Consider the following 41011-nt stretch of genomic DNA (forward strand, 5'->3'; position numbering starts at 1 on the left):
TGATATATTCTTCCCAAATAGCATTATCTAATTTTCTATACATAGTTTTCCTCCCACTAATAATCATTTAACTTAATTTTATCAATGGGATGCTATGCTATCTAGGCACTTAATTTTTTACGCTTACATATTAACTAACTTAGAACATACTTTAAGAACATATTTTGATAGAGTAATAATAAATGATTCTACAAGTTTTATTCTACCTAAAGAATTTAAAAAGAAGTTTCCGGGTCCCGGAGGATCTGGTTCTCCATCATCGATAAAAGTACAATTACAATATGATTTATTAACCGGTTCATTTATGAATGTCGATATATTTTCAGGTATAAAAACTGATGTTGAGTATTTAAAAACAATGAAAAAATATAAAAATAATAAGGACTTGAAATTAGCTGATTTAGGATATTTTAAAATTGATTATTTGAAAAGAATTGATAAAAGTGGGGCGTCTTTTATCTCAAAAGTAAAAAGTAATACTTCATTATATATAAAAAATCCAAATCCTGAAAAATATAAGGTTGGAACTATAAAAAAGTCTAGTGAGTATATAAAAATAGATATCATTAAGCTAGTAGAGCCGTTAGCACCTGGCGAAACAATTGAACTTAATGATATCTATATTGGCTCTAAAAAAGATTTTCAAAGCAGATTAATTATAACAAAATTAACAAAAGAAAACAAAGAAAAAAGAGTATTTAACCATATTGAAGGTATAAGAAAGAAAAGATTAACATTAAGTCAAAGGAGATTAGATTTTAATAGCGTAAATGCCTATATTACTAATGTACCTAGTGATATTATTGCAGCGAATCAAGTACATGAATTATATTCATTAAGATGGCAAATAGAAATAATATTTAAAGTATGGAAGTCTATATTTAAAATTAATCAAGTTAAAAAAGTTAAATTAGAACGATTTATGTGCTTTTTATATGGGAGACTAATAGCTTTACTACTATCATCTAATATAGTTTTCACTTCTAAATCTATTATTTTAAAAGAAGATAAGAAAGAAATTAGTGAGCTTAAAGCTTTCGGAAATTTAACTCAATACTTCTCTAAGCTCTCTTTTGAGATTTTCAAAGGAGAATTTTACATTAGTAGAATTTTAAAAAGCATATTGAGTAATTTTAGACGACTTGGAATAAAATCTAGGAAAAATCATAAAAAAACAGCTCTTGATATATTAAAACTAATAAAAATAAACTATTTTGAAGTAGCTAAATTTGCAATTTAACAATAATATTGATTCAATAACCTACAAATTTACTATTAAAAATTTATAGGATTTTTTATCTTGTCTAAAAATACAAGTTTTATGATTTTACATAATTTAATCTTGCAGTTTAACTTAAATACATCAAAATAAATCATTTTATTCATTTATAATATTTTATGTGTTCTTAGGTTGACGGCCATGGGCGAGACCCCTAATACTGATATTTTTCTAATAGCTTTTTATTTTCAGCTTTTTATTTTTGAATCTCTTTCATCTATATAACCCTTTCACAATTTAATTTGTGAATAAATTTTATTATAACTCTTGTTTGTATTAAATATTTAATTTATGAACGAAAAACTAAATATTTAATATAAAATTATTTATATTTTAAACTAATTTATATTTTCCAAATCCATCTCTTTCATATATTTTGGCGTATCCTATTTTATTAATTCCTGAAAACATAGTTACTTCATTTTCAACATTAATAATTACATCAGCTTCTTCATAATCTTCTTCATAATCAGGATCATCTTTATCTACAGCATAATTTTCTCTTACTCTTTCATTACCATTCCACACTTCTACATTTAGATTTACCATTATTACATACATTGATAATGCTCTTGCTAAATCTATTCTCATAAGCATTTGTACATATCTATCATCACTATCTATATATGGTGCATCTATTACATGAATAATATCTTGCTCATTGTCAGCCTCATAAATCTTTCCTTCAAACTCTATTACATACTTTCTTGTAGCTTCTTCTAAACCCTTTATTTCTCTTACCCAATCATTATTACTTGTTACCATAATATCTTCACTTCTCTTTCTAATTAACTTATCTTACATCGATTATATATATTTCCCTGTATTTTTTCATCAAAAACTTTTAATATACTAAATATCACATTTTATATACTATTTTTTATAATATACTTCATATATATTATTTTTATTTAGTATACTACTTTGTGATTTTAGTATATTAACTTTTCTTTTTGTTATTTCTATATTTTTTATCTCCACTCATTCTTTTTCAAAACATTTAATATAATATCTTTATCTTTTTTTCTCGAAAAAGCTATATCCAATAACTCAATCATTTTTTCTTTAGTTCTAGTTCCTGCAGATGTATTAGCATTTTTTAATATTTGTCCTCTTTTCTTATAATTTTCATCATCAGTATCTCTCCAACGTGATTTTTCAGATGCATTTATTATTCCTGCAGCTAATTTTATATTTGCTTGGATTTGCTTTGGATTAAGTGAGCCATTAAAATATCTAAATTCAACGGTTGGAGCTCTATCTGTTGCTATATTTTTTAGATTTATTCCGTAATATCTATTCATCTCACTAACTCTTTGTGCCATAATTCTTATATCTTCATCACTATCCATTCTAAATGCCATTCTATTAGCCTCAGAGGCCCTTTCTCTAAAGCTAGTTGCATAACTTGAAGCATTACTTCGTATACGTCCTAAATCGCCTCCTGCAGCCTTATAAAGACATTCTTCATAATTTTCTACCATTTTGAAAAATCTTCTCCATCTTTGACGAGCAGTATCAAGCTTTTTCATACCAATATGAACATGTCCACCACAAGATTGATTTACTTTTGCACCATGTCTTTTGGCTACTTCACATATCACTTCTATTTGTCTCCATGTTTCAGGAGTATCTTTTAATACTGGTGAAACCAATTCTCCACCTTGACTTCCTGATGAAACTGATCCATCTCTTTCTAGTTTCCATTTTGTATTATCACTAACTCTAGCATGATAATTTAATCTATATGGTGCTACAGTTATACCTAATTCATATAGCTCTCTTGCTATTGCATCTGCATTTCCACCAACAAACTCCAACTCAACTCCAAAAGTGCTTGTATTTCCATTTAATACATTTTCATACTCATAATTAATTAAATTATCATTTATACTTTCATATGTTCTATCGAATTCATCTAAATTTTCACAATAAAAAAATCCATCATCTTGTGATGGACCTTCTTGGTTTCTTTCTATTTCATCTCTAATATCTTGTTGTATTCTAGCTGCCACTACTTCATTTGCTTCCATATTTCTTATTTCTTCTTCTACTACTCCAATAGCATTATTTACAGCATTCATATGTCTACAGACACGATTTCTACTTTGAAAGTCAGGACAAGTACAAGACTGCCTATCTCCACTAACAAAATATCTTTGATTACTTGCTGAGTCAACTATATATATTTCATCTTCTTCATCATAACTTACTCTAATTTCTTCATTTCTTCCTCTAGATCTTGAATCTCCAGTTACAACTATTGTTTCACTTAATCTACTATTAATTCTACTTGCTAAATCATTAATTATTCCTGGACTCATTCCTGATCCTGAAGCTCCAATTGCTCCACTTCCTGAATTTGCTTCCGTTGATATTGTACTACTTCTTCTCTTTGGCATCTTAACTATTTTCTCCTTTGTATATTGTTTATTTTTCTAAAAATGGATACAAAAAAGCAGACTAGTATAAACTAATCTGCTTTTATATTCATTTTATGTTATAATTATATTGTTTTATAAGCCACGATGGATGGCGTGGCGGTTGTACGTTCTCCGCCTTTTGGCTATTGATAGTAATTTATTAATTACTAAAGCTAAAAAGGTGGTGGTATTGATATGCTAGAAATTATTTTGATAGGATCTATTTTTATAGTTCTTATCAACTTGATATTGAAACATAATAAAGATTTTACTTTAGAAATTAATTTAAAACTTTTAGGTCTTAATATTAAGATTAATAGCAAAGAAAAACAGCATCCATCCCAACAAGATTAATGCTGTTTTCTCTGTAAATCCATATTTACTATCAATAGCCCAAAGAAAAACGTTCTAGGACTAGCATCGTATTAGCAGTACGGTGCTTTTCTTATTTATATTATAGCATATTTTATTATTTTAATGCATTATTTATTTTTTCTTTAAAATCTTTTCCTGGTTTAAATGCTGGTACTTTAGTTGCTGGAATTTCTATTTTTTCTTTTGTTCTAGGATTTACACCAACTCTTGCAGCTCTTTCTTTAGTTTCAAATGTACCAAATCCTATTAATTGAATTTTTTCTCCACTTTCTAATGCTTCTTGTACAGTTTCAATAAATGCATTAAGTGCTTTTTCTGAATTTGTTTTATTTAAATTTGTCTTTTCTGCCATTGCTGTAATTAATTCTTGTTTATTCATAATTCTTATTTCCTTTCTTTGCTAGTTTCTCACTATATTTTTACTTTATTTATATATCTCTGTCAACTCTGAAAAATATATATTAATTATTATCTCTCTTATTTTGTACTTCTTGTACTATTTTTTGATACAAATCATTATTTTCCATTAGATAATTCACTGTTTTAATTTTTCCTTGTCCTAATACTTTATTATCATACTTATACCAAGCTGCCGATTTAATTACAACTTCCTCTTTTACAGCTTTATCTAATAATTTTTCAATACTCTCAATTGTAACACTATTCTTTTTTTCCAAAATTTTTAAGATACATTCTCTTCTTTCATTCTTACTACTTTCATAAACACTAGATACTAAAACTGGAACAGCTCTTTTTATATTCTTTTGTTTTTCCTTTGAGTATGTTTCTACTCTAGCAAGGACTATATCTCCGCTTTTAATTTTATTTTGTAAAGAATCAGGAATAAACCAAGCATAGCGTTTATTAAAATTCGTACGACTTACTCCTTTTTTTCTTCCTGCTTTATAATTCCAAATAATAAACCCTTGTAAATACTGCATATCATTATTCTCCTTTACTATATTCATCACTATAATAATCTAAATTCATTTGAAAAATTCTATCTTTACTTATTGATCTATCTAATTGTTTTTTATCTTTAACCGAAAATCCATTCCTGCTATTAACCCAAGCAGCTTGCTGAATTATAGATATTTTTCTATTACCACTAATTTTTTTAATTTCTACAAATCTTTTAATTGAAGAAATACCTGCAATTATAATTTCTATGTTTGGAGAAATTCTTGAAATTAAAATTTTATATCCAAGCAAATAATGTCTCCATGCATTACTGGCTTTTAATCTTGTATCAACATTCATGAAACTAAAAGCAATAGTTTTTATATCACTTTTATTAATTTCATTAATCCAAAACTCTAAATCTTCGTTTGTTGCCCAAATAATATCGAGTATTGCTGGTAGCTTCTCATTTCTCATTTCATTGTAAACTTTCTTAGCACGTTGAATATTATACAAATGCTCTGATCTTGGAGCATCTTCATAAACCGAAAAGTTTGGAGTTATTATTGCTTTGAACTTTTGCTTTTTTAACTGCTTGTACAAATCTTTTCTATTTTCCCAAAACCCCTCTAAAGCCCTATCTTTAATATAAAACTCTAAAACGCCATTAACATCTTCAGGCAAATTTAAAGCATTTTTATAACCACGTATTTTATCTGCTGATGATATATCTTTTCCATCTGCAGATAATAAAAATTCTCCATGTATTCCAACGATATTATTTACTTTAGCAAAATGATACTCACTTTTAACTTTATCAGGCATAATAGGAATATAGCTCGGTAAATTATAATACTCATTACTCTCTAGCTTATGTGTAACTTTTACGCTTTCAATAGATTTAAACACACCCAACTTCTTGGGACATCTAACTAAACATCGGTTTAAAGTTTCTTTACCACATTTACAAAAAGCAACATCACAGAAAGAGCACCCACTACATGATCCATCTAATTTCTTATTGCATTTATTACAATCTCGTATATTACAAATATTTATGTACTTTCCAGCCATCTTTAGATAGAGCCACCTCACTTTCGTTCTTCAATTCTTTAATTTCTTTCTCTAACATTTCAGTAATACTCAATATTTTCATTAAATCTTCAATCTCTATTTGATCTATATTATTTTTCATAAGTTGAAACTGTCTCTTCAAAATTCTAGCTTCTTTTACAAACTCAACTACAACTAAATCATCACATTTAACATTATTTAAACCCATAGAAATCACCTCTTTTAATTATTCATTCAAAATCTTAAAAACTGTAGATTCATAAATAGATAATAATTTAGCTATTTCACTTATACTTCTATTCTCTTCCCTATACTTTTTAATTTTATCTAAATAGACTTCTGTATAACTTTCACTTCCTTGATAAATAACTAATCCTTTAGTTTTCATATAAGCTTTTCTCCAATTATCATATCCTTCAATAGCTACTCTTTCTGTTATAGAAAAATATTTGCAAATCCTATTAATCATAATATCTTTTTCATATATATCTGCTTTAGATTTATTTAAAAAATCATAAATTAATTCATTTAAGTTATCCATCTCAAAATCCTCCTCTATTTATTCTCAGTTTTAAATCTCTTTGCTAATTCAGAATGTAACTTCTCTTCTTCATCTATCTTACTATGCAATACTTTTGAATTGCCAAAATAGAAACCTTTAGCCCTAGTCTTCTTCTTTACAGGTTCTTTCTCTAAAATTTCTTTAAACTTCTTCTTCATAAATCTCACACTCCTAATAACTCTCTTATAAGATATCCTCGTAAATGAACCATATATACTAATCCAAAATTCAAGTATATATAAAATTTAAATACATCCCCTTTTTCCCTAGATTTCTGAGAGGACCCCTTCGGGTTCCCCTATAAAGATTATTATATTTAGATGGCTAAATTTTAAATTCCTATTAAACCTACTGTTTTCAATGCTTTAAAGCACTTTTAATTTTGGAAATTATTCATGAATTCATGTAAATTACTTATTTTGGTAATTAGTTTTGTTTACTTTTTTCTCTCTTAAAAATATCTTGTTTATTTGCCTTTTAAAGCGTTTTTATAGTGTACTTAATACTAAACTACATCTAATATAAAACTCTTCTTATATGGCTTAATATACTGCTTGTACAAATTATTCTTTATTAACTTTATTCTACTTGTATTTTGTTACATCCTCTTTTCAATTCGGCGGTCTTGGTGGTGATCCTCTCCTTTCTCTTATATCTTCTATTCTGTTAATTTTATTATTTTCAAAATTTATTTCTTGTATATTTGTACTAGCTTCTATTTTTTCAAAATTAAATTTTATTTGTGTTCCATTTACTACTTTTAACTCTTTATTTATTTGTACTTGTTCTTTTCTTGCTTCTCTTTCTTCTTCTAAATTTATAACTTTTCTACTCTTGTAATATACTGTTATTCCATTATTATTTTTTGTTATAAATCCTAAATCCTCTAACTCTTTTAAGAATGTATATACACTTCTTTCATTCTTAAACCCTAAATATTCTGCCATTTTAATTATGCTTATCTTTACAAATGCTCCATATTTATTATTTGCATATGATTTAACTATTAACATTAATACTTTACCTAGCTTTTGATTTAATATATCTACTGCATTATCTATATAATCTGCTGGTAATCTGTATATAGCTTTCCCTCTCTTTACCGTTAATTTATATAATCCTTCCTCATTCTTTTCTAACTTTCCATTAGTTAATTTCTCTAATTCATTTAATGTTCTTATGTTTATATTAACATCTTCTAAACTAAAGAATTTACCTAATAAATGCTCTTTTTCTAATTCTAAATATGCCTTAAAATGACGCACTGACCCCTTGTTGTCATAAATACTTTCAATTACTTTTCTTGAAACGTAAATTGAACTACTTATTACCATTTTACAAGCATCACAACTAGAAGGTATCCCTTCTTCTTCAAATAACATTTTTACTTTATCGCAAGAGAATTTAGTTCCATTTCTCTCTAATGAATAATATTTATTTACTACAGCTCTTAAATTTTCATCATGATTCCACTCTGCAGCTTTTCTTTTTAATACTTCTATAATTTCATCTTTGCTATATCCTGATTCAGCTAAACCTAATATTATAGTTACTAAAAAGTTATTTCTATTACCTTTACCTATCAGTGTCATATCTATTAAAGTTTTGACACACTCTCTTGTAATCTCTTTGTTTCCTGGTAAATTCAATGTTTTAACCGCTTTAACTTCAGCCTTTTTCATTGAATTTTTTACTTTTTTATCAGCTTTTTTATACAATTTGCTTAACTTTAATGATTGTACTCCTGGTAAACATAATTTTCTTATGTCTCTTTGATGCTTAGTTAATTGTTTTCTTGTTTTTTGTCCAGTCATTAATTGTAGAAGTTCCTCAAGAGTTATATAGTTAACATAGCCACCTTTATAATAACTTCCTGGTGTCTTTATTAATCTATAACTTGAATTAACTACGCTTTCATCTACATATTTTAAGCCTAACTCTTCTTTGAATTTCTTATACATTTCTGTATATACTCTATGTACATTTTTACCCATTGTTAATCCAAAAACCTTAGGATTAACCCATACATATATTGATTTTGATGGCGTTATTACTATTACAATATCTTTTTCATCAACATTGTATTCTCTCATTAAATGTTGTATATACATAGCAGCTTCACAAGCAACATCTGGTTGCTCTTTTGAATTATTACTTTCAAATTCTAAAACAAAAGGATAATATCTATCATCAATCTCTTCGCTTCTTATAACTCTTCCTTGTTTATTTAAGTAAGTGCAGAAACTTTGTAATGAAAAATGACTTAATTCTTTATTCCATCTATTTTTTATCGGCCAAGCTAATATTTTTTCTATATGAGATTCATACTTCTTTTCAGCTCTATTTTGTGAGAATTCTCCACGTACTACTTCATGAATTCCACCATAATTTTGAATTGTATTATCAAACTCTCTTAATTTTTTATAAATAAACATTTGCTCTATAAAATTTCCACTTTTCATTAGTTTCTCACCTACCTTTCCTTTGTAAAATAATTTTTTCAACAAAAAAGACCCCCAGGTAACCAATACCTAAGAGTCGTATATTTAAAACTTAATTTTTCCTTTCATGACACATTTAATCAATTTTCCTTCTTTTTATGTTCCTTTTTAGGAAGTTTAAGAAAATTTCACTTGACATTTATACTAAAATGCCATAATTTAAATGTTGCCTATTCTTTAATATTATGTTAAAATCATCTCATAATATTAAGAAAAACAAGTTCCAAAATCGCTGCTTCTTGGTACCTTCATTACCAGTTCAGTTAAATGAAATTAAATGTTTGGCGACATTTAATTTCACCTTTTGGAAATTTTTTATGAAGATCTTTAAATCTTCTTTTTTTTACATTATATTATAATTTGGAGTACATTACAATATAATGAGAAAAACTAGCAGTAAATTTTTTTATTGCTAGTTTTTTTGTATAAAATTCCACTAAAAACTAACCTGTATATTTAATTATTTCTTAATAATTTTCAAGAACGTACATTCTTTATCTTTAAGTTAATTTTACTTCATTTTATTTTTTTGACAATACTTTGCAAAAAAATTTAGTCTATTATATAATATTTTTAAACACAATCAATTTAAACTAAATTTCATAAAAAAGAGAGCGGACTTTAAATAATTGACTGCTCTCTTTTTGTTGTCTAAATATTACTAAATTAACATATCCTATTTTATACAAAATTACACTTGCTAAAATCTATATTCTATTTTAAAATATAATTAAGAATTATATATATTTCATTTTGATTTTGTAAAAATCTACAAATTGGAAAAAGTATCAATTTTGATAACTCTTTTACTGTAAAGCTTCAAAAAAAGAGTTACAGCTTTTAGCTGTAGCTCTTTTTTTCATTCATTATATTATATAAAATTCTACTTTTCAAATTTTATAACTTTTAACAAAAAGCACTATTTTAATATATAATAATGCAAAAAAATCTCTCAATGAATTACTATTGAGAGATCTTTTTGTTATGTTTTTCAAGAGTCATAATCTACTAAATATCCTACATATTGTATTATATCATAACATTCACATTTTATACTATTAATATTATATTAATTCTTATTATCTAATTCTATGTTTTTTTCTATACTATTTTGTTGATTTAAGTTATTATTCATTCTATTTAGATCTTTAGTAAGGCTACCTGCAAATATAATCATTAGAGCAACAATAATTATTAATGCTATTAATTTTCTTTTTAATTTTTTCATTTTTTTATCTTCCTTTCTTACTTCCATTAGTTATTTTTTTAAGTTCTCTATTTAGATTTCTCTCTTTTGTTTTTATTTGTTTATCACTTACACCTAATTTAGTTTTTAATACTTCAACTCTATCTATAGGCTTGTTCTTATTTTTATTTTCCTTTAGTTTATTTCCTTCATCAATTGATTTATTTAACTTTTCTCTATTAATAGACTTATCTTTCTTTTCTTTTTCTAATCTATTAACTTCTTTTGCTTTATTCTCTTCAACTTTTACTCTTTCTTTAGATAAATCTATAGTTTCTTGCTTTTCTTTTGCTTCATCTACTTTATAACTTATATTATCTTTTCTATTTGTTTCAATAGTATTTTTCTTGTTCATATCTTTTTTATTTTTATCTGCAGATATATTTATAACTTCTTCATCATCTTTTTTCTTTTCCTGAATAGTATCTTTAATGTTATTATTCTCACTTTGCATTCTGGCTTCTCTCATTTTATCTAAATCAATAACTTTTGCTTTATATACTTGATCATTTTTAGTTGTATCCTCAACTTTACTATCTTCATCTAAATTAACATCAGTATCTTTTTTATTGAATTTAGATGCTACCTTATCTATTGTGCTACTTGCAAATTTAGCTGCTTTTATTCCAACATTTCCTGCTGCATACTTTCCTGCATATTTAATCTTACTTTCTGCAGCTTCTTTCATATTTACCGTTGTATCTTTTATATATTTTCTTGCAGGTGCTGTTGTTTTATCTGCTGCATCTATAACTTTATCTTTAGCTTTACTTGCTAATTCAGTTTCTTTATCTAATGTCTTTGATAACACTCTTCCTGCACCAATACTTCCATTTACTCTTCTTTGTAGTCTATTGAAGTTAGCTATTAATTGCTTTCTAAATACAATAACCATTATCCAACATACAGCTTGTATCATCAAAGCTATTGGGAAGCTAGCTCCTAGATTCATAAAGAATGTTAATGTTACCGAATCAATAAGTAACAACACACCAATAATAAAACTTAATAATACTATCGTTACCTGAATACCTAAATACTTCTCACCAAGCCACTTTAAAAGATTTAAGCCACCAAAGAATGGTACTATAGTCATAAGTAAAATGAATGGTGCTATAAGTATTATCGATATACCTATAATCTGCATAAATACTTGTACAACACTTATTGCTATTAATATCATTAGCTTTACAAGTGTTATTGCAAATAATATTACTGCTGATGAAAGTCTGCTTGTATAAGAAATATTCTTTATTCCAAGCTCTTCAAATACTTTTTCTCTTTCATCCGAATTCTCACGTTCACTTAATATTTTCTTCGATGCAATCATTCCATCTGAGTTATTACTTTCATTATTAACATCATATTTCCCATCAAACTCTAATATCATCCAAGGCTTATGAACTAAATTACTCCACAAACTTCCTACAATATCTTTTGTATTAACATCTTTTTGTTCACTTTCACCATCTTCACCATTTGAAGTACCAACCATTGCATTTACTAAACTTTCACCTATTTCTCTCGAAAAACCCGTAGTTTCAACAATAAATATTCTTGCATTATCACTTTTAATTACTACTGACAAGCTAACTATTAAGGCTACAACTAAAATATGACTAAATACTGCAGCATAATTTCTCTTTGCAAAATATATTACTATACTTATTAACGATACCATGAACATAATCATATAAAATTTATTAAATACTCCATTATGTAATGCAGTACTCACACTTGTTAATATATCTGAAAAAGCATTTGTTATATTAGCTTCGAAGCACAAATTAAATATACTTACTCCAAGCCATGACAATAATACTTGTACATAGAAAACCATATTAGCTAATCCATTTATAGCTTTATCTAAAATATCAAAAGTCCCTAAATTCTCTGTATCTAACTTATAATTAGCTCTATATTGATCCTGGATGAATTGTCCCCATCCACTTTTTACTTCATTGAATGGATTTGTATCTCCCCCATAATCAAGTAAACCATCAGCATAAGTTATATGCTCTAATGCATTGAAAAATAAGAAAATACAAGTTAATAAAAACATTATTTTAAATATCTTTTTATAATTTATATTTTCTTTAATTTTTATAAGCCCATTTACTATCTTCTCTTTCACTTTATCACCGACTTTCTCTTACTCATTTATTATTCGTCTAACTTTTCCGTTAAATTTTTCTTTGTAATAACCAGTTAACTCTGATACAGTTACTCCTGTTGAAGTTCCATCATGTAAAAACTTATTGTCGCCGAGCCATATACCTATATGCCCATCTGTAGCGTATGTATCGAAGAATATTAAATCGCCTCGCTTTATTTCTTCAAAACTCACTGGCGTTCCCATATTTAATAAACTCCAAGTTGTGACTGACCTATAGTCACCTAAGTTTATTCCTGCATTTGAATAACACCAATGTACGAAACTACTACAATCAAATCTTAATGCTGCAATATCTGCTTCAGTTCTTCCACCACCAAACACATATGGTGATCTTCCGACTATACTCATCCCCGTTGATATAGCTTTCTCTATAATTTCATTTCCCGTTCCTGGCATTAAATCATAAATATATAAAGAATATGTTTGTATAGTTTGTATTAATTTCACTGCATAAGAACTATCTGTAGCATAACCAGCTCTTTGAAGAGCTTCGGCTTGCTCTATATAATTCTTAGCTTCAAAAACACCATTATTTCTATAGGTTGAATTTTCAAGTAGAAATTGTATTCTATCTAATATGCTATGATTCCAACTATCGTATACTCTCCATTTCGCCGTTATGGTTATAATTCCACCATCAACTTCTTCTTGAGTCGGTAACTCTACTACTTTTCCAGTCCAACTTGAACTAGCTTTAACACCAAATAAATTATTATATTTAGCTGCTAAGCTCGATTTTCCCCATCCACTTTCATGAATAGCTTGTGCTATTGTTATTGATGGATATAAGCCATTTTCTAGCCCCTGCATTGCTCCTGGTAAAATTGCTGATACAAAAGCCATCTGCTCATCATTTAACGCTGTATTTTCGGATATAGTATCATAATTATTTTGTCCTCCAATAATTAAGAAAATAAAAAGAAGTGGAAATAAAAAACTTATTATCCCACTTCCTATTAATATCTTTTTCATCTAATTTTCTTCCTTTGACTTCAACTTCAATGTATCTTTAGGAGTAGTATCAAAGGCATCTATGAATATATCGAAAATAGCATCAAATTTTATTTTAGCAATTCTACCATCTAAATCTCTAAATACAGCTTCACCATTTTCTAGAGTTAATATCATTTTTAAATTCTCTTTTGTCTCTTCTAACTTTAACACTTTAAGCATTCTTCTTGCTTCATCTTCATTATCAGTATGGAAAAAGAAATTATAGTTTATTGTATTTTTAATTTCTTCTGATGGAATATCTAATACTGAATGCCCGTTGAATATACAACCAACATTCAAGGATCTACTTTGTCTTGTTAAGAAATCATATAACTTTCGCCCTTCAATAGTACCTTTTAAAAACCATGCTTCATCGAATAGAATTAAATCAAAAGTCTCTCTTTTCTTCATCGCAAATTTCTTTGTAAATGAAGACATTACTGTCATTAAACACATTGACATTTTCTCATCTTCACTATATTCTTCTTTTTTAGTATTCGCATCAGGCATTGTTAAATTATCTATTTGAAGAATATTTAATCTATTGTCTAGTTTTATTGAATCTTCAGTTCCATCACCAAATATAAGCATTGAAAGACCATCTTTATTCATACTCTTTAATGCTCTTGCAAGCTTCATTGAGTCACGTCTTATATATTCATCTTTATCATTCTCACTCTTTATTTCTAAAAGCTCTATTAATCTTTTCATAGATGGATTTTCAACATTTCTCATTTCCCCTAAAACTTCTTTTAAGGCAATATAACGCTCTTCATTTGAAGTTATACCAACTAACTCACAAATTACAGTTAAGGCTAATTCTGCTGCTGCATCAATATCATTCCTATAAATATTGAACGGGTCAAGTTTTCCCTTATCTTCTTCACCAACCACAAGAGTAACTATAGTTATTAAGTCTTCCATAAACTTAAAAGCCTCTTTCCAATGCCCTCTCTCTTTTTTGGGGTCAAAAATCAATGCTGAACTTCCTGAAATAACATGTAACATAACAAGTAAATTCATAGCAAATGACTTCCCATATCCAGGATTACCTGCTGTAAATACAACTGGTGCTTTATTCTCTTGTGGAGCTCGTCCTAAATAAAAATAAACTTTCTTTCCACTTGATGTATATCCTATGTATTTTCCTATCTCATCACCGATTTTATCATCTGCACCAAATATTCCACCTGCAAGAGTTGTCATTGGTATTAAATCTACATAATCTCTATTAAAAGGTCCTGCCCCTGGAATAAACTCTAAAAATGATTTATATTGATCTGTTAATGGATTTACAATATTAAAGCTCATTTTCTTAAAATCAGTTATTAAGCTCTTAGCTTGTGTTTTTACTAAAATCTCATCAGTTCCTGAAAAACATATACTTATACTTGATTCCACTAAGTGTTGATCTGCTCTAACATCTCTCTTGAACTCCTCAACAGCTAGTTTCCCCTCAATGACATCTTCCTCAACTTCATGTCCACCTTCAATTGCTTCATTTATTTGAGATGCTATCTTTCTTTCCGTTGTATTTAACTTTCTTTTACTTTCTTCAGTTGAATACTTTTTAATGTGAATACATATCTCAGCTCCAATATAATTATCCTGGATATTTTTTATAAATTCACTTCCTGGAAAGATTAAATTAGGCATATCAACTATGTTTAAAAAACTTTGATAACTTATAAAGTCTTCATGTTCAATTTTTAAACATCTGATGCCCTGCTTAATAGCACCTTTCACTCTATTTTTATAAGCATCTCTTCTTGGGATAATAACTTCTTCATCACACTCTTCTACTACAACGTTTCTCACATTTAAACTATCAGATATATCTGCTGATTCATGACCACGCTTAGTAATTCTAGTTATTAAATGCTCTATTTCTTTTTTAGAAAGTGCTCTAATCTCTATATAATTTTTTTGTAACTCTAAAAATTCATAAGATTTCTTTTTTAACTCTTTAAATCTAGATTCAGATATATATTTATCCGATACGCCTAAAAACTTATTTATAGCCTGTATAGGGTCTTTTACTAAAGATTCGACTAATTCTCCCCCTATAGTAATAAAATCGCCTTGTAAAGCCTCAGAAAGGGAAATAAATATATAATTATCATATCTTACTTCAATGCTACCATTTATAAGCTCTTCTTCCTCTAATTCTTTATTGAAAATATATAGGTCTTTCTCTCTTTCTTTTAATACATCTATAGTTTCCGATGTCAACAAGTCAGAGATACCTCTTAATGGATCATCAGCTTTAACTTTATCTTTCATTGGTAATAATGCTTTTTCACAAGATATTCGTCTTGGAACTAAAAGTATTTGTGCTTCACCGTAGATTTCTTTTATTAAATCCTTTAATGTATCTAAAATAGCTTTCTTTTCCGTAGTATTTTTTGAATTATACTCAAAACCACCAAGTTTAAATCCTGCATAACATTTGTTTTTGGTAAAAATAATATTCTCTTTTATAAATTCAATTGGAAATTTAAACACAAAATCAGTCCTTTCACTTTAATTTTTTCAATATAAAAAGACTGCAGACATCTCTGCAGCCTTTTCTTTAGCATTCTAATTTAAATAAATTACCTTTATTTCTTTACTTTCTCTATGTTGAATATGCAACTCCGTTGGAGGATTTTTTAATACTAACCACTCATATGGATTTAACTTACTTCCTTGCATTATTTTCTTTTGCTCTCTTGTTGGATTTTTTCCTTTCATCTACCCACTCTCCAATCTTATATGTTTTTTCTCTTATATTTTACTAAAAAAATAAGACTTAACATAACTGTTAACTCTCAAACTCATAGCTTTTTATTTAAAACTCATAAAAAGCTATCTAACTATCTTTTTATGATTCCTAAAATAGTTCTTTAATAAATTAATATCCATATCTTCAAAAATTTCATTTCTTTTGTTAGTTTCTATATCACATACTAAAGATATTAATTCTACCCATATTTGAATTTGTATTTTTTCTTCTAAATCTTTGTTTTCTCCTGATGTTATAAAACATTTCTTTAACTATTTATTGAAACCTAATCATAAAAAACAATTTCTTTATCCATTTCCCTTATTTCAAATCTTTCAATAGTTTTAGTTCTTATGATTTGAAATTGCAATAATCTAAGTAAATATATATGTGGTGCTTTTCCATCTATCTTCGCCGTTTTTAATAACATTGTTAATCCTATTGGAATTGCAATATATTTATATATTGGATTTATATTAAGTTTTATTATATTATCTAATATTGTTACTATAAAAAATAAGATAGTGAACATTCCCATAGCTTCAATCTCTATTGGTATTAAAACTGGAATGTTTCCTATCTTATAAATTTTAGTCTTTAGATTTTTTAAATTACTATAACTTCTCAATACAATTGTTTTATCTTCATTCATAAAATCACCACTTTACAATCTTATATCCCTATTAAAGAAGACATGAAATCTATTACTCCTTTAATTGCATCAGGATTATATATAAAAATACCTATAATTCCACCTATTACAGCCGTTAGTAATAGAGCTGCCATATTCTTTTTATTAAATTCTTTAACTAAAATAAAAACAAATAGCACTGTATATAATGGTAATACAACATTATTTATTAGGTTTCTTTGAATTGTGTTACCATCAATAGCTGCAAATGCTGGTATAGCTTGTGAAATAAGTAAAGACATTGTAAGTATTGCAATTTCAATTTTCTTTATTTGTTTTTTTATAATATTCTTCATTTTTTTCCATCTCCTAATCTACATTTAAATTTTTAACTCTTGTATTTAACTCTTTAACTAAGAATTTATCGCCATTTTTAACTAATTTTATATTAAATCTTTGAACTAACTCATTATTAAAGGCTTTTATTTTTAGATTTACAGTAACTAAATATTCATCATTTCCTAAAGTATAAATATTAGTTGAATCAACTTTTTCAAATTCATATCTTCCAGTTTCAACTTTTATAGCTTCTCTATTTTCTAAGAAATAATCTAGTTGAGTTTGTTCTCCTGAATAATACGCTTTGAAAAATTCAGTAATCATCTCATTTATTTTTTTAGCTTCTTCAGGATTAGTCACTTCTTCGCCTCTATACTCCGTTGATTTAATCTCAGCTTTTTCAGGATCTGCAATTATTGCTGGAATATCCTCAACTAACATTTGACCATTATCATCAACATAAATAGGAACTTTTATATATTCCCTTACTAAAGCAGTATCATACTCTTTATTTTCTTGTAGTACACTTTCTTGACCATCTTTAAGAACATATTGCTTTATCTTTGCACATACCGAAACATCATATTGATTTTCAGAATATTTTTCAAAAGAAAAAGCACTAGCATTAATAATTTCTGAATAACTTGAATTATTCATATCATTTGCTAGTTGCTCTGTTGTAAATTTTAATATTCTCTTTTTAAAATCTTCAGTATTGCTTGGATATCTAGTAAAAAATTCTCTCGTAAATTCTTCTGCAAAAGAAAATAACTTTACTTCTAATCCTGAACTTTCACTTAACTTCTCCAAGAATTCTTCATTTTGCTTTGCTATAGCTTCAGCTTGATCACCTCTAAACAAAGTAGCTCCACCTCTGATAATTAATATAACTATCAGCGTCCAAACTACTCCTCTTAGAACTTTCATCCCATTAAAACTAATTAACTTATTTACTTTGCTATTATTTATCTTCTTATCAATAATAGCTTTTTCATTAGACTTTTTTTCGGATGATTGCAATTCTTTTTTCTTTAAAAACTTCATTTTATCACTCCATTTCTTTAATTTATCTATATAAAAAAGATGTCCCTAAGAAACATCTTTAGTTTACTTTTATAAAGTATACTCTTCTGTTTTGTTCTCTTTAGATTTGTCTATATTTTCAAAAATCTCTTCTCGACTTTCTTTTGAATTATCTTTATTTACTATTACTCGCCCAAAAGGAGTATTTTCGCCATACTGAATATTTTTCTTAGCATCATATAAAGTGTCTAAATCTAAAAGATCAGGATCTGCTCCCATTTCTATCATCTTTTTTTCTTTCCACTTCTTTTTGAAGAAAATTAAAGATTTTAATTTTTCAATTATATCTTTAATTATATTTTTCTTTTTGTTATTCTTTCTTTTCTCCTGCTTTACAGTAGATTTACCCGTTATTAATTCAGCTCCATCATCACGCCCAATATCTCCACCAACAAGTAATCTATCTCCTGGAACTTTTAATCTCTTAACATCTCTATCATCTTGAAAGAAATACCCTTGAAAGACTTCCATATCACCACCATTTTGATATATCATTCTTCCACCAATCTTAGGAAGTTGTGCAGCTGCAGTACTATTTAATACAATTTCCGAAGCTGGCCCATCTGATACTCTTCCACATATTCTCCCAGTTACGTTAGTCTTAATTTGACCTGTTATTATCTTAGCATCAGGTCTTTGTATTCCAAATAACATATGAATACCAGTTGCTCTACTTACTCTTGCAAAACTTGATAGAGCACCCTCTATTTTTTGAGTTAACTCTTTTTCTTCATCACTTAATCCTGATTTATCTAAAACTTCACCTAACTCATCAATAATAAGAAGTACCCTATACATTCTCTTATCGCTTTTCTTGTTATAATCATTTATATTTTTAGCTCCAACTCTTCCGAGTTCAGCTTGTCTTAATTCATTTTCTTTTAATAGAATATCTAACTGTTTGGCTAAACTTTTTTTATCAGATATGGTATCCCCATATCTTTGATAAGCTTCACCGAACTCCAATGCACCTTTAAAATCAACTAAAATAACCTTATGACCTTTGGCTATGAACTGCCATAGAATACATCTTATAATAACTGATTTTCCTGAACCTGTAGCCCCTGCAGCTATAAAATGAGGGTCTTTATTAAAATCCGCTGTTATTTCTTCAAGTTCATTTCTCCCTAAAGAAACCACACCATCTTTCTCTTTTATATAATCATCCCTCCATAAAAGTGAAATACCATCATCTCCTGGCATGGAAATTGTACCTGGAACAGCTTTTATAATAACTATCTTCTTACTCTTCCCTTGCTTTATCTCTTTTATAGTAATGTTCATAACAGTTTCTAAATCTTCTATTTTCTTTTTCCATATAGAAAAGTTAACAATCCCTTTAAAAGTATAAATTTCATATCCTTTACTATCATTCTGCTTATTTAATAGAACTGGTACTTTCCCATCCATACCAATAATTCCTGCTAATTTTAAATCATTAGATATATTCTCATTACCCCTACTTCCCGAAATAAAATACAAATAAATTACAGGGCTAAATAAGCATCCCCAATAAAACATATATCTATATATTTTATTAGGAATATCATTAAATTTTTCTTTGAATACTAAAGATAAAATTGAAACTACTAAAAACAATAAAAATCCTATTAAAAACTTTTTTTCTCTTAATTTCTTAGTGCCAAAAAAAGCTCCAATAAAAAACTTTTTTATAAAATTACCTAATGAATTTAGTCCATTTTCTATTGATTCATTAACATCTTTTTCCCATTGTTGCATCTCATCACCAACTTTCAAAAATTCAAAATAAAAAAAGAACTGAAGCAATCATTAAACTTCAATTCTTTTACTATATAAATAACTTTCTGAAGTCTCAAACTTGGAATGTCTCATAGCTTTTTTAATTTCATCTTTTACTATTACATCTTTCTCACTTTCTAAAAAGTCAGTTACTTCTTCTTTTATTTCTTTTTGAACTAATTTAGAATAAGCTCTTCTTAAATCATGACATTTAAAATTTAATTTCTGAGCTTTTTTCTGCATTGCTATTTTAGAATAAAAAATATTTTCCTCATCTAATTTATTCTCTAAAAAACATTTAAGCTCTTTAAATAAATAATCATCTTTTAAGCAATTTATAGTTGCACTTTTTCCACCTTTCCCATCTTTAATTTTTAAAGTTATAGTTTTATTATCATTAAAAATAATATCTTCTTTTTTTAAATCTGCTACCTCAAAAACTCTAGCTCCTGAAACAATCATTAATCTATAAGCTAATTTATATTTTTTATCTCTAATTGTATTTATTTTTCTTTTTGCAGTATCTAAAGTATATGGTTCATATGACTTTGCTTTATTATCACTTTTATTTGAAATAATTTCTTTTAATTCTAAATCAGAAAAACAATTAAATTTACTTTCAGTATTTTCTAAAATTCTTATAGCATTAACAGCTCTAGATACTTCAGTTTTATTTTTTATACTTTTTAAGTATTTAGAAATAGACTCTTTATTTATTTCATCATAGTCTTTTAATAGACAACTATACATCCTATTAAATGAATTTTTATACTCATCAATACTTCGCTTTCTATATCCGTTAATAATCATTTTTTCAACAATAATTTCTTCGAGTTCTGCTCTTGTTAAAATAAAAAACCACCACCTAAAATTAATTCAAAATACAAGATGTTATCTCTCCATAACATCTTGTTCCTAAATTGATAGCTTCGCTCTCAATTTAGTGGGGCATATATTTATATATAACATGTATCCCATAGTTCATAATAACATTCATTCACTTCAGGATCATTGCATTTCCCCTTCGTTCATTCATTTATATTATTCCTATGGTATATATTTATATATATAAATATATACCCCATTAGGTATATGGGAATAAAATACTTATAAATCTTTATAAATACTGTATTTTATTACTGGTAATATTTCTATTATACACTTATTTTTTATTACCAGTATTATTACCAGTGCTATTACCAGTGCTATTACCAGTATTATTACCATATGTTTTTTAACATAATTTTCTTTTGAGCTTTCCCATTGACTAATACAGTTTTTGTAAATCTTTCATAATCATTATCCGTTTCGAGTAACCCTAAATTTTTCATATATCTTAATTTTTCTTCAACAGAAAGAAACTCTTTTTGAGATAATACTCCTCTGAAATAATCATTATCTAGATATAGTTTATCTCCTCTAACTATTACTTTTTCTTGAGCCTTTTGAGGAAATAATTTTACTAAAGTTTCATGCTCTAAATATAGTTTAAATATTGTTTCTTCATCATTATTATTAATGATCTCTTGGAATGTAAAATACGGTTTTAAATTCACAACAAATTTTCTCACCCAACTATTTTTTATTTTAACTTTTTTAGCATATCTTTTTTCTTTTTTATCTACTTCTAAAAAGCCCATTGCTTTCCAAAACTTCATCTGCTCTGAAACACTTTCTTCATTGTTCTCTTGCAATAAGTAATGTAATTCTTCTTTATCAAAATATACTAAAAGTTCATTATCTACAGATGTAATTCCTAATTCATTCTCGATAATTTTTTCTGAAATCTTTATATAACTTTTAACTAAATCTTCAAAGTTTTTTCTCATGCTTTCACCTACAATTTATAAACTTATTTTATATAAATTTATAATAAACTTCTTCATAAAAGCAATATAAATTTTCTACCTATTTAGCTCATCATATTTATCAGCTTTATCAAATTTTTCATTTATAATTTCTTCATTTTCATTTACAACTTCGAGATGTTTTTCTGCTAACCACTCGCTATATTTTATTCCCTTTTCTTTTAAAATTTTCTCAACTATTTTCTTTGAAATTGCAGCCATTTTATTCCCTACTTTCTAATTTATTTTTTTATAATTTCTTATTTGAAAAATTTAAAAATCTTCTTAAAACTAAAATGTTTTGTCAAACGCAAACCGCCTTTTCCACCACTTAATCTTACTCCATTTTTATTTACTGAAGCTCTTGCATTTTTAACTCCAAAACTTAAGCCTAAACCACTTCCACTTGATAGATTTAGTCTAAGATTTTTTCCTAACTTTATTGATTTTCTCCATGAAAACCCCATCTTTTTCACCTCTTTTCTATTCAATACTTTTATGATAAAATAAAAAAGCATTGACAATTTTTCAATTTCCATAAAAAAAAGCAAAAAACAGCTATTACTTTTTTCAAGTATCGCTGTTTTTTTATTGCTCATTTTTATTATTTTCACTATCAATTTCTTTTAAAATTTCCTCAAAAGAGTTTTCTTTAAAATATTTTAAAGTTAAGAAATTAATTAAATTATTTCTACTTATTTCGTTCTTATCTTGAACTTGTAAAATCTTCTTACAGTTAATTAATGATATCTTTATACTATCTCTAATTTCATTCTTTAATTTCACTTCTTTAACTTCTATTTCTTTTATTATTTCTTCTACGCTAATTCTTTCTATAGCTTTATTTACAATGATAGATTTTGTTGTTCTTCTACCTGTAATATTACTATAATACGCTTTGAAATCATTTAGTAACTTTTCTAACTCTATAGTATATCTATGTTCCAAACCTGCAACTTGTTTTCTAAGTAGTTCATTATACTCTGGTAAATCTTTTTTATACTCATCAAATAATTCTATCATTTCTCTTAATGTTCTTTTTGGTATCATCTTCTCTCTCTCTTTCTTTAATTTCTAATATTCCAAAAAATAATACTAAATTTATAAGTATCAAAAATGGTATTGCTATTACAGCAAGAATTTTTTTAAACTCATCAGGCCATATCGCATAATGATATATATAAATCGCTATCATAATACTCATTATAATTAAGAAACTCCACTTTTTACTATGTATTCCTATCTTTATAGCCATAACTATACTGATAAAAAATAATATAATTACAAACCAAATCATATTATCGTCCTCTTTAATTTATTTTTCTATATATTCTCTTTCTGATCTTGCTCCAACTACCACACAACTCCATGTAGCAAATGCTATAAATATACTAAAACTTATTAATACTATTCCCATATCTCAAACTTCTCCCATTCTCTGTCCTTTTATTTCATTATTGCTGCTTTTAATTCATCTCCATATTCCCAATTTTCAACAAGAGTTTTAAGTACTACATAATACCTAATTCCAGTTATTCCATTTATATTAGCTATATCTGAAAGTTCTTCATATACATTCTCAATTTTTCTTCCTGCAACTCTTACAATTTCCATTAGATCTGCCCATCTTTCTGCAAATTCAAAAACTTCTTTACCATATTCATCTTCATTTTTCTTTTTCCATTCTATGTATCTTTTTTTATTCTTTACTCTCATATAAATTCAACCCTCTCTTACCTAAAACCTCTATATTTACATAAATGACCTTTTAACTTTTCACTCATTAAACTAACATTTATTTTGCTATCACATTCTAAACATTTTACTTTTTTATCTATGGATATAAATCTTCTAATTTTTCTATCCATACATCTTACTTTTTTAATTGCTATTTTATTTTTAGGATCTAATATAATACATTTATCTTTTTCTTTACTCATAACTTCAATCTCATTTCATAATTTACTCACTCATCAATAAAACATTTTTAGTATCAGTTATTAAAACTCTTCCATCTATACTTTTTATTTCAACAATATTATCATCAATATCATAATTATCAACTTCAATTTCTATTGTTTCATCACCTAAAACTATAATTACTCTCTGAACTTTATATTCATCATATATCTCTTCTACTTCTTCAAGCACATCATATTTCCCCTTATTAATCTTTTCTTTCATCATGCTAATAATCAACCAAATTAAATATACACTTGCAACAACAAAAATAATAAATAACAATACCAGCATAAATGGTGCAAGTATCTCAAAACAAAACTCCATCAAAAAAAAATTCCTCCTAAAACTTTAGAAGGTACTCATTAAAAGTACCTTCTAATTATTTTTTATAAAAAAATAAAAGCTACTAATTAGCTTTTTTCTTTCTAAACATCATAGCTCCAGCTAAAGTAACAACTAATGCTAAAGAAATTACTACAACAGTATCTGTTCCACCCGTTTGTGGTAATACTGGTACTGCTATTCTCTTATTCTTTAATTCTGCTTTAACTATTTGTCCATCTTCACTTATTTCAAATTCTCCAACTTCCGTAGTTAACTCGTAACCATCTGGTGGTAATGTTTCATAGAATTTATACTTACCATACTCTAGTCCAAATTTATTTCCTTCTGCTGATGAAATAAATTCTATAACTTGTCCTTTATTAAAGCCTTCTACACATTCAATTTGGATATGTGCCCCTTCAATAACTTCTCCAGTAGATACATCAGTCTTTTCAAACTCAAGTGTTCCTTCTATTCTCTTGTTCTTTAATTCAGCTTTGATTACTTCATTTTCTAATATTTCAAAGTATCCTACTTCTGTACTAATAACAAATCCTTCAGGAGCTATTGTTTCAGAGAATTCGTATCTACCTACTGGAAGTTTAAATCTTGTTTCTTCCTTAGTTGATACAAATTCAAAGTCTATATGACTATTTTGCTCATCTAATCCTTTGATATGGATCGTTGCACCTTCAATTAAATCTCCAGTTGATACATCAGTTTTACTAAAATCAACTTCCCCTTCTTTAACTTTGTTAGAAACTTCTAATTTAATTACTTCTTTATCTTCTAAGATTGAGAAATATAATTCTGCATCATCATTAACATTATAGTTATTAGGTGCTACAACTTCTTTCCAATAATAGTTTCCTGCTTCTAAGTCTTCTACAACTATTTTTCCATCTTTATCTGTTGTATAGATACCTACTAACTTTTCTCCATTCCAAAGTTCAAATTCTGCTCCTTCAAGTAGTCTATTAGTATCTTCATCAACTTTAAGTAATTCAACCGATCCTCTAATCTTTTTATTAGTTACAGTTAATTCTATTGTCTTACCATTCTCTTTTATTTCAAACTTAATAGGCTCTTTATTTTCAACATAGTTCCAAAGCCCTTCAATTTCAACTGCTTCATATGTACCATATTCTAAGTCAGTTAAGTTAATTTCTCCGTTTTCATCTGTAAGCTCAATCCACTCTTGCTCTTCCATAAATCCATCAGTACAAGTTATCTTGAATTTAACGCCTTCAAGTGGTTCTTGAGTTTCTTCATCGATTTTAACTATTTTTAAATTGCCTTTAATTCTAGTATTTTCAACTTCAATAGTTGTTACTTTTCCTAAAAGCTCTATTTCTTCATAGTTAGTATCTCTATTTATAACAAAATCAATAGGCTCAATAGCGTTAAATCCTTCTGCTGGTTCAGTTTCCACTAACGAATAAATTCCTGCTTCTAAAATTTGAGGGAATACTATTTCACCGTTTTTATTAGTAGTAAATACTGTTTTCTTATAAGGAATTATTCCAAAGAACTCAGTAAACTCAACATCTTCACCAGTTTCTTTATTTACAACTTTGAACTTAGTTCCTTTAATAACTTCTTTACTTTCACTATCTGCATCATACTTTAATACTCTAAGTTTCATCTGTACTGGCTCATTTTTAATGTGTACTACTTCTATTTTTTCATTTTCAGAAATAGTTACATAATATTTCTTACCATTTAACCAGTAGTTATCTCCAACTGCAAGTTCTTGTAAATAATATCCTCCGAAACGTAAGTCTTTAGTATAAGCAAAACCATTTACATCAGTAGTAACTGTATCTACTAAAGTATCTTTCTCTATGCCCAATACATTATTTGCATACACACCGAAAGTAGCTCCTTCAACTGGCTTTTCAGCATCTTGAGCATCTATTTTTATAACTTGTATTTTACCTTTGATTATTTGATTTGTTGCTATAATCTCATAAGTCTTACCATTTTCCTCTATAGTCACTGGATACTTTTCATCATTTAATAAGTATCCTTCAGGTTGTGAAAACTCTGATGCGTAATATTTACCATAAGGTACATTTTCTAATGTCGCTGTTCCATCTTCACCCGTTGTAATAGTTCCTATTTCGCTATCATCTAAAGCACTATAAAGTTTAAATGTTGCATTAGATAATCTATCGCCTGTTTCTGCATCTACTTTTGTTATCTTTACATTCCCCATAATTGGTGTTTCTTGAACCACAGGTGTATTAAATACAGGTATCATACCACCTGCATTTTGAGTTATCTTACGTATAAATACTTCTGTACTTCTTATATATCCTTCAGGAGCTTTAGTTTCTTCTATTGTAATTAATCCTTTTGGAATTGATGGTGCTCCTGTAGCATCATAATAAAGCTCATCTCCACTTATCTTAGAAGCTTCCTCAAATCTAACGAATCCATTTTTATTTGTTCTAAACACCCAAACTCTCTCAGGGTTTATCCCTTGTTCTGCAGGATTTTGATTTTCATTCCATTCACCTTTATAATATTTTACTGTAAATTCAGCCCCTTCTAGGGTACCTTGTCCTGTAACTACTTCTGTACCAGTTATTGCATCAACTTTCTTCACTATCATGTTAATTGGATCTAATAATGGTATATCAGAACATCTAACAACTGCTATATTATCTGCTGTTACAGTTACTGAATAAACAGTTTCGTCTAAAGCAAATCCTGGTGGAGCTTGTAACTCTTTAACCCAATATACTCCTGCATCAACTTCCACAATATTTGAAGTACCATCTGCATTTGTAGTTAAATCAGCAATTTTATTAGTAGCACTTGCATCTGTAAATAATCCATAAACTGCACCTTCTAATGAATAACAATTGTTATTGTCAGTAACTTCAGGATTGCTAGATGATTTCTGTATTTGAACTTTTCCTTTTTGAATCGGATTATACTCCCAATATGCTAAATCTTGTGTACTTCCTCCGTTTGTTTGAACTATATAAACTTTAAAACTGCTAGGTGGTGATGGTAAATTTGATACTCTATTTACAAAATTAGTTGCATTTGTACCACCAGTTCCTGTATAAGCTTTTGATAATCCTAACGATGTCATAACCCAACCATAATTACCAGTCATATCCGATAATTGTTCAGGTCCACCATATCCATAATATAAAACTTTTCTAACAAGCTCATTATTATTTAAAGTTGCTTGTGATGTAGATGAGCCTTTTGCCGGAGTAGTTTGACTATGCTCTGCACAAAAAGCCATTCGTCCATCTACTTCAAACTTACCAACTGTAGATTGCCCATAACTAACCATTTCGTAATAAGTAACCGTTAATGGACTTATTCCATTTTTAATGTTAGAAGCCCAAGAATCAAGCTCTTCATTTGTAACAGTATTTACTAATATATTAGCTCCTAGCGCTTCTATATCAGCTTCACTTTTCCCTCTATAAAAGTCATCAACTAAAAAGTAATTCTCATCTACCCAATCAAGTAAATTTAATTCCTCAGCTTTATTTTTTCTTGCTTCAATTTGTTCAGGCAATATTTTCTCGCCCTCAATATACTGACTTATAATTTTTGTTTCTTCATCAATTACTTCATTTTTAGTAATTGGTGTAGCATTTGCTGTTATTCCTATCATCAAAGTACTTGCTAAGAATGAACTTAAAATTCTTTTTATTTTTTTTAGATTTATCACTACTATTCTCTCCCTTCATTTTCAACTTTTTCTTTACAATACTTACAAACATGGTCTCCATTTATAACAATGTCACCACACATTACACAAGTGCTCATATCAATTCCCCCTTCTTTCTAAATTTTAAATATATAAAAAAGCCACTTGATTTTTTCAAATGACTTTAATATCTAATGCAAACTATTTTATTATTTTCTTTATTTCTAAATTTAAAATCATAGGCACTTTCTCTAACTAATTCATAATTTCTAATGTTTAATCCTTCATTATGCAGTGCAACAATATGTCTTAATCTTAGCTTCATCTTTTATTACTCCTTTCATAAAAAGCATATAAAAAAGAAGCTATTTAACAATTTAATAGCTTCTCTTTTATATAATTTCTATTATTTAGTTGCTCCACAACTATTACATTTGTATCCACTTAAAACTTTTTCTGTCCAAGCTGCTTTATCAACAACCCATTTTTTCTCATATACTGCATCATGAGTTATTGTATTTGTGCCTGTTTGTACTTTTCTTTGTTCATTGTGCCAACCACCACAAGCATAATTACCAATTAAAGCTTGTTCTTCTGTATGGTCATTTTCAAAGCCAGTAATATCTTTCCCACATCCATTGCATATATTTACAATCTTTGTTTCATAAACAGGTACTGTTTCAGTCCAAGCACCTTTTACTAATACATTTTCATAATGTCCTTCTTCTGCATGGTAAACATCTTTATATACTTCTACCCAACTATGAGTATGCTCATTCTTGTTTGTATTGTTGTTACTACTACTTGTAGTATCATTTTTATTTGAATTAGTTGTGCTTGTTTGAGTTGTTGTAGTAACTTTTTTGTCACTACTACTTTCAGTTGTACTTTCTTGTTTATCAATATCACTATTTTGAGCTACTTCTTGATTATTTTCTTGACTTGTACTATTTTCATCATCATGATTACAATTTTCATCATGTATATGCTCATCTTTATTTTCTTCTACTTCTTTATCTTGATCAGTATTTTCTACAGCTAATTCTTCTTTATTATCTTCTAACTTATTTTCTATTGCTACATTTTTATTTTCTATGTTGTTATTATGTAATATCATTGTTCCAGCTACTGCTATTATTAACGCTCCAGCTACTGCTCCACTTATTGCTTGTACTTTCTTATTTTTTATAATTTCTTTTATTTTCTCAATATTCATAAAAAATACCACCTTAATATAAGAATTTATTTAATTCACTTTTTTAGGGGAGATTTCTCTCCCCTATCTTTATGTATCCTTACACAGTTACCTCGAATATCTTAAAAGTAATCCCTACTCGTCAGGCCTGTCTAAATTCAAAAATATTATATCACAATATATATAATCTAAATATAATATTTCTTAGGCATATCCCATGGAGCAATTTCTTTAATTTCTTTTTTCAAAATCAAATTACTCCCTTTTCTTCTATATGCACTACTTACAAAAGTTAATAAAGCTCTATTACTTATATAGTTTCTTACTTCCTGTCCCGTTAAAATTTCTATATCTTTATTATATCTTTCTTTTTTTCTTTCATTTAATATTTTTTCCCTATTTTGTTTATGTATTTTTTCATAAAGAGATTCAAATTTATTTAATCCTACTTTTCTCTTTAAATATCTTATTATGTTATATACATCCGCTCGACTATATCCTTCTGTAAATTCTATTTCTTTGGCTGTATATCCATCTAAATATAATTTTATTATTTCATTCTTATTATAAATAGTCCTATATCTAATTTTCATTGGAAACTCTTTTTCTTCTAGCTCACTAACATCTATACCCAATAAAATTAGTTGCTCTATTTCTTCTTTTCTTTTTATTTCTTTTACCTCTTTAAGTCGTCTTTTTATCGTGCTTTCACTACACTTGAAAAGTGATGCTATTTCAGAAATTTTATAACCTGCAACATAAAGATCATAAACTTGATTATTACTTACCTCGACCATATCTCCCTCCAAAAGTGCGACTTTTACTAAGCTCTCTCGGATTTTACCAAGAGAGTTCATTCTTACAATTTTTGGTTTTTCATTTTTTCTATATCATCTATACTGACTCCATATAATACTGATAATTTTTTAGCTTTACTCATAGTTAAATCAGTATTTCCATCTTCAAATAGATGTAATGTCTTTTGTGGTATATCCGTTAACATTGAAACCATGCTAAGAGATAATCCTTTTTTAACTCTTATTTCTTTCAAAGCACTCATATACTATCACCTTTTCTATTTTTTCTATATTGTAACACATCTTTCTCTCTTGTGTCAATATTTCTTCTTTTTTTATTTATATTTATATCTATATAAAATTTCCTTATACATTTCATTTCTCTTAACCTATATCTTTTAATCAAAGTTCTGATTAAACTATCCCTATGGAGGTTTTTTATTATGGATAGTGTTTTTTCACTTAACTTAAAAAACTATAGACTTAAAAATAAATTAACATTACAAGAATTTAGTGAAAAATTGCAAATATCACGTACAGCTTTATCAGCCTACGAAAGAGGACTAAATGAACCTAGTTTATATGCTTTACTTAAAATAGCCTCAGTATTAGATTGTTCCATTGACGACCTTGTTGGTATATCAAATCCTAAAAATAAACTTGATGAAATAATCATAGATACTAAAAAAGATACTGTTGATTATCAAAAAGAATTGAAAAATAAACTAGATACTTTAAATAGCTTAATAGATAAAAATAGACGTACATTTGAAGATTTATCTAAGTCTCAGAAAAGATCTTCTCATCTTATAGATGAACTTACTATGTCTAAAAAGCGTACTGATAGAATGCTTGATGAACTTACTATGTCTAAAAAACGTAATGATTTAATATTTGAAGAACTCAAAAGAACTATTAATAGACTTTCTAAAACTGAAGAATTATTTAAAGATGTATCATCTGAACTTATTTCTGTAATAGATGAAAACTCTTCTAAAAATGATTTTAATACTGAAGTTAGTTCTGAAATTACTCCTTCTTTATCTAATTTAAATCGTTCATCAAAGAAAAAAATTTTATCTGTCCCTTTAGTTGGCGAGGTTGCAGCTGGTATTCCTTGTTATGCTACCGAAAATATTTCCGAATATTTTAATATTAATGGAAATAAACTATGTTCTTCTAAAAATTATTTCATACTAAAACTAAAAGGAGATAGTATGGATAAGTTATTTGATGATAAAGAATTAATTTTAGTTGAACAGACTAATTCAGCTAATAATCTTGATTTAGTTATAGTCTTTCTTCCTAATAATGAAGAAGCTACTTTCAAACGAATTAGATTTTTACCTGATTCACAAACAGTAAATTTAATTCCTGAAAGCAATAATCCAATTCATAAAACTCAAACTTATTCACTAAATGATTTATTTATAATTGGTAAAGTTATTGGACCTTTATCTGATTATCTTATAAATTAAATTTTTAAGTCTATTAGGTAAGCTATTTTAGCTTACCTTTTTTTCTACTAAATCTATCTTTTCAATTATATGTTTTATTCTTCTACACACAGTAGATTTACTCATATTCACTATACAAGCTATGGCTTGATATTCTTTTCTTTCTTCAAATCTTAACTTACTTATATTTCTTTCTTCTTCTGTAAGATCTGATATTATATGTTCTATATCTGATATTTCTTTTATGATATTATCAATCTCAACATATTTTTCCGTTATTAACTTATTATTTAAATGTATTCTTCTTTTCAAATTTTCTTTTATTGAACAACTTTCTAAATATTTTTCTAAATGTTCATTACTTTTTTCTAATTTTTCTATTTCACATTCTAATTGCTTTCTTCTTTTATCTTTTTTATAATAATTTTTCAAAATAATTTCTGCTTTCATAGTTATTTTATCAAAAAAATTTCCCTCCGAGTTTCAAGTTTGTTTCATATCGTTGCAACTTTGTTTCATTTTGTTTCACCTTTCCTAAAATCCACTAAATGAATCATTTATGCTATCTACTAATTCATCTATTTTACTCTTCCAATCTTCTTCTGTTGCTTTCTTCTTTACATTATTTTTTACATTCATATAAGCATTTTCTATAACTTGATTCCACATTTGCTTTATCATTTCTTTCTCTTGATAAGGCTTTAGGGTTTTACTCTCATTTTCTGTAGCCATTTCTTTTATACTTTTTGCTGCAGACTCTTCAAACAGCTCTCTATTTAATTTTTCTTCTATATAATTCTTAAACTCAATTCTTGTCATAATCTCATTCCACCTTTTTACTTTTTATTTAATTTTATCGAACTTATGTTCTATTTTTTAAGTAAAAAATTTCCTAGTAATTTGTTATTATTAACTCTCCATACTCTTTTCTTGCTTATCTTTGTCTTGATACTGAATAATTAACTTTAGTCTCTTTTTTATTAAAATTCTTATATAATTTTCTTATTTCTTCATGATCATTTATCGTTAATAAAAATTTCCCCTTTATATTGCTTAATATATTTTTCAACTTCATATGATCTTCTTCATTGAATTTCTCTTCATATCCCGTCGTTTTATAATATGGTGGGTCACAAAAGAAAAATGTATTTTCTCTATCATATCTATTTATAATATCAAGAACATCTTTGTTTTCTACATAAGTATTTTTCAATCTATCTCTCAGTATTTTGAAATCTTCTAAAAATATCTTCTGCGACGGCTTTTTCAAAGCTCCGTATCCGAAAGATATTCCTTTAGATGCAAAACTATTGCTCACTATATACAAATACCTGGCAGCTCTTTGAATATCCGTTAAATATTTAGTATCTATTTCCTTATAAAAATCAAATTTATCTCTAGAAACAAATTCATACCTTAATATTCTTTCTAATTCTTCAGGATGTTCTTTTATTATCTTAAATAAATTTATTAATTCTTGATCTTTATCATTAATAACTTCTACTTCTGATTCTTCTTTGCCCCAATACACCCACCCTGCTCCAAAGAATGGTTCTACATAGCAAACATGATTCGGTATCATACTTATAATTTCTTTTCTTAATCTACTTTTTCCACCCATTCTATTTATTGGCGGTTTCATCATTTGTTCATCACTTCTCTCTTTTCTTTTGTATATATAATATTCTATCGAAAATTTTCACTTGTGAGTTTCAACTTTGTTTCATTTTGTTTCATTTTTTTAAATAAAAAAAGATATAGAAGGTATTAGTTATCACACTAAATTCTATATCTTTTTTAGTCTATCTTTCTTTATTAAATTTAATCAGGCATATTTGCCATTGAATTCCCCACACTTTTACCAATCATGCTCTCTTCTTTTTTTATATTACTTACTTCTTTGTTTATATCTGTATTAATATATTTTATATCAATATTTTTCGCTTCTTTCTCTAAAAACATTAGAAAATTTCTTCTTTCTAACAACATCCTCTCTAACGCTACATTTCTACTACTTAATCTATTAATTGTTTTATAACTCTCAATTTCTTCTAAAATATCTTCTTCTAAGTGAAAACTTGTAGTCTTTTTCATTTAAAATTCCTCCTAAAATTTTTGAGTTCCTACTAACCAACATCCCTTTGCCGTAGCCATCTGTGCATCTTCCACAACTTTAAAACGCTCTTCAAATTTCATATTAAGAGCAGTTCCTCCTGCAATATATATTTCCATTTCATCTAGGTTAACCCACTTTTCTTCAATTGTTTGCTCTATATTTTCAGTTGCTATTCTATAAGCCTTCTCCTTTAATTCATCATATTCATTTGAAGAATCTATTTCATTTACACTCTTTATTATCCCCTCATTCAAAAGTTTATCTTTTACATTATTCATAATACTACCATTACCAAATTCTATAGTCTCTGATTTTTTATCTATAAACATAAGCTCTTTATCAAAATACGTTAACTCCGTACTTCTAAATCCTATATTAGCTATTCCAACAGGCGTACTTATCATTTCTCTATCTCTTAGTTGCCAATATAAAGCTGCATCTGCTTCCCTACATATACTTATATCGCTTATTTTAACTTCTTTATAGCCCCCATTAACCATATCCTTAACTTTTATAATTTTCCCTTTATATGTCTCAACTATTTCCGATAATATTGTTTTTCTAAAAGACTTATATGGAACTGCTAACATTATTTTAACTCTATCCTCAATTGCTAAACTACTTAATGCTGTAGCCATCAAAATTTGTACAGTTTCGCTTATTTTACTATCTTTACTATTTCTTACTGGAGTTTGACTTTCCTTTTCAGCTAACATACCAACAAACCATTCTTCATTATCATATTTAATCATTATTGGCTTTTTATATCCTGATAACTCTATATTTCTCCCCTCTCCAATAATAGATTTAAAACAGCACTCTTTAATGATTCCATTAACCTCACTATATCCTTTAGTATACCCTCTACCACAATCTAATCCTATAACTTGTATATTACTACTCAACACAAATTCCTCCTTCTTAATCAATATATAAACTATATATCAACTATATTAACCTACTTTTGTTTATATGTCAACAATATATCAACTATTTTATTCTTCTATTTTTATTTATTAACCATATATAAACCATATGTAAATCATATATCAACTATAAGTGGTGTTATTAATCTTTTTTAGTTTATATATAAACTATATATAAACTACTTTTCTAGATTCACTTCTTTTCATAAACTATATTTAAACTATATACCAACTAAATACCAATTTACACTCTGTATTTTTTATATTTCACACTATTTCTAAACAACATATTAACAATATATCAACTCTTTACTTTAAATATACCTAAAAATCTCTTTTCTTTTACTTCTTTTTTATCTCTTATTTCTATTAGCTTTTTATCAATTTCTCTAAAATGCTCTTCTAATTTTAATTGTTCTTTCTCTCTCTCTTGCTGATTTTTTATTAATACTTGGTTATTTTCTATAAGATCATGTAATCTATCTATTTGTGCATTTTTTTCTTTTATTTGATTTAACAAAATTTCCACAACCTCACTTTTATCGTCTTTATATTTCTTATTAATTACTTCTAGTTCTTTATTTTCTACTATTTCTACTTCTTTAATATTTTCAACTTTCTTCTTTCTAGTATTAAGTTTTAATTTTTCTAATAAAATTTCATTCAACATCATTTTTCCATTTTCTTTTACAACATACTTCTTATATTCTTCACTTTTCAACTTTCTATATATAGCTGCTTTGCTTATTCCTAACTCTTTTGATACATTCTCAATACTTTTTAACATCATTACACCTCAAATTAATTATTTTACATAATTAAATAATTCAACTTTCAATTTCAATTTCCTTTTTTAACCAAAATAAAAAGTGATAAATATTCTTTTTATCACTTTTTCTACTAAAATACTCATAATTTTTTTGCTATTTCATATATAACATTCACCGTAACACCATTTCCAGCTTGTTTATATAACTGAGCATTACTACATACTTTCTCAGCTCTCTCAAAATAATGATCAGGCCATCCTTGAAGCCTAAAACATTCTTTTGGTGTTAATCGTCTTATTCTACCATCCAACAATACTCCATGATTACAACTAGTAGTTAATGTATTTACTCTAGCTTTTCCAACTCTTCCTCGCCTAACATTAGAATTAATATATTCTAAATTAATCGAATCTCCATGCTCCGCAACGGCGTACCCCTTTTGGGTTGCTTCTCTAACCAAAACATTCATTCCTGATCCTTTATTAGTTGTTAATGTTGGAGATACACCATTTGAATCTACAACTCTTCCTCCACCTCCTCTTTTACTAGGATTTATATTTCCAACAACAAATATAGAACTCGATAAATCATTAGAGCTACTCATCTTACTATTTCCTGCACACAAGCAAGGTGATACTCCATTCTCCCTTATCCTAAACCCTTTATCATATCTATAATCACCACAAACTACTTCTTGTACTTTAATCGATTTATAACTTCTTCTGACAGGAAATACTTTTCGGGTACTTCTTCCTCTAAGATGTCCAATAATGTACACTCTTTCTCTATTTTGTGGCACTCCGAAATCTCGTGAATTAAGTAATTGCCATTCACAATCATAGCCGATTTCGGCCAACTCAATCTGAATCTTGAGGAAATCAACCCCTTGGTTAACACTAAATAGGTTTCTAACGTTCTCAATGAATAGATACTTGGGTCTATCTTCTTCTTTTGTATCCCTAATAAGTCTTGTAACTGCGAAAAATAAACTTGAACGATTCCCATTGAATCCAGATTTACTTCCTCCGATTGATATGTCCTGGCATGGGAATCCCAAACACCACACATCTGCTCTTGGTAACTCTTCTGCTCTAATTTTTATGATATCTTCTCCAAACCATTCACTCTCCTTTATCTTATGCATAGCTCTATAACTTTTTTCGGCATATTTATCGTTCTCACAATGTCCTATACATTCATGCCCAGCTAATTCCATTCCTAATCTAAATCCACCAATACCACTAAAAAAATCTAAAAATTTCATACTCACCTCAAAATAATTATTCTTCTTTTGTTTTTATATTTATTATTTTATCGAAAATTTTTCTTTGTGAGTTTCAACTTTGTTTCATTCTGTTGCAATTTTTATAAAATAAAAAAAGAGCTAAAAAGCTCTTTTAAAAATAAAATATATTATTTTTCATTTATCTTTTCACTTTTGGTTTTGATACTTAGTTTTGACACTTATATATACGTTAATAGTACAAACTTATATCTTCAGTATCAAAAGTGCTAAGTTTTGATACTGAAGATATAAAATAAAACGGTATTAATTGAATAATATCAACTAATACCGTTTCATTTATAATAATTTTTCTACTCTCACTCCAAATAATCCATTTTACATTTTTTTATTTTTCTCTTTTATTAGAAGTATATATATACTCGGTTCCTGAATTAAATTTCCCTACATTTCCTATATCATACTTGTATTTATTTTTTATATCATCCCATTCTAGAGCTTTAATAAGTTGTATTATCTCTTCAAAAGATTTATTCATAAATAAATTTTTATGTTTTAATATCTTTTTCACTTCAATAATTGTAAATTTATTCTTTTTATATATTTCTAAATATCCAGCATCATACATATCATCATTTATATGAAAATAATATTTATATAATTTCATATCTTTTGCAATTATATTAATAAATTTTAATATATTACTTTTTTCTTTTAAAATATTAGAAGTAATTATAAAATTTTTCTTAAACTCAACTTTTTCTTTACTTATTAAATAATAAAAATTTTTTATAAATGAACTTGTACTCATTTCAAGCTTTATTTTATTAAATTCTTCATTAATAATCTCTCCAATTATTTTTTCATTTTCAATTTCTAATAATTTAACTTTATCTTTTTTTAACTCTCTCTCTATATCACTATAAAACTGTTTAATGAACTTAGTATTTCCTATATATTTGATTTGCCATGCTTCAATTATTGCATTACTATCTTTTATATGTTTTAATATGTTATTCAATTCTCTTTTTCTTAATTCATCAGCAATTTCTTTTGTACATAAAAATTTATTATTTATATTTTTCTCTTCAAACTCCAAAATTTTTTTCTTAATATATTCAAATTCTTTTATATAAACTCCAAACTTTACTAACTCATCTTCAGGTATATTGGCATTCTTATAATCTTTATAAAATTTTCTTGCTTTCTTATTTAGCTTTTCAAAGCTATTTTCTATTTCTGCTGGAAATAATATCTCAAAACTATCATAAAAGATTTTCCAATTATCGATTATTTCTTTTCCACCTTCATACATCTTATTAAATTTTGCTAATCTATCATATATATATATTCCTTAGAACCAGTATACTTTATTAAATCAGATAATTTTTCTCCTTTTATACTTCTCTCAATTTCAGAAAATTTATCTATACAACTCGATCCTACTAATAACTTATTATTATTTATTCTATTCTTTATAATAAATTTCTCTTTAAAGTTTATATTTTTACATAAATCACATGGTTTTTCTACTATTCCAACTAGCTTTTCTTGAATCCACTCTTTACCAGAATCCTATATCATTTTATTTATTATTTCTTTAGATTTTAATTTATAATACAAATCTCCAATTTTATCTTTAATTTCTTCTATTTGATTAATCGTTAAGCCTTTTTCATATTCTCTCAAAAGATTCCTTTGTTTTTCTACTATTATTTTCATCCACTTCCCTCCCATTAATTTTTTCTATATATTTCTTTAAAAATGAATCATTTTGTTTATAATAATTTTTCTACCTCACTTCTTTCTAATCCTGTAATACTAATAATAGTATCTATATCAAGTCCTGCTTTTAAAGAATTTTTAGCTACTTCTATAGCTTTGTTTTTCTCCCCTATTTCCTTACCTATTTCAATACCTTTTTCCTCAGCATTTTCAAGGGCACTTACTTTATCTAATAAAGCAGCTCTTCTATCTTCATACTTTATTCTTTCTTTATCACTTGCACTTAATCTTAATAATTCATTTTTTGCTTCTTTAATTTCTTGTATAGTCATTTCTGCTTTTTCAAGTTTATTACTTATAGGATTTTCTATAAATTCCATCCATGCATCAAATACATCTTTTATTTCTTCATTCTTTGGTAATTTAGGTAGTTCTATAAAGTGTATTTCCTGAAGATCTGTTAATTCTTCACTTGTATTAATTTCTTTTAATCTATATATTGAATGTGCTTCTTTTGTCTTTAAACACTTAAAATTTAATATATTTATACAAATTGTTTTTGCTAATGTATCATACTTTTGTCCTTCTGTAAGTTGACTTTCAAACATTTTACTCCAATAATATAGACTTCTTTTCACCATATTATGCTCATCTTTAATTTGAATTTCAATATTAATTAATTCATCTTTATTAGTTTTTGCTTTAATATCTAATCTACTAAATTTATCTTCTATAGATTCTTTATCTATATCATTATTCATTATTTGTACTGATTTTATCGGATCTTTAGGTTTAATTACTGCATTTAAAAATGATATTAATATTCTTGGATTATTTTCATTTCCAAATATTCTTTTAAAGACAAAATCTATTTTGGGACTTAATATTTCTAATCTTGTCACTTCAACCAACTCCATTTATTTTTATTAATATTTTATCTATATTATACTATATTAATCATTTTTTAAGTGACATCCATAAGATTTTTATTTTTCATTTATTATTTTATGAACTAATCCAACAGAGCAATTATATTACTTATTATTTTTTCTTCTGTAGTAGAAATTTTCTTAATTCCAATTTTATCGTATGTTTCATTTTCTATCTTTTCATATGTAACAACATTTTCTTTTAGATAATTTATCACATTCATTTTTCCTTGTCCAATTCTTTCTTCTCCATAGTTATACCAAACGCCTGATTTGCTCACAATCCCCGTATTGAAAAAGTTGGTTAGATAAAAACTAATGAAGAACTGCCTATTGGAGTTAAATATATCAATCAAAGAATAAGTTATGCTGATAAGTATTGATATATATCGGTGGGTATAAAACAAGAAGAAATTTAAGAAGAATTAAAATATGTGTAATTAGGTATAGATTTGGGATTAAAAGATTTACTAATATGTTCTGATGGTATAGTATATAAAAATATAAATAAAACTTATATAGTTAGAAAAATCGAAAAAAGATTACAAAAGCAAGTAAGTATAAAATATGAAAAAAATAAAAAAGGAAAGGCGTATGTCAAAACTAAAAATATTATAAAACTTGAAAAATAGATACAACAAATTCATAGAAGATTGACTAATATAAGAAATAACTATCTTCATCAAACTACAATAAGTATAGTGAAAACCAAGCAATATAGAATTATAAAGGAATAATGAAAAATAAACATTTATTTAATGCTATAAGAAAATAAGGTTTTTATGAGTTCAAAAGGCAACTAGAGTATAAGTATAAATTTAAAGGAATTGATCTAGTTATAGCAGATAGTTTTTATCCATCATTAAAGATTTGTAGTAAGTGTGGAGAGATTAAGAAAGATTTAAAACTTAAATATAGAGTTTATAACTGTAATTGTGAACTTAGTATTGATAAATATTTAAATGCAAGTATAAATCTTTCAAGATATAAATTAGCTTCAGCTATTAAAATCGGACTCATGGACCAGGGAATTAAAAAAGAGTTGTAGATATTTATAGAGTTTTGGCAACAGCTAAATGAATAAAAAGTATATTTATGAAAGAGCAATATTAATAACATATGGTTTATTAGTTTATTTTTTATTAATTAACTTTGAAAATGTATTAAAAGGATCAAGAGTCTTAATAGATGTTTTTTTACCTGTTATATTAGGAGGAGCTTTTGCATTTATTTTCAATATACCAATGAGTTTTTTAGAAAAAAAACTTACTAAAATATTGAATAAACTACATTTTAAAGAAAGAACAATTTTTATGATAAGTATAGTTACTTCATTGTCGGTTGTTGTTATAATCTTTATTGGTGTAACAATAATAAGTATTAATATAATTATACCTCAAGTAGTACATAGTTTTTATACTATACTCGAGAAAGTACCTAGTAATATTAAAGAACTAGAAAATTTTTTGAAAGATAATATTAAAAATGTATCTTTAATAGAATGGATTAGTACAAAAGTAGGACAAGTTGATGGTAATATTGTTAACATATTAAATAATATCTCTAAAAGTATATTAGGTGGGATTATAGATATTAGTTTAGGAATAACAGCTAGTATTATTAATTCAATATTAGGTATAATAATAGCTATATATATTTTATTGGATAAAGAAAAGCTAAAGCGTCAATTAAAATTATTTATTTATAGAATAAGCAATGATAAGTATAATAAGTTAACTTCAATATTAAAGCTAACTTATTATAAGTTAAGGCGATATATTGGAGGTCAAGCTATAGATGCAACGTAAGCGTAAAAAATTAAGTGCCTAGATAGCATAGCATCCCATTGATAAAATTAAGTTAAATGATTATTAGTGGGAGGAAAACTATGTATAGAAAATTAGATAATGCTATTTGGGAAGAATATATCA

Annotated in this window: 47 protein-coding genes and 1 pseudogene; 5 read left to right on the forward strand and 43 right to left on the reverse strand. The window is 26.8% G+C overall.

What is annotated here, in order from left to right; translation table 11 throughout:
• Positions 1-130: 130 nt before the first annotated feature.
• Positions 131-1240, forward strand: a pseudogene (locus EJJ37_RS15765) (IS4 family transposase); the annotation flags it as partial.
• Positions 1241-1612: 372 nt separating this feature from the next.
• Here the strand turns inward: EJJ37_RS15765 and EJJ37_RS15770 are convergent.
• Entirely contained in the window at positions 1613-2044 is a 432-nt protein-coding gene (locus EJJ37_RS15770; protein ID WP_133016443.1) for a hypothetical protein, read from the reverse strand.
• 206 nt (positions 2045-2250) lie between these two features.
• Positions 2251-3681, reverse strand: a complete 1431-nt coding sequence (locus EJJ37_RS15775) for an amidoligase family protein (RefSeq protein WP_133016444.1) — start codon at positions 3679-3681, stop codon at positions 2251-2253.
• A gap of 216 nt (positions 3682-3897) precedes the next feature.
• On the opposite strand from EJJ37_RS15775, the gene EJJ37_RS20375 reads away from it, so the two are divergent.
• Positions 3898-4056: a hypothetical protein gene (locus EJJ37_RS20375; protein ID WP_166484800.1), complete on the forward strand. Its 159-nt coding sequence runs from the start codon at positions 3898-3900 to the stop codon at positions 4054-4056.
• Between the two features lie 115 nt (positions 4057-4171).
• Here EJJ37_RS20375 and EJJ37_RS15780 read toward each other — a convergent pair whose 3' ends face one another.
• The 30 genes from EJJ37_RS15780 to EJJ37_RS15900 all read right to left on the reverse strand — a co-directional run bounded on the left by EJJ37_RS15780 (position 4172) and on the right by EJJ37_RS15900 (position 30177).
• Positions 4172-4456: an HU family DNA-binding protein gene (locus tag EJJ37_RS15780; RefSeq protein ID WP_133016445.1), complete on the reverse strand. Its 285-nt coding sequence runs from the start codon at positions 4454-4456 to the stop codon at positions 4172-4174.
• A gap of 82 nt (positions 4457-4538) precedes the next feature.
• Positions 4539-5018, reverse strand: a complete 480-nt coding sequence (locus tag EJJ37_RS15785) for a DUF5839 family protein (RefSeq protein ID WP_133016446.1) — start codon at positions 5016-5018, stop codon at positions 4539-4541.
• Positions 5019-5022: 4 nt separating this feature from the next.
• A complete protein-coding gene (locus EJJ37_RS15790; protein WP_133016447.1) occupies positions 5023-6051 on the reverse strand; it encodes a DUF4417 domain-containing protein in 1029 nt (342 codons plus the stop codon).
• Entirely contained in the window at positions 6023-6259 is a 237-nt protein-coding gene (locus tag EJJ37_RS15795) for a hypothetical protein (protein ID WP_133016448.1), read from the reverse strand. The genes EJJ37_RS15790 and EJJ37_RS15795 overlap by 29 nt, the downstream gene beginning before the upstream one ends.
• Before the next feature lie 18 nt (positions 6260-6277).
• Positions 6278-6592: a hypothetical protein gene (locus EJJ37_RS15800; RefSeq protein WP_133016449.1), complete on the reverse strand. Its 315-nt coding sequence runs from the start codon at positions 6590-6592 to the stop codon at positions 6278-6280.
• 14 nt (positions 6593-6606) lie between these two features.
• Positions 6607-6771, reverse strand: a complete 165-nt coding sequence (locus EJJ37_RS20380; RefSeq protein ID WP_166484801.1) for a hypothetical protein — start codon at positions 6769-6771, stop codon at positions 6607-6609.
• 453 nt (positions 6772-7224) lie between these two features.
• Positions 7225-9117 (reverse strand): helix-turn-helix domain-containing protein, encoded by a 1893-nt coding sequence (locus EJJ37_RS15805; protein ID WP_133016450.1) that lies wholly within the window; start codon positions 9115-9117, stop codon positions 7225-7227.
• Between the two features lie 1066 nt (positions 9118-10183).
• Positions 10184-10342, reverse strand: coding sequence for a hypothetical protein (locus EJJ37_RS20385; RefSeq protein ID WP_166484802.1), 159 nt, complete (start codon positions 10340-10342; stop codon positions 10184-10186).
• A gap of 4 nt (positions 10343-10346) precedes the next feature.
• Complete coding sequence (locus EJJ37_RS15810; protein WP_133016451.1) at positions 10347-12494, reverse strand: hypothetical protein; 2148 nt, start codon at positions 12492-12494, stop codon at positions 10347-10349.
• A gap of 18 nt (positions 12495-12512) precedes the next feature.
• The gene (locus EJJ37_RS15815) at positions 12513-13508 is read right to left on the reverse strand and encodes a glucosaminidase domain-containing protein (protein WP_133016452.1); all 996 of its coding nucleotides are present in this window, start codon (positions 13506-13508) and stop codon (positions 12513-12515) included.
• Positions 13509-16034: an ATP-binding protein gene (locus tag EJJ37_RS15820; protein WP_133016453.1), complete on the reverse strand. Its 2526-nt coding sequence runs from the start codon at positions 16032-16034 to the stop codon at positions 13509-13511.
• Positions 16035-16109: 75 nt separating this feature from the next.
• Entirely contained in the window at positions 16110-16262 is a 153-nt protein-coding gene (locus EJJ37_RS20390; protein WP_166484803.1) for a DUF6906 family protein, read from the reverse strand.
• 317 nt (positions 16263-16579) lie between these two features.
• Entirely contained in the window at positions 16580-16945 is a 366-nt protein-coding gene (locus tag EJJ37_RS15825; RefSeq protein ID WP_133016454.1) for a TcpE family conjugal transfer membrane protein, read from the reverse strand.
• 20 nt (positions 16946-16965) lie between these two features.
• A complete protein-coding gene (locus tag EJJ37_RS15830; RefSeq protein ID WP_133016455.1) occupies positions 16966-17280 on the reverse strand; it encodes a TcpD family membrane protein in 315 nt (104 codons plus the stop codon).
• A gap of 13 nt (positions 17281-17293) precedes the next feature.
• Positions 17294-18307, reverse strand: coding sequence for a conjugal transfer protein (locus EJJ37_RS15835; protein ID WP_133016456.1), 1014 nt, complete (start codon positions 18305-18307; stop codon positions 17294-17296).
• Positions 18308-18376: 69 nt separating this feature from the next.
• Complete coding sequence (locus tag EJJ37_RS15840; protein ID WP_133016457.1) at positions 18377-20086, reverse strand: YrzE family protein; 1710 nt, start codon at positions 20084-20086, stop codon at positions 18377-18379.
• A gap of 51 nt (positions 20087-20137) precedes the next feature.
• Positions 20138-20917 carry a site-specific integrase gene (locus EJJ37_RS15845; RefSeq protein WP_133016458.1) on the reverse strand — a complete coding sequence of 260 codons (780 nt, stop codon included), beginning with the start codon at positions 20915-20917 and terminating at the stop codon, positions 20138-20140.
• Between the two features lie 410 nt (positions 20918-21327).
• Complete coding sequence (locus EJJ37_RS15850; RefSeq protein WP_133016459.1) at positions 21328-21936, reverse strand: TcpK family conjugal transfer DNA-binding protein; 609 nt, start codon at positions 21934-21936, stop codon at positions 21328-21330.
• 75 nt (positions 21937-22011) lie between these two features.
• On the reverse strand, positions 22012-22176 hold the full coding sequence (locus EJJ37_RS20395; RefSeq protein WP_166484804.1) for a hypothetical protein: 165 nt from the start codon (positions 22174-22176) through the stop codon (positions 22012-22014).
• A 38-nt stretch (positions 22177-22214) separates the two neighbouring features.
• Positions 22215-22421 (reverse strand): DUF4236 domain-containing protein, encoded by a 207-nt coding sequence (locus EJJ37_RS15855; RefSeq protein WP_133016460.1) that lies wholly within the window; start codon positions 22419-22421, stop codon positions 22215-22217.
• A 121-nt stretch (positions 22422-22542) separates the two neighbouring features.
• Positions 22543-23004 (reverse strand): hypothetical protein, encoded by a 462-nt coding sequence (locus EJJ37_RS15860; RefSeq protein ID WP_133016461.1) that lies wholly within the window; start codon positions 23002-23004, stop codon positions 22543-22545.
• The gene (locus tag EJJ37_RS15865) at positions 22961-23251 is read right to left on the reverse strand and encodes a hypothetical protein (RefSeq protein WP_133016462.1); all 291 of its coding nucleotides are present in this window, start codon (positions 23249-23251) and stop codon (positions 22961-22963) included. Before EJJ37_RS15865 ends, EJJ37_RS15860 begins: the two co-directional genes overlap by 44 nt.
• 149 nt (positions 23252-23400) lie before the next feature.
• A complete protein-coding gene (locus tag EJJ37_RS15870; protein WP_133016463.1) occupies positions 23401-23670 on the reverse strand; it encodes a hypothetical protein in 270 nt (89 codons plus the stop codon).
• 17 nt (positions 23671-23687) lie between these two features.
• On the reverse strand, positions 23688-23894 hold the full coding sequence (locus tag EJJ37_RS15875) for a hypothetical protein (protein WP_133016464.1): 207 nt from the start codon (positions 23892-23894) through the stop codon (positions 23688-23690).
• A gap of 22 nt (positions 23895-23916) precedes the next feature.
• A complete protein-coding gene (locus EJJ37_RS15880; RefSeq protein ID WP_243124905.1) occupies positions 23917-24240 on the reverse strand; it encodes a hypothetical protein in 324 nt (107 codons plus the stop codon).
• A gap of 82 nt (positions 24241-24322) precedes the next feature.
• Positions 24323-27943 (reverse strand): SpaA isopeptide-forming pilin-related protein, encoded by a 3621-nt coding sequence (locus EJJ37_RS15885; protein WP_133016466.1) that lies wholly within the window; start codon positions 27941-27943, stop codon positions 24323-24325.
• 163 nt (positions 27944-28106) lie between these two features.
• On the reverse strand, positions 28107-28247 hold the full coding sequence (locus EJJ37_RS20400) for a hypothetical protein (protein WP_166484805.1): 141 nt from the start codon (positions 28245-28247) through the stop codon (positions 28107-28109).
• An 81-nt stretch (positions 28248-28328) separates the two neighbouring features.
• The gene (locus EJJ37_RS15890; RefSeq protein ID WP_133016467.1) at positions 28329-29138 is read right to left on the reverse strand and encodes a hypothetical protein; all 810 of its coding nucleotides are present in this window, start codon (positions 29136-29138) and stop codon (positions 28329-28331) included.
• Positions 29139-29305: 167 nt separating this feature from the next.
• Complete coding sequence (locus EJJ37_RS15895; protein WP_166484806.1) at positions 29306-29914, reverse strand: helix-turn-helix domain-containing protein; 609 nt, start codon at positions 29912-29914, stop codon at positions 29306-29308.
• Positions 29915-29976: 62 nt separating this feature from the next.
• The gene (locus EJJ37_RS15900) at positions 29977-30177 is read right to left on the reverse strand and encodes a helix-turn-helix domain-containing protein (RefSeq protein ID WP_133016469.1); all 201 of its coding nucleotides are present in this window, start codon (positions 30175-30177) and stop codon (positions 29977-29979) included.
• Positions 30178-30357: 180 nt separating this feature from the next.
• Between EJJ37_RS15900 and EJJ37_RS15905 the strand changes: the two genes are divergently transcribed.
• Positions 30358-31392 carry a S24 family peptidase gene (locus EJJ37_RS15905; protein ID WP_133016470.1) on the forward strand — a complete coding sequence of 345 codons (1035 nt, stop codon included), beginning with the start codon at positions 30358-30360 and terminating at the stop codon, positions 31390-31392.
• A 27-nt stretch (positions 31393-31419) separates the two neighbouring features.
• Here the strand turns inward: EJJ37_RS15905 and EJJ37_RS15910 are convergent, their stop codons facing one another.
• The 11 genes from EJJ37_RS15910 to EJJ37_RS15955 form a co-directional block, all read right to left on the reverse strand.
• Positions 31420-31803, reverse strand: coding sequence for a sigma factor-like helix-turn-helix DNA-binding protein (locus EJJ37_RS15910; protein ID WP_166484807.1), 384 nt, complete (start codon positions 31801-31803; stop codon positions 31420-31422).
• Between the two features lie 102 nt (positions 31804-31905).
• Entirely contained in the window at positions 31906-32190 is a 285-nt protein-coding gene (locus tag EJJ37_RS15915) for a hypothetical protein (RefSeq protein WP_133016472.1), read from the reverse strand.
• Between the two features lie 115 nt (positions 32191-32305).
• Complete coding sequence (locus EJJ37_RS15920) at positions 32306-33016, reverse strand: DNA adenine methylase (protein WP_133016473.1); 711 nt, start codon at positions 33014-33016, stop codon at positions 32306-32308.
• Between the two features lie 176 nt (positions 33017-33192).
• A complete protein-coding gene (locus EJJ37_RS15925) occupies positions 33193-33465 on the reverse strand; it encodes a hypothetical protein (protein ID WP_133016474.1) in 273 nt (90 codons plus the stop codon).
• Positions 33466-33477: 12 nt separating this feature from the next.
• On the reverse strand, positions 33478-34392 hold the full coding sequence (locus EJJ37_RS15930; RefSeq protein ID WP_133016475.1) for a ParM/StbA family protein: 915 nt from the start codon (positions 34390-34392) through the stop codon (positions 33478-33480).
• Positions 34393-34714: 322 nt separating this feature from the next.
• Positions 34715-35200, reverse strand: coding sequence for a hypothetical protein (locus tag EJJ37_RS15935; RefSeq protein ID WP_166484808.1), 486 nt, complete (start codon positions 35198-35200; stop codon positions 34715-34717).
• A 122-nt stretch (positions 35201-35322) separates the two neighbouring features.
• Complete coding sequence (locus tag EJJ37_RS15940; protein WP_133016477.1) at positions 35323-36447, reverse strand: DNA cytosine methyltransferase; 1125 nt, start codon at positions 36445-36447, stop codon at positions 35323-35325.
• A gap of 367 nt (positions 36448-36814) precedes the next feature.
• A complete protein-coding gene (locus EJJ37_RS15945; protein WP_133016478.1) occupies positions 36815-37741 on the reverse strand; it encodes a hypothetical protein in 927 nt (308 codons plus the stop codon).
• Positions 37742-38001: 260 nt separating this feature from the next.
• Entirely contained in the window at positions 38002-38148 is a 147-nt protein-coding gene (locus EJJ37_RS20405) for a hypothetical protein (RefSeq protein WP_166484809.1), read from the reverse strand.
• Between the two features lie 56 nt (positions 38149-38204).
• Positions 38205-39053, reverse strand: a complete 849-nt coding sequence (locus EJJ37_RS15950) for an Rpn family recombination-promoting nuclease/putative transposase (RefSeq protein ID WP_243124906.1) — start codon at positions 39051-39053, stop codon at positions 38205-38207.
• A 110-nt stretch (positions 39054-39163) separates the two neighbouring features.
• On the reverse strand, positions 39164-39361 hold the full coding sequence (locus EJJ37_RS15955) for a hypothetical protein (protein ID WP_133016480.1): 198 nt from the start codon (positions 39359-39361) through the stop codon (positions 39164-39166).
• Between the two features lie 557 nt (positions 39362-39918).
• Between EJJ37_RS15955 and EJJ37_RS20720 the strand changes: the two genes are divergently transcribed.
• Both EJJ37_RS20720 and EJJ37_RS15965 read left to right on the forward strand, forming a co-directional pair.
• Positions 39919-40128 (forward strand): zinc ribbon domain-containing protein, encoded by a 210-nt coding sequence (locus EJJ37_RS20720; protein ID WP_243124907.1) that lies wholly within the window; start codon positions 39919-39921, stop codon positions 40126-40128.
• A 28-nt stretch (positions 40129-40156) separates the two neighbouring features.
• Positions 40157-40888: an AI-2E family transporter gene (locus tag EJJ37_RS15965; RefSeq protein ID WP_133016481.1), complete on the forward strand. Its 732-nt coding sequence runs from the start codon at positions 40157-40159 to the stop codon at positions 40886-40888.
• The last annotated feature ends 123 nt before the right edge of the window (positions 40889-41011 follow it).

Origin of the sequence: Clostridium cuniculi (genome assembly GCF_004353185.1) — a bacterium.
In the GTDB taxonomy this organism is placed as follows: Bacteria; Bacillota; Clostridia; order Clostridiales; family Clostridiaceae; genus Clostridium; species Clostridium cuniculi.

Bases quoted from the DNA above. Each gene is read 5' to 3' on its own strand.
- EJJ37_RS15815 (WP_133016452.1), bottom strand. From the start codon at position 13,508: ATGAAAAAGATATTAATAGGAAGTGGGATAATAAGTTTTTTATTTCCA.
- EJJ37_RS15860 (WP_133016461.1), bottom strand. From the start codon at position 23,004: ATGATACCAAAAAGAACATTAAGAGAAATGATAGAATTATTTGATGAG.
- EJJ37_RS20380 (WP_166484801.1), bottom strand. From the start codon at position 6,771: ATGAAGAAGAAGTTTAAAGAAATTTTAGAGAAAGAACCTGTAAAGAAG.
- EJJ37_RS15905 (WP_133016470.1), top strand. From the start codon at position 30,358: ATGGATAGTGTTTTTTCACTTAACTTAAAAAACTATAGACTTAAAAAT.
- EJJ37_RS15945 (WP_133016478.1), bottom strand. From the start codon at position 37,741: ATGTATGAAGGTGGAAAAGAAATAATCGATAATTGGAAAATCTTTTAT.
- EJJ37_RS15890 (WP_133016467.1), bottom strand. From the start codon at position 29,138: ATGAATATTGAGAAAATAAAAGAAATTATAAAAAATAAGAAAGTACAA.
- EJJ37_RS15830 (WP_133016455.1), bottom strand. From the start codon at position 17,280: ATGAAGAATATTATAAAAAAACAAATAAAGAAAATTGAAATTGCAATA.
- EJJ37_RS15825 (WP_133016454.1), bottom strand. From the start codon at position 16,945: ATGAATGAAGATAAAACAATTGTATTGAGAAGTTATAGTAATTTAAAA.
- EJJ37_RS15935 (WP_166484808.1), bottom strand. From the start codon at position 35,200: ATGTTAAAAAGTATTGAGAATGTATCAAAAGAGTTAGGAATAAGCAAA.
- EJJ37_RS15800 (WP_133016449.1), bottom strand. From the start codon at position 6,592: ATGGATAACTTAAATGAATTAATTTATGATTTTTTAAATAAATCTAAA.
- EJJ37_RS15770 (WP_133016443.1), bottom strand. From the start codon at position 2,044: ATGGTAACAAGTAATAATGATTGGGTAAGAGAAATAAAGGGTTTAGAA.
- EJJ37_RS15790 (WP_133016447.1), bottom strand. From the start codon at position 6,051: ATGGCTGGAAAGTACATAAATATTTGTAATATACGAGATTGTAATAAA.
- EJJ37_RS15785 (WP_133016446.1), bottom strand. From the start codon at position 5,018: ATGCAGTATTTACAAGGGTTTATTATTTGGAATTATAAAGCAGGAAGA.
- EJJ37_RS15795 (WP_133016448.1), bottom strand. From the start codon at position 6,259: ATGGGTTTAAATAATGTTAAATGTGATGATTTAGTTGTAGTTGAGTTT.
- EJJ37_RS15900 (WP_133016469.1), bottom strand. From the start codon at position 30,177: ATGAGTGCTTTGAAAGAAATAAGAGTTAAAAAAGGATTATCTCTTAGC.
- EJJ37_RS15780 (WP_133016445.1), bottom strand. From the start codon at position 4,456: ATGAATAAACAAGAATTAATTACAGCAATGGCAGAAAAGACAAATTTA.
- EJJ37_RS15895 (WP_166484806.1), bottom strand. From the start codon at position 29,914: ATGGTCGAGGTAAGTAATAATCAAGTTTATGATCTTTATGTTGCAGGT.
- EJJ37_RS15940 (WP_133016477.1), bottom strand. From the start codon at position 36,447: ATGAAATTTTTAGATTTTTTTAGTGGTATTGGTGGATTTAGATTAGGA.
- EJJ37_RS15775 (WP_133016444.1), bottom strand. From the start codon at position 3,681: ATGCCAAAGAGAAGAAGTAGTACAATATCAACGGAAGCAAATTCAGGA.
- EJJ37_RS15920 (WP_133016473.1), bottom strand. From the start codon at position 33,016: ATGATGAAACCGCCAATAAATAGAATGGGTGGAAAAAGTAGATTAAGA.
- EJJ37_RS20385 (WP_166484802.1), bottom strand. From the start codon at position 10,342: ATGAAAAAATTAAAAAGAAAATTAATAGCATTAATAATTATTGTTGCT.
- EJJ37_RS20375 (WP_166484800.1), top strand. From the start codon at position 3,898: ATGCTAGAAATTATTTTGATAGGATCTATTTTTATAGTTCTTATCAAC.
- EJJ37_RS15845 (WP_133016458.1), bottom strand. From the start codon at position 20,917: ATGATTATTAACGGATATAGAAAGCGAAGTATTGATGAGTATAAAAAT.
- EJJ37_RS15880 (WP_243124905.1), bottom strand. From the start codon at position 24,240: ATGGAGTTTTGTTTTGAGATACTTGCACCATTTATGCTGGTATTGTTA.
- EJJ37_RS15965 (WP_133016481.1), top strand. From the start codon at position 40,157: ATGAATAAAAAGTATATTTATGAAAGAGCAATATTAATAACATATGGT.
- EJJ37_RS20405 (WP_166484809.1), bottom strand. From the start codon at position 38,148: ATGAAAATAATAGTAGAAAAACAAAGGAATCTTTTGAGAGAATATGAA.
- EJJ37_RS20390 (WP_166484803.1), bottom strand. From the start codon at position 16,262: ATGAAAGGAAAAAATCCAACAAGAGAGCAAAAGAAAATAATGCAAGGA.
- EJJ37_RS20395 (WP_166484804.1), bottom strand. From the start codon at position 22,176: ATGGCTGCAATTTCAAAGAAAATAGTTGAGAAAATTTTAAAAGAAAAG.
- EJJ37_RS15925 (WP_133016474.1), bottom strand. From the start codon at position 33,465: ATGAAAAAGACTACAAGTTTTCACTTAGAAGAAGATATTTTAGAAGAA.
- EJJ37_RS15875 (WP_133016464.1), bottom strand. From the start codon at position 23,894: ATGAGTAAAGAAAAAGATAAATGTATTATATTAGATCCTAAAAATAAA.
- EJJ37_RS15835 (WP_133016456.1), bottom strand. From the start codon at position 18,307: ATGAAGTTTTTAAAGAAAAAAGAATTGCAATCATCCGAAAAAAAGTCT.
- EJJ37_RS15840 (WP_133016457.1), bottom strand. From the start codon at position 20,086: ATGCAACAATGGGAAAAAGATGTTAATGAATCAATAGAAAATGGACTA.
- EJJ37_RS15850 (WP_133016459.1), bottom strand. From the start codon at position 21,936: ATGAGAAAAAACTTTGAAGATTTAGTTAAAAGTTATATAAAGATTTCA.
- EJJ37_RS20400 (WP_166484805.1), bottom strand. From the start codon at position 28,247: ATGAAGCTAAGATTAAGACATATTGTTGCACTGCATAATGAAGGATTA.
- EJJ37_RS15855 (WP_133016460.1), bottom strand. From the start codon at position 22,421: ATGGGGTTTTCATGGAGAAAATCAATAAAGTTAGGAAAAAATCTTAGA.
- EJJ37_RS15865 (WP_133016462.1), bottom strand. From the start codon at position 23,251: ATGATTTGGTTTGTAATTATATTATTTTTTATCAGTATAGTTATGGCT.
- EJJ37_RS15870 (WP_133016463.1), bottom strand. From the start codon at position 23,670: ATGAGAGTAAAGAATAAAAAAAGATACATAGAATGGAAAAAGAAAAAT.
- EJJ37_RS15915 (WP_133016472.1), bottom strand. From the start codon at position 32,190: ATGACAAGAATTGAGTTTAAGAATTATATAGAAGAAAAATTAAATAGA.